This is a genomic window from Oricola nitratireducens (assembly GCF_014904745.1).
Taxonomy (GTDB): Bacteria; Pseudomonadota; Alphaproteobacteria; order Rhizobiales; family Rhizobiaceae; genus Oricola; species Oricola nitratireducens.
Window position 1 is genome coordinate 55,884 of sequence record NZ_JACZCS010000035.1, and the last position, 55,446, is coordinate 111,329.

Genomic DNA, 55,446 nt, shown 5'->3' on the forward strand with positions numbered 1-55,446 from the left:
TCCGGCGGCGAACAGCAGATGCTGGTGATCGGCCGCGCGCTGATGACCAATCCGCAGTTGCTCATTCTGGACGAGGCGACGGAGGGGCTGGCGCCCGTCGTGCGGCACGAAATATGGGCGGCGATCGGTGTGCTGAAGACGTCGGGCCTGTCGATCCTGGTGGTCGACAAGTCGATCGGCGAACTGGCAACGGTCTCGGACCGCTGCGTCGTTCTGGAAAAGGGCGCAACGGTGTGGACGGGGACGCCCGCGCAATTGTCGCCGGATGTGACGGCGCGCTATCTCGGGGTTTGAGGAGAACGGGAATGACCTTGTTTCGCGTCGAGGACTGGGACAACGCTTATGCCAATGGGGCGAACATCGCCGGCGGCGACCGCTGGCCGGAGGCGTGGGTGAAGTCCGCCGCCGAGTTCCGCGCCGCCATGTCGGAGCATGCGCAGCTCGATATCGCCTATGGCGGCAATGCGCGCGAGAAATTTGACCTGTTCCGGCCCGAAGGCGAGGCGAGGGGGCTGTTCGTCTTCGTGCATGGCGGTTTCTGGCTACGGCTCGACAAGTCCTATTGGTCCAACCTCGCCGCAGGCGGCCTGGCGCAGGGCTGGGCGGTGGCGATGCCGTCATATCCGCTTTGCCCGGAGGTAAGGGTGCGCGACATTGCGCGTTCGGTCGCCACGGCGGTTACGAAGGCAGCGGGCATGGTCGACGGACCGATCAGGCTTGCCGGTCACTCGGCCGGCGGCCAGGTCGTGACGCGGCTTGTCTGTAGCGGAACCGGTCTGTCCGGCGATGTCCTGAAAAGGATCGATCGGGTGATGTCGATCTCCGGCGTGCATGATCTGCGCCCGATGCTGCGTACCGCCATGAACGGATCGCTGCACCTCGACATGGAGGAGGCGAGGGCGGAAAGCCCGGTCCTGCTCGAACCCGTCGCTGATGTGCCGGTGATTTGCTGGGTCGGCGCGACGGAACGGTCCGAATTCGTGCGCCAGAACACGTTGCTCGCCAATATCTGGCGCGGGCTGGGCCTGGCGACGGAGGCGGTCGAGGAGCCGGACCGGCATCACTTCGATGTCATAGAGGGTCTGGCCTCGGCATTGTCACCGATAACGCGGGCCTTGTTTTCCTGACTGTCAGCGCTTCATCGGCGTGATGCCGAAGCTCCCGATCATTTCGGCCGGGTAGGTTTTCGGGATTAGCGGCAGGTATTTTGCGCCCTCCCGGATCAGGAACTCCTGGAATATCCGCATCACTGGCGAGGGGGTGCGGTCCGAACGCGACACGGAGAACCACTGGCGGCGGATCGGCATGCCCTCCACGTCGAGGATGACGAGACGGCCCATCTGCAATTCCTGCTCGATCGTGTGGGCGGAAATGAAGGCGATGCCGAGGCCGGCCATCACGGCCTGCTTGATCGTCTCGTTCGATCCCATCTCGGTGCCGAGATTGTCGAGCTTGCCCGGCACGTCGGCGAAGAAGACCTCCAGCGATGTGCGGGTGCCAGAGCCGGCTTCGCGCACGAGAAACTTTTCGGCTGCGATTTCCTCTTTCGAGATGTCGCGTTTTTTCGTCAGCGGGTGGTCCGGCGGGGCGACGATGACCAGCGGATGGTCGCCGAACAGGAATGCTTCGACCTCGATGTCGCGGGGCGGACGGCCCATCAGGACGATATCGACCATCTGGTGGCGCAGGGCATCGATCGTCTCGGCGCGGTTGCCGATGAACAATTCGATGTCGATGTCGGGATTGTACTTCTGGAAGGCGGCGATCATGCGCGGCGTAAAATATTTCGCCGTCGAGACCGCGCCGAGTTTCAACGTTCCCTGCTTTCCGCCGCTGATGGCGGTGACCTCTTCCTCAAGTGCTCGCAAACGTTCCTGAACCGCATGTGCAGCATCCAGCACGGCCGTACCTGCGGCGGTCGGACGCATGCCGTCCGGCGTGCGGTCGAACAAAGCCAGTCCAATCTCGTCCTCGATCTGCTTCAACTGCATCGTGATGGCCGGTCCGGTCAGCCCCAAACTGTTGGCCGCCATGGATATTTTGCCGGTCTGTTCGATGGCGAGGAGGGAGCGCAGCTGGCGAAGGGTAATGTTGAGCATGTTCAATATTAGTTTTTCTTACTCTAGAAATAAAGAAAATAAATTTTACTAACTCATCCATATCCGCGATGTAACGGCAAGGCGGTTTCGATTTGGGCCGCGTTCCCGATGGGAGGATCGGACTATGACGGCTGCAACGCTCGACGCTTATCTCAACACGTTTACCAGTTCGAACGATCCGGTGAAGATCCAGATCGCCGAGACCATCCGCGCCTTCACGGCAGCGGCCGTTCTCGTTCGCAAATCCATCAACGAGGGCGCGCTCGGCGCCGCTTTCGCGGAAGCGCGCGGCAGTTCAAATGCCGGCGGCGACACGCAGAAAGACCTTGATGTACATGCTGACAATCTTTTCCTCGAAGGCGCACGAAGGGCGGGCATCGCCTATTACGCGTCGGAGGAACTCGCCAATCCGGTAACGATCAATCCGGAATCGCCGATTGCCGTCGCCATCGACCCGCTCGACGGTTCGTCGAACATCGACACCAATGTCTCGATCGGCACGATCTTCTCGATCCTTCCCCGCAAGGAAGATGCCGCAACGACTTTCGCCCAGCGCGGGTCCGACCAGCTGGCCTCGGGCTTCTTCATCTACGGCCCGCAAATGGCGCTCGTCCTGACGAAGCGCAACGGCACCCGGATCTTCGTCTTTTCGAGCCGTCTCGGCACATTCGTCGAAGCCTATCCGGCGGTCAGCATTCCGCAGTCGGCAAGCGAATTCGCGATCAATGCATCGAACTACCGGCACTGGGACGAAGCCATGCGCCTCTATATCGACGATTGCCTGGCGGGCACCGAGGGGCCGCGCGACAAGGATTTCAACATGCGCTGGATCGCCTCGCTGGTCGCGGACACCTACCGCATCCTGATCCGCGGCGGCGTGTTTCTCTATCCGCGCGACGGCCGCAAGGGCTATGCCCACGGACGGTTGCGGCTCGTCTACGAGGCCAATCCGATCGCGCTTCTGATCGAGGAAGCGGGCGGGGCGGCGACCGACGGCGTCAGTCGCATCCTTGAGCTCGTGCCGAGCGATATCCATCAGCGCACCCCGCTGATCTTCGGCTCCAAGAAGGAAGTCGAGAAGATCACGCGTTACCACACCGATCCCTCGGCCATCGGCACACGTCATCCGCTGTTTGCGAACCGCGGTCTGTTCAGGGCCTGAACGAGAAAGAACAAAAACAATGTCGCACAAGCACCCCATCATCGCGATCACCGGCTCTTCGGGCGCCGGCACGACGACCGTCAAGGACACGTTCGGGAAAATCTTCAATCGCGAGGGCGTCACCGCAGCCTTTATCGAGGGCGACGCATTTCACCGCTACGACCGCGCCGGCATGAAGGCGAAAGTCGCCGAAGAGGAAAAGAAGGGCAACGAGCATTTCTCGCATTTCAATCCCGAAGCCAACGAACTCGAGATCCTGGAAGCCGTGTTCGAGGAATATGGCCGCAAGGGCAAGGGCAAGACCCGCCACTACGTTCATGACGACAAGGAAGCGGAAGTCTTCGGCTCGGCGCCCGGCACCTTCACGGACTGGGAAGACCTGCCGGAAAGCGATCTCCTGTTCTATGAAGGCCTGCACGGGTGCATCAAGACCGGCAAAGTCGATTTGCCGAAACATGTCGATCTGAAGATCGGCGTCGTGCCGGTGATCAATCTAGAGTGGATCCAGAAGATCCATCGCGACAAGTCCCTGCGCGGCTATTCCACCGAGGCGGTCACGGAAACGATCCTGCGCCGCATGCCGGACTATGCGCGCTATATTTGCCCGCAATTCTCCGAAACCAACATCAATTTCCAGCGCATTCCGACGGTCGATACGTCGAACCCGTTTGTCGCGCGCTGGATCCCGACACCATCGGAATCAATGCTGGTGATCCGTTTCGCCAATCCGCGCGGCATCGACTTCCCCTATCTGTTGTCGATGCTCGACGGCGCTTTCATGTCGCGCGCCAATTCCATCGTCTGCGCGGGCGAAAAGCTCGATCTTGCAATGCAGCTCATTTTCACGCCGCTGATCCACAAGCTGATGGATCTGAAACGCCGCGCGTCCTGACATGCGACCTGAGGAGGAACAGATGAATATCCAGGCATCGGGTAAGTTGCAGTCGGACGTCGGCGAACGCGACATGGCGAACGCCATCCGCGCGCTCGCGATGGATGCCGTGCAAAAGGCGAATTCGGGTCATCCTGGCATGCCGATGGGCATGGCCGACGTGGCGACGGTCCTGTTCAATCGCTTCATCAACATCGATCCGTCGAATCCGGACTGGCCGGACCGCGACCGCTTCGTCCTGTCGGCGGGTCACGGTTCGATGCTGCAATACGCGATCCACTATCTCCTCGGCTATGACGACATGCCGATCGAGGAACTGCAGCGTTTCCGCCAGCTCGGCAGCCATACGGCCGGCCATCCCGAATATGGCCATACCAAGGGCGTCGAGACGACGACCGGGCCGCTGGGGCAGGGACTCGCCACCGCCGTCGGCATGGCGCTCGCCGAGCGCATGATGGCCTCGCGCTTCGGCACCAAGCTGGTCGATCACTACACCTATGTCATCGCGGGCGACGGCTGCCTTCAGGAAGGCATCAGCCACGAAGCGATCGATCTCGCCGGGCATTTGAAGCTGAATAAGCTGATCGTCTTCTGGGACAACAACCACATCTCCATCGATGGGCCAACCTCCCTGTCCACATCGATGAACCAGCCGGCGCGGTTCAAGGCCGCCGGCTGGGACGTTCACAGCGTCGACGGTCACGACATGAATCACGTCGCTGAAGCCATTGAAAAAGCGCGCAAATCAAGAAAGCCGTCATTGATCGCCTGCCGTACGACAATCGGCAAGGGCGCGCCCAACCTGGAAGGCTCCGAAAAGACTCACGGCGCACCGCTCGGTGCGGACGAGATTGCCGCGACGCGCGCCAATATCGGCTGGCCCTACGATCCGTTCGTCGTTCCGGACGCGATCATCGACGCATGGCGCACCGTCGCCACGCGCGGCAAGGACCAGCGCGCCGCATGGGAAGGCCGGCTGGAGACCAGCGCCCGGCGCAAGTCGTTCACGGCCGCTGTCTCCGGCGAGTTGCCAGCCCGCGTGACGCGCGAACTCGCCGCGTTTCGCAAGGAACATGTCGAAAAGGCGACCAAGGTCGCGACCCGCAAGGCTTCGGAAATGGCGCTGGGCGTGATCAACGCCGCCACCAATTTGACCGTGGGCGGGTCTGCCGACCTGACGCATTCGAACCTGACGATCACCAAGGATCTCGGCTCTATCGGGGCGGGAAACTTCAAGGGCCGCTACATCCACTACGGCATCCGCGAACACGGCATGGCCGCGGCGATGAACGGTATCGCGCTACATGGCGGCTTCATTCCCTATGGCGGAACGTTCCTGGTGTTTACCGACTATGCGCGGGGCGCGATACGCCTGTCGGCGCTGATGGGGCAGCGCGTGATCTACGTGATGACGCATGACTCCATCGGTCTTGGCGAAGACGGTCCGACGCACCAGCCGGTCGAACATCTCGCCATGCTGCGCGCTACGCCGAATATCAACGTTTTCCGCCCGGCCGACATCATCGAGACGGCGGAAGCCTGGGAACTGGCCTTAACGACAACGGACCGGCCGAGCGTGCTGGTGCTGTCCCGCCAGGGGCTGCCGATGCTGCGCGCGGCGCATTCGAAGGAAAACCGCTCGGCGCGCGGCGCCTATGTGCTGCAGGACGCGACGCGCGGGCGTGACATCACCCTGATGGCGACCGGCTCGGAAGTGGAGATCGCGAAAGCTGCGGCCGACCGGCTTCTTGCCGACAATGGCATCAAGGCAGCGGTCGTCTCGATGCCGTCCTGGGATCTCTTCGAAACACAGGACGCCGCCTATCAGAACGCCGTGCTCGGCGATGCGCCGCGCATCGCTGTCGAGGCTGCGGCACGGCTTGGCTGGGACCGCTGGATCGGCGGCAACGGTTCGTTCATCGGCATGAAGAGCTTCGGCGCCAGCGCGCCGGCCGCCGATCTCTACCGCCATTTCGGAATCACGACGGATGCGATCGTCGCGGAAGCCGTCCGGCTCACCTCCGAGGGAGGTGCGTGATGCTTTCGGCGCGGCATACGGAAGATACGATCCGCGGCAAGACCGCGATCATCCGCATCAGCCTGGACGGCGGCGTCAGTCACACCGCGGTGCCGCTGATCAACCGGCTGGCGGACGCCGGCGCGCGCGTCGTCGTCGTCGCCGGACTCGGCAATCCGGCCGGCGACATCAATCCGGCGCTCAGCCTGCGCCCGTTCACGGCAATGCTGCAGGAGATGACGGGCAAGCCGATCACCTTCGTCAATGAAAGCCTCGGCACCGGAGCGGAAGGCAAGCTGGCGCAGGTGCCGTTCGGCGAAATCGCGCTGATGGAAAACCTGCGGTTCCATTCCGACGAACGCCGCCGCGAGCAGGTGTTTGCCATGCGTCTATCGGTGCTCGGCGACTATTTTATCGACGCTGGCGATCCGCCGCTCAACGCGGAAGGCTGGCAAGCCGCGCTGAAGAAAATCCTGCCGGAACCCGATCTTTCGGCACCCCCGCAAAAATCCAGAGAGGAGGCTTGAACATGGCCCGTATCACCCTTCGCCAATTGCTCGACCACGCGGCCGAAAACGCCTACGGCGTCCCGGCATTCAACATCAACAACATGGAGCAGGGGCTCGCGATCATGGAAGCGGCCAAGGCATGCGACGCACCGGTCATCATCCAGGCGTCGCGCGGCGCGCGCTCCTATGCCAACGACATCATGCTGACCCGGATGATCGACGCGCTGGTCGACATCTATCCCGATATCCCGGTGTGCATGCACCAGGACCACGGCAACAACGAAGCCACCTGCATGACCGCGATCCGGCACGGCTTCACCTCGGTGATGATGGACGGCTCGCTCGAGGCCGATGCCAAGACGCCTGCTTCCTACGACTACAATGTCGAGATCACGGAGCGCGTTTCGCGCATGGCCCACTGGGTCGGCGCGTCCGTCGAGGGCGAACTCGGCGTACTCGGTTCACTTGAGACGGGCGAGGGCGAGGCCGAGGATGGTCACGGCGCCGTCGGCAAGCTCAGCCATGACCAGCTCCTGACCGATCCCGACCAGGCCGTCGATTTCGTCACCCGCACTAAAGTCGATGCGCTGGCGATCGCCTGCGGCACGTCGCACGGCGCCTACAAGTTCACCCGCAAGCCGACCGGCGACATTCTCGCCATGCGCGTGATCGAGGAAATCCACGCCAAGCTGCCGAACACCCATCTCGTCATGCACGGCTCGTCCTCGGTGCCGCAGGAACTGCAGGACATCATCAACGAGTTCGGCGGCGCGATGCCGCAGACCTTCGGCGTGCCGGTGGAAGAGATCGTGCGCGGCATCAAGCACGGCGTGCGCAAGGTCAACATCGACACTGACTGCCGCATGGCTATGACGGGCCAGTTCCGCAAGATTGCCCAGGAAAACCCGGCGGAATTCGATCCGCGCAAGTTCCTGAAACCGGCGATGGACGCGATGCGCGACCTCTGCCGCGACCGCTTCGAGGCCTTCGGCACCGCCGGGAACGCCGCGAAGATCAAGGTCATCCCGATGGACGAGATGGCCAAGCGCTATGCCGCCGGCATGCTCGATCCGCAAACCGCGACCGCAAAGGCCGCGTGACCCCCAAGCCACAAACGGAAGGAAAACGACCATGGACCAGTCCGGACGTTACGCAAATCTCTCGCTGAAGGAAAAGGACCTGATCGCCGCCGGCAATCACGTGCTTTGCGCCTACATCATGAAACCGAAGGCGGGTTACGGTTATCTGGAGACAGCCGCCCACTTCGCAGCCGAGTCCTCGACCGGCACGAATGTCGACGTTTCGACGACAGACGACTTCACCCGCGGCGTCGACGCGCTCGTCTACGAGATCGATGAAGCCAAGGAGCTGATGAAGATCGCCTATCCGATCGAATTGTTCGACCGCAACATCACCGACGGCCGTGCGATGATCTGCTCGTTCCTGACGCTCGCCATCGGCAACAACCAGGGCATGGGCGACGTCGAATACGCCAAGATGCACGATTTCTGGGTGCCGCCGTCCTTGCTGCGCCTTTTCGACGGACCGGCGACGACGATCAGCGACCTGTGGCGCGTGCTCGGACGTCCGCATGTCGATGGCGGCTTCATCGTCGGCACAATCATCAAGCCGAAGCTCGGTTTGCGCCCGCAGCCCTTCGCCGACGCCTGCTACGACTTTTGGCTCGGCGGCGACTTCATCAAGAACGATGAACCGCAGGGCAACCAGCTTTTCTCGCCGCTCAAGGAAACGATACCGCTCGTCGCCGACGCGATGAAGCGCGCCCAGGACAAGACCGGCGAGGCCAAGCTGTTCTCGGCCAACATTACCGCGGACGACCATTACGAGATGCTCGCGCGCGCCGAGTTCATCCTCGAGACCTTCGCGGAGAACGCCGATCACGTCGCGTTCCTGGTCGACGGTTACGTCACCGGACCGGCAGCGATCACGACCGCGCGGCGCAACTTTCCGAAGCAGTATCTGCACTATCATCGCGCAGGCCACGGCGCCGTGACCTCGCCGCAGTCGATGCGCGGTTACACCGCCTTCGTGCTGTCGAAAATGGCTCGCATGCAGGGTGCCTCGGGCATCCACACCGGCACAATGAGCTTTGGCAAGATGGAAGGGGAGGCCTCCGACAAGCTGATGGCCTACATGATCACCAATGACAGTGCGGATGGTCCGTATTTCCACCAGGAATGGGCCGGGATGAACCCGACCACCCCGATCATCTCCGGTGGCATGAATGCGCTGCGCATGCCGGGCTTCTTCGAGAATCTCGGACATTCGAACCTGATCATGACCGCCGGCGGTGGAGCCTTCGGCCATGTCGACGGCGCTGCAGCGGGCGCGACTTCGCTGCGCCAGGCCGAGCAGTGCTGGAAGGAAGGCGCCGACCCGGTGCAGTTCGCGAAAGACCACTACGAATTCGCCCGCGCCTTCCAGAGCTTCCCTGGCGATGCCGACAAGCTCTATCCGGGCTGGCGCGAGGCGCTGCGGATCAATTCCGCAGCCTGATCCGGGGTCGCAATAGCGCTTCCCGCCGTCTACAATGGCGGCGGGAACCCATCTCAAATTCAGGGAATCATCATGAGCGGCACCATCATCGCTCCGTCTGTGCTTTCGGCGGATTTTTCAAGGCTTGGCGACGAGATCGAGGCGGTCGTGCGCGCGGGCGCCGACTGGATTCACCTCGATGTCATGGACGGCCACTATGTCCCGAACATCACCTTCGGGCCGCCGATTATCAAGGCCGTACGCAACCGGACCGACAAGGTTTTCGATTGTCATCTGATGATCGAGCCCTGCGACCCGTTTCTCGCCGCGTTCGCCGACGCCGGCTGCGACATCATCACAGTTCACGCCGAGGCGACGAAGCATCTCGACCGGTCGCTGCAGGCGATCCGCGATCTCGGCAAGAAGGCCGGGGTGTCGCTCAATCCGTCGACGCCGGAAAACGTCATCGAATATGTTCTCGATCGGCTCGATCTGGTGCTGCTGATGACCGTCAATCCCGGTTTCGGCGGCCAGGTTTTCATCCCGTCCGTCGTCGAGAAGACGGCCAGGATCAAGGCGATGATCGGCGACCGGCCGATCGATATCGAGATCGACGGCGGCGTAACGCCGGAAACCGCACCGCTCGTCGCGGCGGCGGGCGCGAATGTGCTTGTCGCGGGTTCGGCCGTTTTCAAGGGCGGCGAGGAAGCCGCATACCGCAAGAATATCGAGGCGATCCGCCAGGCCGCCGACGGCGCGGCCCGTGCCGCCGCCTGAGCCACCAAAGGAGGACTGACATGGCTGCTGTGCCGCCTGTTTGCGATTTCGGCTGGAAAGCCGTCGATTCACGACTGATGAGCACGGAAGGACGCGCCTATTCGATTTTCGATTGCGCCGGGCCGAACGGCCTCGTCGTCGCCTTCATCTGCAACCATTGCCCCTATGTGAAAGCGGTGATCGACCGGATCGTGCGCGATGCGCGCGACCTGGAGGCGCTCGGCATCGGCTTCGTCGCCATAAATTCAAACGATGCGCAGACCTATCCGGAAGATTCTTTCGACAAGATGAAGGAATTCGCTGCCGCGCATGCTTTCACGTTCCCGTATCTGCATGACGATGACCAGTCGGTCGCGCGAGCCTTTGACGCGGCATGCACGCCCGATTTCTTCGGGTTCAACAAGAATCTCGAACTGCAGTATCGCGGCCGTCTCGACGCGTCGCGCAAGGAGACGGGCGGGCCGGGCCTGCGCCGCGATCTCTTCGAGGCGATGCGTCAGGTTGCCGAAACGGGTAAGGGGCCGGATGACCAGATACCGTCCATGGGATGCTCGATCAAATGGAAGGAGATGGCATGAGCATGCGCTTCGCTGAAGGCGGAGACCGCTGCGGTTGGCCACAGGCGGTGCTGTTCGATCTCGACGGAACGCTGATCGATTCTGTGCCGGACCTCGCCTCGGCCGTCAACGATCTGCTTGCCACGGAAGCCCGGGACGCGCTGACGGTCGACGAGGTCCGGACGATGATCGGCAATGGCATTCGCAAGCTTGTCGAGCGTGCATTCGCTGCGCGGGATGTCGAACTTGAGGGCGGCGCGCTCGACGAGATGACCGATCGCATGATGGCGATTTACGGACGCTGCCTGACCGTCGGCACGACGCTGATGCCCGGCGCGTTCGAACTGGTGACCGCTTACGCCAAGGCCGGTGTGAAGATCGGCGTCGTCACCAACAAGCCGGAAAATTTCTCGCGCAGCATCATCGAACATTTCGGGCTGGGCCGGTCTGTGCATGTCATTGTCGGCGGGGACACCGGCCCGGCCCGCAAGCCCGCGCCCGATATGCTGCTCCACGCGCTGGAACAGATCGGCGTCGGCGCGCATCGCGCGTTGCTGGTGGGCGACAGCCCGGCCGATATCGATGCGGCCAAGGCAGTGCCGATGGCGTCGATCGCGGTTCGCGGCGGCTACACGACGGTGCCGGTGGACGAACTGGGCGCCGACATCGTCATCGACAGCCTGGTTCTGGTGCCGCAGGCTATCGAGCGGTTGAAGGAGCCGGCATGACATGGCGGTGCGTGCTCTGATCTTCGATGTCGACGGGACGCTCGCCGAGACGGAAGAATTGCACCGTATTGCCTTCAACCGCACATTTTCGGAGGCCGGTTTACCGTGGGTGTGGGACCGGGATCTCTACAAGCAATTGCTGAGCGTCACCGGTGGGCGCGAGCGCATCGAACATTATGCGCGCCAGGTCGGGGCTGGCGATGTCGATGCGGCGGCGCTGCATCGCCGCAAGACCGAATTCTATAATGAACTGATGGTTCCGGGCACGGTCGAGCTCCGGCCGGGCGTCGAAGACCTGTTGAACCGGGCGCGGGCCGCCGGCCTCGATCTCGCGATCGGAACGACGACCAGCCGCCCCAATGTCGTCGGGCTGATGGCGGCGACGCTCGGCGAGGATGCGCTTTCCTGGTTCCGGTCGGTGCGCACGGGGGAGGACACGAAGCGCAAAAAGCCCGACCCGGAAGTCTACAAACTCGTCCTGGCCGATCTGGGACACCGGCCGGAAGATTGCCTGATCTTCGAGGACTCGGAAAACGGGCTGCGCGCCGCCCGGGCGGTGAATGTGCCGACGATTATCACGCCGAGCATCTATACCGGCGACAACAATTTCGCCGGGGCAGACTACATCTTCAAGAACCTCGACGAACCGTTCTCGATCCTCAAATTCACGCCGGAATTCATCTTCGGCGATGTGCCCACCGGCGTGCGCGACCTGTTATTTCACGGCTAGCCGTTTCACTGCTTGAACGAGTTGCGGGCGATCGCCTCGATCTGCGCGTAGACATGCGGGCCACCGGCGATGACGCAAGTGCCGTGTTCGATGACGGTCGCGGGATCGAGCGGCATGATCGTGCCGCCGGCTTCCTCGATCATCAGCAGGCCGGCGATGCAGTCCCAGGAATTCATGTGCTCCTCGATGTAGCCGATCAGGCGCCCTGCTGCGACATAGGCGAGCATCAGCGCGCCCGACGCGTTGCGGAAAAAGACGCCGCCTTCGGCGATCAGCGCTGTGATCGCGGCGATGATGCCGGCCGCTTCGATACGGCTTGAATACCCGGTGCCGACGGATCCCTGCGACAGGTTCGGCGATTGCGAGACGGCGATCGGCTTGCCGTTAACGAAGGCGCCCTTGCCGCGCTCGGCCCAGAAGGTCTCGCCGGAAGACGGCTCGCAAATGACGCCGATTTCGGTGACCCCGTTATCGGAACAGGCAAGTACGACGCACCATGCCGGAATGCCGTGCACGAAATTCGCGGTGCCGTCGATCGGATCGATGACCCAGACATGGCCGCTCGTCCCTTCGACCGGCGCGTGCTCCTCGCCGAAGATACCGTCGTCGGGGAAAGCATGCGCAATCTCGCCGCGAATGAAGGTCTCGACGTCCCTGTCGGCATTGGAAACGAGGTCCTGATGCCCCTTGCTTTCGATGGTCAGGGTGTCGAGCGAACGGAAATGCTGCAATCCGAGCGCTGCGGCACGCTTCGTCAGGTCGATCGCGAAAGAGAGACGGTCAGGATGTTCGGTCATGATGAAGTGGCGATCCGGTTCGGGTGTTTCCAGGGAGAGTCGTTGTTGCCCAAGGCCATAGCCGGATTTCCGGTGAAAGTAAGCAATAGTCGCCACCGTCACGAAAACTTTAAACTTGCCGGATCGGCCGCCTCGATCCGTTCGCGCAATCGCGCCTGCCATTCCGGTAAATCCTCAGGCACGATGTCGCGGGGAATATCCACCGGATCGCCGACAGCGATGCGGACACGGGCGAAAGGCAGCGGCACTTCATGCCTGTCCCAACGGTTTTTCAACACGGTTTTCGGATCGCCGTTCACGGAGATCGGGAGCAAACGGTAGCCGAGGTCGGCTGCGATGCGGATGGCGCCGGCTTTCGGCTGTCGGGCGGGGCCGGTCGGGCCGTCCACTGCAATCGCCAGCAGCGGGTAGGCGCCGGCGGTCCCAAGTTCGATCGAGGCGAGACCTTGTTTCCCGGCACCATGGTCGATCCTGACCGGCCGGTATCCGAACCATCGGCATATGAACGCTATGACTTCGCCGCGGAAAGAGCGCGTGGTAAGCACCGTCGCTCTGCGTCCTTTCGCGAGCGCGAACAGCGGGAAATACTTGCCGTGCCAGAATATGGCAACGAGCCGTTCACCGTCTTTCAGACGGCGGTCGAGCTTTTCCAGATCCCGGGTGTCCTTTCTCCATGTCAGCGCCCAGAGGAAAAGGATCGCGGCGATTGCCGTTCCGGTCATCGCGGCGGCGGCTACGGCGAAAGGGTTGCGGTTCGTGCCCATGGGCGTGCCAGCTTACCGCTTCGCGCCAGCGGGATTTTTTTGCAGATTGCCGTTTTCCGGCCCTTCGACGAGGACGGCGTCACTGACCGCGTGGGCCACATTACCGAAAAGCTCGATCTCGCGTGCGATCCTGCGCTTTGCCGTCTCCCACAAATCATCGGCGGGTTTGACCGGAGGCCCGCCGCGTGCGGCAAGCCCCTCGTAAAGCGCGATAGTGCGCAACAACGCGGTTTCTGCCGAAAAGGCCTCGGCCGTTTCATGCGCGGCCTTCTGCATCCGCTGCATTTCGGTTTCGTTCAAACGGATCAGCGATGACAGCGCCGTTGCAAAATCTACCGCCGACGCCTCGGCGGCCAGCAAGCGTCCGTTGATGCGGTCGCGGACGACCTCGCGCGCGCCCGGCGCGTCGAGCGCGACGACGGGCGTTCCCGAGGCCATCGCTTCGGCAAGCACGAGCCCTTGTGTTTCCGACAGCGAGGAAAAGGCGAAGATGTCCATCGCGGCATAGGCGTCGGCAAGGTCGCCGCCGGTGAGGACGCCGGTAAAACGGACACGCCGGTCGAACCCCTTGTCATGAAAATGCCGCTGCATCGGCGCGCGCATCGGGCCGTCGCCGGTGACGACAAAATAGGCATCGTCGTTTTGGGTCAGGAACTCCGTCAGCGCATCGGCGAGAAAGGCAAGGTTCTTCTCCGGTGCCAGACGCCCCACATGACCGGCGACGGGCGCGTCCGCCGGGATCGCCAGCAGATCGCGGGCCCGCGCCGCATTGCCGCTGGCGAAATACGAGCAGTCGATCCCGCTGGGAATGACGCTGACCGGCACTTTCACTCCGTTGCTGGCCAATATCCGCGCGATGCTTTCGCTCGGTGCGATGACATGATCGCAGAGATCGCAATAGCCGAGCGCCAGTTTCAGAACGAGCCGTTTCAGGACATCGGAATCCTGCGCGACGTAATGGTCGTAAAGCTCGTAGCGCGTGTGATAGGTGAAAACCGCCGGAATTTTACGTCCAGCTGCCACGCGCAAGGCGGTGTCGCCGAGAAGAAACGGGTGATGCGAGTGGACGATATCCGGCTCGAATGCATCAAGATCCGCTCTGAGCGGCAAGGTGACGGGCAGGGGCATCGAGAAATCGCTTCCTGCGAAGCGCTGTACGGCGGGAATGCGGATAACGCCTTCCTCATGTTCGGGGTAACCCCGAAAGGTGGGCGCGACAACCAGTACGCAATGCCCCTTGCCGCGGAGCCCATCGGCAAGTCCGCTCACAGCGCGAGCGACGCCGCCGACATGCGGCGTGAAGGTGTTGGTGAACATGACGATGTTCATTTGGCTCATATAAGCCGCATGGTTGACCGTCGGTCAAACGACTTCGGTCAGGCGGTCACGCCCGCGCCTCGCGGCGGCGGATTGGTGGGGTTGACCACCGTCAATGGCGCAATGCCGGAATTGCGCTATTTGATGTTCGCGACATGAACGGGAGAGATGGAGGTTATTACATGAATGCTCAATCGCATGAACGCAATCGGCTGACGCCGTGGTATATTGGATTGTTGATTATTCTGGCCGCCGTCATCTTTGTCGGATACCGGATGTGGGTGACCGAGTGTGGCGTTTCGATCGGTCTCGAACTGATCGTTCTGGCGGTGATGCCAATCGTTTATATCGTGCTGATGTATCTGACGCTGACCAGCCAGAAGTGAGGCTGGACAGATCATGAGTGAAGATCGGTACCGACAGGCGTTCTCTGATCCGTCGAATGTCTTTAAAACGCCGGAAGCCGTGTTGGACGATGCCGAGTTGACGCGCGAGCAGAAGATCGAGGTCCTCAGGCGCTGGGAATACAACGCGGCAGAGGAGGATGTGGCGCTGGAAGAGGGGATGCCCGGTGACGAGACCGGTCTGCTACGTCGTATCATGGTCGCGCTCGGCACGTTGACCGGTCCGATCGACGTTGATCATACGCCACCTTCCAAACAGCACGGATTGCCGCGATCTTCAGTCAAATCCCGCAAATAAGGCCAGGCGGCAAGAAAAAGGCGCTGCGTTGATCCACGTCATTTTTTCGTCTGCATAGTACGCCTAGCCTGTTTTCGATAGTGGCCGGCAACCATCGGGGAGGACGGGATGAGCCAGGACGTGATCGGGAAGTCCGCGCAGGATTTGGCACAGGCCAACATGCAGGACTACGCGACGGAGAGCGCATCTTTTTCCTGGGACAAGGCGAGAGAACTTTTGGACGGGCTGCCGGGCGGCAAGCTGAATATCGCCTATGAAGCAGTCGACCGCCACGTAAACAATGGCGGGGGCGACAAGACGGCGTTTCGGCTCATCGCCAAGGACGAGAGCACCACCGACATCAGTTATCGCGATCTGATGCATCTGACGAACCGTTTCGCCAATGCATTGCAGTCGCTTGGCGTGGAAAAGGGCGACCGGGTCTATTCGCTGCTCGGGCGCGTGCCCCAGCTTTACATCGCCGTCCTCGGTACGCTGAAGGCGGGCTGCGTGTTCTCGCCGCTTTTTTCCGCCTTCGGGCCGGAGCCTGTGAAGGCGCGGCTGGAGATCGGCGGCGGGAACGTTCTGGTCACGACGCGGCTGCTTTACAAGCGCAAGGTCGCACCGATCCGCGACCAGTTGCCGGAACTCAAGCGCATTCTGCTGATCGACGGAGAGGACGCCGATCAGGATCTGCTCGATCTTGCCAAGCTGATGGATGCGGCATCGGAGGATTTCGAGGTAGTGGCGACCGATCCGGAGGATCTGGCGCTGCTGCATTTCACGTCAGGGACGACCGGCAAGCCGAAGGGTGCGATGCATGTCCACCAGGCGGTCGTCGCGCATCATTACACCGGCCGCACCGCGCTCGACCTGCATCCCGACGACGTCTTCTGGTGCACCGCCGATCCGGGCTGGGTAACCGGCACCTCCTATGGCATCATCGCGCCGTTAACCAATTGTGTCACGATGATCATCGACGAGGCCGAATTCGACGCCGAACGCTGGTATCGCATCCTCGCAAATCACAAGGTCAATGTCTGGTACACGGCGCCGACGGCGATCCGCATGCTGATGAAGGCCGGTGGCGATCTCGCCAAGAAAGAGGACCTCTCCAACCTGCGCTTCATGGCGAGTGTCGGCGAGCCGCTCAATCCGGAGGCCGTGTTGTGGAGCGTCGATGTGCTCGGCAAACCGTTCCATGACAATTGGTGGCAGACCGAGACCGGCGGTATCATGATCGCAAACTACGCCTGCATGGACGTCAAGCCGGGCTCGATGGGCAAGCCGATGCCGGGCATCGAGGCGGGGATCGTCGAGCGCACCGAAAATGGCGCGCAGGAGGTCACCAAGCCGATGGCGCTTGGCGAACTGGCGCTCAGGCCCGGCTGGCCGTCGATGATGCGCGGCTATCTGCATGAAGAGGAACGCTACAAGAAGGCGTTTTCGAATGGCTGGTACCTGTCGGGCGATCTCGCGATGCGCGACAGCGACGGGTATTTCTGGTTCGTCGGCCGTTCCGACGACGTCATCAAGAGCGCCGGCCACCTGATCGGTCCGTTCGAGGTGGAAAGCGCCCTGATCGAGCATGAGGCCGTGGCGGAAGCCGCGGTGATCGGGGTGCCGGACGAAACGGCGGGCGAAATCGTCAAGGCCTTCGTGGCGCTGAAACCGGGCTTCACCGCGGACGAGGATTTGCGCCTCTCCATCGTCGGTCATGCGCGCAAGCGCCTCGGACCGGCTGTGGCGCCGAAGGAAATCGTGTTCCGCGACAACCTGCCCAAGACGCGCAGCGGCAAGATCATGCGCCGCCTGTTGAAGGCGCGCGAACTCGGCCTGCCCGAAGGCGATATCTCGACCCTGGAAAGTGACGAAAAATGACAGCCGGTGATATCAGAACGCATCTCAACCGCGAACATGTTCTCGATCTTCTGTCGCGCATGATCCGTGTGCGGCATTTCGAGGACAAATGCGCCGAACTCTACACGCAGCAGAAAATTCGCGGCTTCCTGCATCTCTATGACGGCGAGGAAGCTGTCGCCGCCGGGGTGATCCCGCTGCTCGACGCCGACGACCGGCTGGTCGCGACCTATCGCGAGCACGGTCATGCGCTGGTGCGCGGTGTGCCGATGAACGCCATCATGGCGGAGATGTACGGCAAGGCGAACGGCTGCGCCGGCGGGCGCGGCGGCTCGATGCATCTGTTCTCCAAAGAAAACAATTTCTACGGCGGCAACGCCATTGTCGGCGGCGGGCTGCCGCTCGCCGTCGGTCTCGGCCTCGGTGACAAGATGAGTCAGGAAAGCCGCGTAACCGCCTGTTTCTTCGGTGAAGGCGCGGTCGCCGAGGGTGAATTTCACGAGAGCCTGAACCTGGCCTCGCTTTGGAAGCTGCCGGTGCTGTTCGTGTGCGAGAACAACGGCTACGCCATGGGCACGGCGCTCAAATACACCGAAGCCGATATGGACATTCACGAGAAGGCGCTCGGCTACAACATCACCAGCGAGGCCGTCGATGGTATGGATATCGTCGCGGTGGAATCGGCGGCGCGGCGCGCGCTGAGTGCGATCCGCGAGACCGGAAAGCCATATTTCCTCGAATGCCGGACCTACCGTTTTCGCGCCCATTCGATGTTCGACGCCCAGCTTTACCGTACCAAGGAAGAGATTGCGGAATGGCGCGCCAAGGGGCCGATCGTGCGGTTCCAGGGCTGGCTGGAGGAAAACGGCCTGATCGAGCATGGCGATGTCGAGAAGATCATCGCCGATGCGGATAAGGAAATCGCCGAGGCGGTGGCGTTCGCGGAAGCGGGCGAATGGGAGCCTGTGGAATCCCTGGCGCGTCACGTCATGGCCGAGGAGCGCCCGAAGCCGCCGGCGCTGCCTGCTCCTTCGGCGGAGACCGTCGAAGTCACCTATCGCGAAGCGGTCAAGATGGCGATCACCGACGCGATGGAACGCGATGAGCGCGTCTTCCTGATGGGCGAGGATGTCGCCCATTACGGCGGCTGCTACGCGGTTTCCAAGGGCCTGCTCGACAAGTTCGGTCCGGACCGCATCCGTGACACGCCGCTGTCGGAGTCCGGATTTACCGGTGCCGGCATCGGCGCGGCGATGACGGGCTTGCGGCCGATCGTCGAAGTTATGACTGTGAATTTCTCGCTGCTCGCGCTCGACCAGATCATGAATTCTGCGGCGACGTTCCGGCACATGTCGAACGGGCAATTCGGCGTGCCGGTGGTGATCCGCATGGCGACGGGCGCGGGCAAGCAGCTCGCGGCCCAGCATTCGCACAGTCTGGAGGGCTGGTACGGGCACATTCCCGGCCTGCGCGTGCTGACGCCGGCGACGCTGGAGGACGCGCGCGGCATGCTGCAGACGGCGCTGGACGATCCAGATCCGGTGCTGATCTTCGAAAACGTTATGCTCTACAACATGACCGGCCAACTGGCCGCTAATGCAGGACCGGTCGATATCGACAAGGCGGCGGTGCGGCGCGAAGGCAAGGACGTGACGCTGATCACCTATGGCGGATCGCTGTTCAAGACGCTCGATGCGGCCGAGGAGCTTGCCAAGGAAGGTATCGCGGCGGAGGTGATCGATCTCAGGTCGTTGCGTCCGCTCGACATGGATACGGTGATTGCCTCCGTTGCGAAGACGCATCGCGCGGTGTTCGTCGACGAGGGATGGAAAACCGGTTCCATATCGGCGGAAATCGGCATGCAACTCGCCGAGGAAGCGTTCTTCGAACTGGATGCGCCGCTGGCGCGGGTCTGCAGTGCGGAAGTGCCGATCCCCTATGCCGCGCATTTGGAGCAGGCGGCGATCCCGCAAGTTCCGCGCATCGTGGCGGCGGCCAAGACCGTCTGCAACAGGAGCTGAGGTCATGGCCGAATTCGTCATGCCGTCGCTCGGCGCGGACATGGAAGCGGGAACGCTCGTCGAATGGCTGAAGAAACCGGGCGAGACGGTCAAGCGCGGCGATATCATCGCGGTTGTCGAAACTCAGAAAGGGGCAATCGAAGTCGAGGGCTTCGACGACGGTGTGCTCGAGACCTACCTTGTCGATCTCGGCACCAGGGTGCCGGTCGGCACGCCGCTTGCCGTGATCCGCAAGGACGGCGAGGAGCCGGCTGCCGCCAAACCCGCGCCGAAACGGGTTGAAGCGCCGGCCGCAGCACCGGAACCGATAAAGCCTGCGGAAGCGGTCGCCGAGAAGCCCGAGCCCGAACCGGCGCCTGCGCCTGCGTCGCCTGCCGCGATCGCGCCGTCCGGACGGTTGAAGATCACGCCGGCCGCGCGAAAGCTGGCCGCGCAGAAGGGGATTGATCCCGCGACGCTGACCGGCACGGGGCCGGAAGGAGCGATCCAGCTAGCCGACGTGGACACCGTTCAGGCGAGGGGCGTCCCGAAGGCCGAGCCGGAAAAACCGGCGACGGGCGGTTTCGACATAAGCGCGATGCGCGAGGCGATTGCCGCGGCCATGGCGCGGTCGAAGCGCGAGATCCCGCATTACTACCTGTCGCACCGTTTGGACCTCACGGCGGCGGAGGCCTTCATAGCCGAACGTAACGCCGGCAAGCCGCCGGAGGAACGCATCCTGATCGCGGCGCTGTATGTGAAAGCAGTCGCCAAGGCGCTGAAGAAATACAAGGAATTCAACGGCCATTACGAAAACGGCGAATTCCAGCCGGGCGATTCCGTCCATATCGGCATGGCGATCAATATCCGCGGCGGCGGGCTGGTCGCGCCGGCGATCCATGATGCCCAGGACCTCGATCTCGATACGGTCATGGAGAAGACACGCGACCTCGTCGCGCGCGTGCGGGCGGGACGATTTCGCGCCAGGGAACTGTCCGACCCGACGATTACCGTTTCCAGCCTCGGCGACCGTGGCGTCGAGGCGCTGTACGGGGTGATCTATCCGCCGCAGGTGGCTATCGTCGGCATCGGCACACCGGTGACGCGGCCTTGGGTCGTGGATGACAAGGTCGTACCGCGTAGCACGGTCACCTTGACGCTTTCCGCCGATCACCGCGTCAGCGACGGCCATCGCGGCGCATTGTTTCTTTCCGCCATCGACAAGAATCTGCAGGAGCCTGAAAAACTATGAGCGACGACGAAATCGAGGCCGCGCTGCGCCTGGAACTGCGCAAGATCGCACCCGACATCGAGATCGAGGATATCGACAGGGAAGGTGATTTGCGCGAAGAGTTCGACATCGACTCGATGGATTTCCTCAATCTCGTCAGCGCGCTGTCGAAGAGCCTGGGCGTGGCCATGCCGGAAGAGGATTATTCCGAAATGGGCTCCTACGACGCGATGCTTGTCTATCTGCGCGCGCATACCGGCTGACTTGACCCGCTTGTCGCGGGTAAGCCTGAACCGAAATGCCCGTCGAAGTCCGAAACGTGACAGCGGGCCATATTTCGGTGATATATGCTGCGCATCGAAGAGGAGGAATTCGATAGCGCCGACATGATTACGCCGACCTATGACTATCTGCTCGTGTTTGCATCGATCCTGGTGTCGCTGATGGCGTCATTCACGGGATTGACGTTGACCAAGGGCATTTCCGCTCTGCCCGAGGGCCGCCGAAAGGTGCAGATCGTCATGGCCTCGCTGGCGCTTGGCGGCGGCATCTGGTCGATGCATTTCGTCGCCATTCTGGCGATGCGCTTTCCTCTGCCGATCGATTATGATGCGCTCTACACGCTCGGTTCGGCGCTGATCGCCATCCTGATGGCGGGCATTGCGCTGCTGACCATGCATTTCGCGCCGAGGACATGGCTGTGCCAGATCATCGCTGGAACGATTCTCGGCAACGGCATCGTCGTGATGCACTATGTTGGCATGTCGGCGATCCGCGGCTGCCTGCCGCTCTACGATCCGACGGGTGTGGCGCTGGCGATCCTGGGCGCCACGATAATGGGAATCGTCGCGATAGGTGTCGCCTACGCCAAGCGCGACACGGCGCATATTCTCGCCAGCACGATCATTTTCGGTTCGTCCGTGGTGGTTGTGCATTTCGTCGCCATCGCGTGGACGTCGTTCCAGCCGACCGGTTCGATCGCCGGTTTCACGCCGCGAATCGAAAATGGCACGCTGGCGCTGATCGTGATGTTCTCCGCTTTCGTGATTTGCGGCACTTTCCTCTTATCCTCGACGAATTACGTTTTCACGCTGTTCCCGGTCGCGCCGGGCAGCGGGGCGCCGGAGCCTGCCTTCGCCGGTTCCGGCGTGGACACACGGAGCTTTTTGGAGGAAGCACCGGCAATTGCGCTGCCGCAAAGCGAGATGCTCCGCATCCCTTATGAGCGCGACAAGCGCACGCATTTCATTCCTGCCGAGCAGGTGATCGCGCTGCGCGCGGAGGGGCACTACACAGTGCTCTACACCCTGCAGGAAAAGCTGTTCTGCCCGTGGTCGATCTCGGAAGCGGAAAAGCGGTTGCCGGTTTCGCTGTTTCTGCGCACGCATCGCAGCTATCTCGTCAACATGCACCAGGTAACCGCTTTCGAACGGCATAAGGACAGTGGCTCCTGTCACTTCGATGGCGCACAGTCGCTGAAATTCGTGCCGGTAAGCCGAGGCAACGTTGCCGGCGTGCGCGAAGCGCTTGGCCTCTAGGCGGCGAAAGCGCTTTTCGCATTTCGTGCGGATAAATCGCATTTCGTGAAATCCGCCGCGCCTGCCGTGTGTTCGCGGTCGCTTGCCGACAGGCGTTTTCTATCTCTGAAGCATGGAAGCGGCCGCCCCGAGCGGCGCTCTCCGCTTTTGGGAGGAACGCATGATACCGAGTAGATTTGACTATCACCGGCCGGATTCCGTCGATGGCGCCGTGGCGCTACTGACGAAATACGGCGACGAGGCGCGCGCGATCGCCGGCGGCCACAGCCTTATTCCGATGATGAAACTGCGGATGGCCGAGGTTCAGCACCTTGTGGACCTGCAGGGCATCGATTCCATGAAGGGTGTGTCGGTTGCCGGCGGAACGGTCACCATCGGCGCGATGATGACACAGCACGAGCTGATCGCAAACGAAGCGCTTGCCAAGGCCGCGCCGATCATCCGCGAGGCTTCGCTGCAGATCGCCGATCCGCAGGTGCGCTATGTCGGTACCATCGGCGGCAATCTCGCCAATGGCGATCCGGGCAACGACATGCCGGGACTGATGCAGTGCCTCGATGCGACCTATGTGCTCGCCGGCCCGGACGGCACGCGCGAGGTCGCCGCCCGCGATTTCTACGAGGCGGCCTATTTCACGGCGCGCAGCGACGACGAGATTCTCGTCTCGGTGCGTTTCACCGCGCCGAAGGGCGGCTACGCCTACGAGAAGCAGAAACGCAAGATCGGCGATTACGCCACCGCGGCTGCGGCGGTGCTGATCGAGAAGGACGGCGCGACTTGCGCGGCGACCTCGATCGCGATGACCAACCTGTCCGACACGCCGGTGTGGTGCGAGGCGGCGGGGGCGGCGCTGGTCGGTTCGAAACTCGACAAGTCGGCGATCGACGCGGCTGTCGCGGCGATGCTGCCGACGATCGATCCGCAGGAGGACAATCGCGGTCCGGTCGAATTCAAGAAACATGTCGCGGGCGTGATGCTGCGCCGGGCCATCGAGCGCGCCGCGTCGCGCGCCTGACCGGGAGGAGAACTTTATGGGCAAGATGCATATCAAGCTGACGGTCAACGGCAAGCAGGAGGAACTGCTGGCCGAACCGCGCGAACTGCTGATCCACGTGCTACGCGAACGCCTCGGTATTACCGGGCCGCATATCGGATGCGAGACCTCGCATTGCGGCGCCTGCACGGTCGACATGGACGGCAAGTCGGTCAAGTCCTGCACGGTCTTCGCGGCGCAGGCCAATGGCGCCAACATCACGACGATCGAAGGGCTGGGCAATCCCGACGGGCTGCATGTGTTGCAGCAGATGTTCAAGGAACATCACGGCCTGCAATGCGGCTTCTGCACGCCGGGCATGATCACGCGGGCCTGGCGCCTGCTGCAGGAAAATCCGAACCCGACCGAAGAGGACGTGCGTTTCGGCATGGCCGGCAATCTGTGCCGCTGCACGGGCTACCAGAACATCGTCAAGGCAATTCTCGCCGCCGCGGCTGAACTGAACGCCGCCAAGGAGGCAGCACAATGAACGAGATGACTCCCCCGAAAGCCGAACGCGCAGAAGCCCTCAAGGGTCTCGGCACGGCACGCAAGCGCGTCGAGGACGCACGTTTCACCCAGGGCAAGGGCAACTATGTAGACGATCTGAAACTGCCGGGCATGCTGTTCGGCGATTTCGTCCGCAGCCCCTATGCCCATGCCCGCGTCAAATCCATCAACGCGGACAAGGCCAAGGCCATTCCCGGCGTCATCGCCGTGCTGACGGCCGATGACCTTCGTCCCCTCAATCTGCACTGGATGCCGACGCTTGCCGGCGACGTCCAGATGGTCCTCGCCGACGGCAAGGTGCTCTTCCAGGGGCAGGAAGTGGCCTTCGTCGTCGCCGAGGACCGCTATATCGCGGCGGATGCCGTCGAGCTGGTCGAGGTCGAATACGAGGAGCTTCCCGTCGTCGTCGATCCGTTCAAGGCGCAGGCAGACGACGCGCCGGTGCTGCGCGAGGACCTCGCCGGCAAGACGGAGGGCGCGCATGGGCCGCGCCGGCACCACAACCACATCTTCACCTGGGAACAGGGCGACAAGGACGCGACCGACGCCGTACTCGGATCGGCCGATGTCGTGGCGGAAGAGATGGTCTATTACCACCGCACCCATCCGTGCCCGCTGGAGACCTGCGGCTGCGTTGCCTCGATGGACAAGGTGAACGGCAAGCTGACCGTCCACGGCACCTTCCAGGCACCGCATGCGGTGCGCACGGTGGCTTCGCTGATCTCGGGGATCGCGGAGCACAATATCCGCATCATCTCGCCGGATATCGGCGGCGGCTTCGGTAACAAGGTCGGTGTCTATCCGGGCTATATTTGCGCCATCGTCGCCTCGATCGTTACCGGCGTGCCGGTCAAGTGGGTCGAGGACCGGATGGATAATCTGATGGCGACGGCGTTCGCCCGCGATTACTGGATGAAGGGCAAGATCGCAGCGACCAAGGACGGCAAGATCACCGGCTTGTGGTGCCATGTGACGGCGGACCACGGTGCTTTCGACGCCTGCGCCGATCCGACCAAGTTCCCGGCCGGCTTCTTCAACATCTGCACCGGCTCCTACGACATTCCGACGGCTTATCTGGCGGTCGACGGGATCTATACCAACAAGGCGCCGGGCGGCGTCGCCTATCGCTGCTCGTTCCGGGTGACGGAGGCGGCCTATTTCATCGAGCGGATGATCGAGGTTCTCGCCATCGAGCTCGGAATGGATGCGGCCGAATTGCGCGCCAAGAACTTCATCAAGAAGGAGCAGTTCCCGTATCAGTCGGCGCTCGGCTGGGAGTATGATTCCGGCGACTACCACACTGCCTGGGACAAGGCGCTCAGCGCGGTCGGTTATACCGAGTTGCGCAAGGAACAGGCCGAGCGGGTCGAAGCGTTCAAGCGCGGCGAGACGCGCAAGCTGCTCGGCATTGGCCTCTGCCACTTCACCGAAATCGTCGGCGCAGGGCCGGTCAAGAATTGCGATATTCTCGGCCTCGGCATGTTCGATAGCTGCGAAATCCGGATCCATCCAACCGGATCGGCGATAGCGCGGCTCGGCACGATCAGCCAGGGGCAGGGGCATGCGACGACATTCGCGCAGATCCTTGCATCGGAGATCGGGATTTCCGCCGACGACATCACCATCGAGGAGGGCGACACCGACACCGCGCCCTATGGACTCGGCACTTACGGCTCGCGTTCGACGCCGGTCGCCGGCGCAGCCACCGCAATGGCCGGCCGGAAAATCCGCGCAAAGGCGCAGATGATCGCGGCCTATCTGCTCGAGGTGCATGACAACGACGTCGAGTGGGACATCGACCGTTTTATGGTCAAGGGCGCGCCCGAGCGCTTCAAGACCATGAAGGAAATCGCGTTCGCGTCCTACAACCAGGCGATCCCCGGTCTCGAGCCGGGTCTGGAGGCGGTCAGCTATTACGACCCGCCGAACATGACCTATCCGTTCGGCGCCTATATCTGCGTCATGGAGATCGACGTCGACACGGGCGAGCACGAAATCCGCCAGTTCTATGCGCTGGACGACTGCGGCACCCGCATCAACCCGATGATCATCGAAGGGCAGGTGCATGGCGGCGCAACCGAGGGTTATGCCATCGCGATGGGCCAGGAGCTCGCTTATGACGACATGGGCAACGTCAAGACCGGTACGCTGATGGATTTCTTCATCCCGACGTCATGGGAAACGCCGCATTACACGACCGACCACACGGTGACGCCCAGCCCGCATCATCCGATCGGCGCGAAGGGCGTGGGCGAAAGCCCGAATGTCGGCTCGGTCCCGGCCTTCTCCAACGCTGTCCATGACGCATTCCGGCCGTTCGGCCTCAAACAGGCCCATATGCCGCACGATCATTGGCGCATCTGGAAGATCGCGCGTGACCTCGGCCTGCACGGCTGAGCGTGATCCGGCCAACGCGCATCCGGGGGCAAGTCCCCGGATGCCTCCGGAGAAGATGATGACCTGGCAATCCTTGCAGGCAGACCTGTCCAGCGCGGGCTATGTCGCGTCCGACGACCTGGCGATGGCGCTTTTCCTGGCGGTGACGCTGGGTAAGCCGCTATTGCTCGAAGGGCCGGCGGGGGTTGGCAAGACGCAGATCGCCAAGACACTCGCCGAATTGCAGGGCGCGAAGCTCATCCGGCTGCAATGCTACGAAGGGCTGGACGCGTCGCACGCCATTTACGAGTGGAACTATCAACGCCAGCTCTTGTCGATCCGGGCGGCGGCGGAAGACCACAAGCCGTCCGACGAGATCGAGGACCATATCTTCTCGGAAAAGTTCCTGCTGCAGAGGCCGCTTCTGGAAGCGATCCGGCAGGAAAAGCCGGCCGTGCTGCTGATCGACGAGATCGACCGGGCCGACGAGGAATTCGAGGCCTATCTCCTGGAAGTCCTGTCCGATTTCCAGATCACTATCCCGGAGATCGGGACGATCGAGGCGAAGACGCGCCCGCACGTCATCCTGACGGCGAACGGCGCGCGCGATCTCTCCGACGCGCTGAGGCGGCGCTGTCTTTACAATTTCGTCGACTATCCCGACCGCCGCACCGAAATGGCGATCCTGGCCAGGCGCTGCCCGGACATCGAGGCCCGGCTCGCCGAGCAAATCGTCGGTTTCGTGCAGGCGCTGCGCAGGGAAGAACTGGAGAAAAAGCCGGGTATCGCCGAGATGCTGGACTGGGCGGCGGCGCTCGCCGGCCTCGGCGTCAACGATCTGGCCGACGACCCCGTGCAGACGCAGGCGACGCTGGTCTGCCTCTTGAAGACCGAACGCGACCGCGCTGCCGTGCCGAAGGAAGTGCAGCAGCGTCTCGCCGGAAAGGCGGCATGAATGCAGGTCACCCGGTTTCCGGAACGCGCGCAGGGACCCGCCGAACGGATGGCGGGCTTCATGGCGCATCTGCGCATGAACGGGATTCCCGCCGGCCTGAACGAGACCGAGACCGCGCTTGCTGCGCTCGGCGCGGTCGACGCCGGCGACATCGGCGAAGTGCGGTCGGCCCTGAAAGCGATCTGCGCCGGCGACGCCGACCAGGAGATGCGCTTCGACGAGTTGTTCGACGCCTATTGGCGCAACCGGGGCCGCAAGCGCGGGGGAGCTTCCGTGACCCATTCGGCGCACAACATGCAGGCAAAGGGCGCCGGCAATTACCGGCTGGCTTCAGGCGCGAGCGACGAGGCGGGCGAAGCCGACACCCCCGATGACGGTACCGAGGGAGAGGCCGGCCGCGCAGGCACCGGGCAGTTGATCGCCTCCAGGGTCAGCACGATCGAAAAGACCGATCTGCGGAAGCTGATGACGCCAGAGGATCTTGAACGGGCGGAACAGGTCGCCGAGCGGATCGCGAAAAGCATCCGCGACCGGCGATCGCGGCGGCGGAAGGCAGCGGCGCGCGGTGCAGTGCTCGACATGCGCAAGATCCTGCGCCGCAGCGTCAATCGCGGTGGCGAACCGATCGACCTTTTCTACAAGACGCGGCCTGACCGGCCGGCGCGGATTGTCGCCCTGCTCGACGTGTCCGGCTCGATGACAGTCTATGCGCGGGTGTTTCTCGCCTTTCTCAAGGGACTGGTGTCGGCGGACCAGGCGACCGACGCCTATCTGTTCCACACGCAACTCGTGCGCATCTCCGACGCGTTGCGCGACTCCGACACGATGCGCGCCGTCAATCGCCTGTCGATCATGGCGCAAGGCTTCGGCGGCGGCACTAGGATCGGCGCCAATTTGAAAATCTTCAACGCGCAATATGCGGCGCAATCGGTCAACGGGCGCAGCGTCGTGATTATCCTGTCCGACGGTTACGATACCGATCCGCCGGAGATGGTCGCCGACGCGCTCGCGCGGCTGAAACGGCGCGGCGCGCGCATCGTCTGGCTCAATCCGCTGAAAGGCTGGGAAGGCTACGAGCCGGTGGCGCGCGGCATGGCGGCCGCGCTGCCCTATCTCGACCATTTCGCCGCTGCCAACACGCTCGATGATCTCGCCGCGCTCGAGCCGTGGCTGAACGGGATCTGATGGAGGCCCCCATGGGACAGAAATCTGACATTCTCAAACAGGCTGCCGAGCTTCGAAACGCCGGCGAAGCCTTCGTCCTAGCAACTGTGGTTCGCACGGTCGCTGCGACGGCGGCGAAGGCGGGCGCCAAGGCGATCATTCGCGCCGACGGCACGATCATGGAGGGCTGGATTGGCGGTGGCTGCGCGCGCGGCGCCGTGCTGAAAGCAGCCAAGGACGCGATCGCCGACGGACAGGCGCGTTTTGTCTCGGTGCAGCCGGAAGACATGCTTGCCGAACACGGCGTATCGGCCGGCACCGAAAAGGAAGGCGTGCGGTTTGCGCGCAACATGTGCCCGAGCAAGGGCACGATGGATGTCTTCATCGAGCCGGTGCTGCCATCGCCGGGGATCGTGATCCTCGGGTCGAGCCCGGTGGCGGTGGCGCTCGCCGACATCGCGCCACGCTTCGGCTACCACGTTACGGTCTGTGCGCCGGGGGATGAGCAGGGGGTGTTTGCCAACGCCGATGCGCGTATCGACGGCTTCATGATCGAGACGGCTGAAACCACTGAAAAATATCTCGTCGTCTCGACGCAGGGTCGCGGTGACGAGGCGGCGCTGAGCGCCGCGCTGTCGGTTCCGTCGGCGCATGTGTCCTTTGTCGGCAGCAAGGCGAAAGCGGCGGCAATCGGAGCCAAGCTGCGTGACAAGGGCGTCGACGCGGACCGGCTCGCCGCTCTCAAGGCGCCGGCCGGCCTCGATATCGGCGCGATCACGCCGGACGAGATCGCATTGTCGATCCTGACCGAAATTGTGCTGGTCCGGCGCAGCCGTCAGCGGCAGGCTGCGGCAGAGGCGGGGACAGGTTCATGACCGACATGGTCCGGCGTCTGCGGGCGTTACTCGTAATCCTTTTCGCGCCTTCGCCCGGCGTCATGCAGACTCCCGAAAACGAAACAGAAAAACTGGCAGTCGAGGCGATGCTGAACGGCCGATCCTGCTGCGGATGAAAGAGGACAATCCATGGAAATGAAAGACGAAATCCGGATCGAAGCTCCGCGGGCGCGCGTCTACGATGCGCTCAACGATCCGGATATCCTGAAGCAAAGCATTCCCGGCTGCGAAGAGCTGATCAAGCATTCCGACACCGAACTGGAAGCGAAGGTGACGCTGAAAATCGGCCCGGTGAAGGCGAAATTCGGCGGCAATGTGACGCTCGACAAGTCTAATGCGCCGGACCGGTTCTCGCTGACCGGGGAGGGCAGCGGCGGGGTTGCCGGGTTCGCCAAGGGCGGAGCCGATGTCGAATTGGAGGAGGACGGCGACGCAACGATCCTGCGCTACACGGCGAAAGCCGATGTCGGCGGCAAGATCGCCCAGCTCGGTAGCCGGCTGATCAGCTCGACGGCGAACCGTCTGGCTGGGCAGTTCTTCAACAAGTTCAAGGAAACGGTCGAAGCGGCTAACTGAGCGCTTCCTTCAGCGGCCTTTCCAGACCGGTTCGCGTTTCTCGGCAAAGGCGCGAAAGCCTTCCAGATTGTCATCGGAATCGTAGAGTTCGTCGACGGTCGGGAACTTGCGCTTGGTGATCCAGTTCATCGCCTCCTGGAAATTCATCGCCTCGGCCTCGCGCGCGACCTCCTTGATCGCGGCGAAGACGAGCGGCGGCCCGCTTTCGAGCAGCCGGGCGATCTTCCAGACGCGGTCGGTCAGGGCATCGTTGTCCGGCAGGATCTCGTTGACGAGGCCCCAGCGGTGGGCTTCCTCGGCGTCCATCCAGCGGCCGGTGAACAGCAGGTCCATGGCGACATGGTAGGGAATGCGCTTCGGCAGTTTGACGGTGGCTGCGTCGGCAAGCGTCCCGGCGCGGATCTCTGGCAGCGCGAAGGAGGACTGCGCCGAGGCAAAGATGAGGTCGCAAGACAATGCGAGTTCGAAACCGCCGCCGACCGCCATGCCGTTGACGCAGGCGATCACCGGCTTGTTCATGCCGCGCAGTTCCTGAATGCCGCCGAAACCGCCGACGCCGTAATCGCCGTCGACGGCGTCACCATTGGCGGCCGCCTTGAGATCCCATCCGGCGGAAAAGAACTTGTCGCCCGCCGTCCGGACGATGGCGACGCGCAGATCGGGATCGTCGCGAAAGGCCTTGAACGTCTCGCCCATCAGGCGCGACGTGGCGAGATCGATGGCGTTCGCCTTCGGGCGGTCGAGTGTCACCTCGAGGATGGCGCCTTCGCGGCGGGTGCGCACGACGTCGTTCATTGCGGGTCCTCCTGTAGCACGATCAGGGCGTCGGCGATTGCCGCCCCCTTGCCGATCTCGCAGACGATCAGCGGATTGATATCCATTTCGACGAGTTTGCCGGCGTTTTCGACCGCAAAGCGGGCGATGGCCTCAATGGCGTCGATGGCGGCTTCGATATCGGCCTTCGGCCGGCCGCGATAACCGTCGAGCAGCGGAAATAGTTTCAGCGCGCGGATCGCTGTTTCGATCTCGTCACGCGTGGCGGGCAACAGCAGGGTGCGACTGTCTTCGAGCAATTCGACGAGGATGCCTCCGCTACCGACCGTCACAATCGGACCGAATAGTGGGTCGCGCGTGACGCCGACGATCAGCTCGGCGACGCCGCCCTCGACCATGCGCTCGACAAAGAGACCGGTTCCGATCGGGGCGAGGGCGTCCGCCGCTTCGCGGACGGATTCGGCGTCGCGAAGACCGAGGCGGACCGCGCCGCGCTCCGACTTGTGGGCAATGCCAAGCGCCTTCAGGGCGACGGGATATCCAAGAGCATCGGCGGCCGCTACGGCTTCGGCGGCGGTGGCGGCGCGGCATCCTTGGGGAACCGGCAGGCCGGAAACTGCCAGCCGCGCCTTGGCCTCGGCTTCGTCGAGTGTGTGCGTCTTGCCGCCTTCTCCCGCTTTAGCGGCGACCGCGGCGGGGAAGGGCCGTTTCCATGCCGCGCCAATGGCAGCGGCGGCCTCGGCCGCATCGAACGCCTCGTCGATGCCCTGCATCGGCGCGATGCCGCGCGCCATGATGTCGGCTGCCCAGTTCTCGGAGAGGTTTTCCGGCAGCGAAGCGAGGATAGCGCCCTTCGCGCCGTTCGCCTTCAATGCCGTCTCGAAGGCGGAGACGGTCGCGCGCCAGTCGGCATCGGAACATCGGTCGGCGCGCGGGAAATCGAGGACAAGGAAATTAAGGTCGAAGCCGCCGGAAACCATGGCCGAGAACGTGGCCGTCATGGCCGGCGCGTCGTTCCAGATGAAGGTGTGATAGTCAAGCGGGTTGGCGACGGCGACCAGCGGTCCGAGCGTTTGCCTGATGGCAGTCCTGTGGTCCGGAAAAAGCGGCCGGAAGGTGACGCGCCGGCCTGCGGCGCTGTCGGCCATGATCGATGCCTCGCCGCCGGAACAACTCATCGAGGCGATGTCTCTGCCGTCGAGCGGGCCGGTGACATGCAGCAGCTTCAGTACTTCCATGAAGGCGGGGATCGAGGCAACGCGGCCGATGCCGAGGCGGGCGAGGAAGGCGTCGGAGGCGGCGTCCGCGCCGGCCAGAGACGCGGTGTGGGAGACGGTCGCGGCGCGCGCCTGTTCGGATTTTCCGAGTTTCATCGCGACGATCGGCTTCTTCAATTCGCGTGCGTGTTTCGCCAAGCGCTCGAAACCGGCGACGCTGTCGAAGCCCTCGATATGCAGGCCGAGGACGGACACCCGCTCGTCCTCGATCAGGCCGATGGCGATCTCGGAGAGACCTGTCTGCGCCTGGTTGCCGGCAGTCACGACATAGGAAAGCGGAAGACCGCGCGCCTGCATCGTCATGTTGATGGCGATGTTGGAGGACTGCGTGACAATGGCCGCGCCGCGCGCGCTTTCGGGGAGACGCATGCCACCATGCTGGTCCGGCCACAACAGGGCGCCGTCGCAATAGTTGATCAGGCCATAGCAGTTCGGACCGAGGATCGGCATGTTTCCGGCGGCGGCGACCAGTTCCTCCTGCAGGCGTTCGCCGTCGGCGTCGTCGGCGCCGGCCTCGCGAAAGCCGGAGGCGAAGCAGACCGCGCCGCCCGCGCCGCGTTCTGAAAGCTCGCGCACGAGGTGAACGGAGGCGTTGCGATTGACGCCGATGAAGACGGCGTCGGGCGCGGAGGGAAGATCGGCTGCGCAGCGGTATGCAGGCAGGCCCTCGATGGTCTCCTTTTCCGGATGAACCGGCCATATTTCGCCGGCAAAGCCCATGCGCTGCGTCTGGCGGATGACCGCCGCGGCCCAGCCGCCGCCGAAGACGGCGACGGATTTCGGCCTGAGCAGGCGTTCCAGCGAGCGCATCAGGCGCCGAGCGGCCGCAGCAGCGCGCGCGAGATGATGTGGCGCTGGATTTCGGACGTTCCCTCCCAGATGCGCTCGATGCGCGCGTCGCGCCAGATGCGCTCAAGCGGCAGTTCGTCCATCAGGCCCATGCCGCCATGGATCTGGATCGCCTCGTCGGCGACCATGGCGAGCATCTCGGTCGCCTTGAGTTTCGCCATCGCCATGTCGGCGTCGGTGACGGTTCCCTGGTCGACCTTCCAGCCGGCTTCGAGGATCATCAGTTCGGCGGCCTTCATCTCGACGGCCATGTCGGCGAGCTTGAAGGAGACGCCCTGGAATTTGCCGATCGGCTGGCCGAACTGCTGGCGGCCGGCGGCATAATCGACGGCGTGGGCAAAGGCGCGTTCGGCGCGGCCGAGGCATGTCGCGCCGACCTGCAGGCGGGTCGCGCCGAGCCAGTCGTTGGCGACCTCGAAGCCCTTGTGCACTTCGCCGAGCACGGCGCTTGCGGGCAGGCGGCAATTGTCGAATTCGAGGATCGCGTTGGTGTAGCCGCGATGCGAGACGTTGCGGTAGCCGTCGCGCACGGCAAAGCCCGGGTGGCCCTTGTCGACGAAGAAGGCGGTGATGAGCTTCTTCTTGCCGCGCGGCGTATCTTCCTCGCCGGTCGCCATGAAGGTGATGGTGAAATCAGCGATGTCGGCGTGGCTGATGAAGTGCTTGGTACCGTTGAGCACCCAATCGTCGCCGTCTTTTTTCGCGGTCGCCTTCATGCCGCGGAGGTCGGAGCCTGCGCCGGGCTCGGTCATTGCGAGGCAGTCCCATTTCTCGCCACGCACGCAGGGCAGGAGATATTTCTCGCGCTGTTCGGGCGTGCCGGCGCACAGGATGTTGGAGGGGCGCGCGACACAGGTCCAGTGTAACGCGTAATTGGCGCGCCCGAGTTCCTTCTCGTAGAGTAGCCATGTCGGCGTATCGAGACCGGCGCCGCCGAACTCTTCCGGAATATTGGCGGCATAGAGGCCGGCTTCGATGGCCTTTTTCTGCAATTCGCGAACGAGGTCCATGTCGAGATGTCCCGTCCGCTCGATTTCCGCCTCGTGCGGATAGAGTTCGTTCTCGACGAAGGCGCGCGTGGTCTGCGCGATGAGTGTCTGTTCCTCGGATAGGCCGAAATCCATGACTGTTACCTCATGCTTTCCGGTTGTGGCAGCTTGGCCTGCGCCTCGCCGAGCGCATCGATTTTCGCCAGGACATGCGGCGCCGGATCGCAGGAGCGCCGCGTTTCCAGGCTGACATGGATCAGGAGCTGGTTGCAGGTCGCGAGCAGTTCGCCGTCGGCGCGCAGCATCTCGTGATACATGCGCAGCTTCTTGCCTTTCGCCTCCAGCACCTGCGTGCGAACGCGGATCTCGTCGCCGGCCACGGATTCCGCGAGATAGCGGATGTGGTTGTCGACGGTGAAGTAGGACATGCCGCCGTCGATATATTCCGCGTCCGCGCCGACCATTGCCATCACGACATCGCCGGCGTCGGAGAAGACCTGGCCGTAGCGGCTTTCGTTCATGTGGCCGTTATAGTCGGTCCAGTCGATCGGAATGACGCGATGCAGCGTCTGCAGCGGTTGCGTGATGTCGGAGGGCAGGGGCGGCTTGATCCGCTCGTCATGATCCGCGAGGAGCGCGCCGGCGCCCCAGTTCCGCGCCTTCAGGGCGCGCATCATCGAGACGAGGTTGTCGTCGCGAATGCGTTCGAGCTCGCGGATCGAGTGCATGCCCGACTGGGCGTCCGACTGGCCGGCGATGGTGTCGATCAGCTCGTCGGTCAGTTCGGGCACGTCCATCAGCTTGGTCCACGGCCATTCGAGGCAAGGACCGAACTGGGCGATGAAGTGTTTCATGCCGGCTTCGCCGCCGGCGATCCGATAGGTCTCGAACAGGCCCATCTGCGCCCAGCGCAGGCCGAAACCGAAGCGGATCGCGTCGTCGATCTCTTCCGTGGTCGCGATGCCGTCCTTCACCAGCCACAGAGCCTCGCGCCAGACCGCCTCGAGAAACCGGTCGGCGATATGGGCGTCGATCTCCTTGCGGACGATCAGCGGCTTCATGCCCATAGCGTCGAGAACGGCCTTCGCGCGCTCGACAGTATCCGGCGCTCCGACAAGCTCGACCAGCGGCAGGAGATAGACCGGGTTGAAGGGGTGCGCGACGAAGATCTGGTTGGGCTTCTTCACGCACTGCTGCAGTTCTGAAGGCTTGAAGCCGGAGGTCGAGGAGCCGATCAACGCATCCGGCGGGCAATGTTCCTGGATTTCGGCGAAGACCTTGTGCTTGAGGTCGAGCCGCTCGGGCACGCTTTCCTGAATCCAGCCGGCATCCTGCACGGCGTCCTTGATCGAGGACGCAAAGTGCAGGTTTCCTTCCTGCGGGACCGTGCAGTCCGACAGGGCGGGCAGCGAGCGGCGCGCATTGGCGAGCACTTCGCCGATCTTGCGCTCGGCGTCGGGATCGGGATCGGAGATGACGACATCCCAGCCGTTGAGCAGGAAGCGGGCTGCCCAACCGCCGCCGATCACGCCGCCGCCGATGATGGCCGCTTTTTTTCTGGTCGTCATTTCCCTGTCCTTTCCGCCGCGCGCTCAGGATCGACAAGCGGCACGCGCTCGCCGGCGCGGATCACCGCCGGGTCATAAGCCTTGCGAGCGAAGACCTCGTCGACCATGCCGCGAAAGAACGCGATGCTCTCGTGGTCGTAATGCGGGTCGAAGCTCGACTGGTCCCAGCGTTCGCAGAACTCGGCGCAATCTTCGAAATAAGGGTGGCCGCGGAATTTTTCGCGCACGTTGCGGTCGCCGCCGAGATGGTGGGCATAGTAAAGGCGCTGGAAATCGCCGTGTTTTTCGATCACCCAGGTGCATTGCTCGCGTACGTAGGGACGGAGGATCGCGGCCGCGTATTCATCGTGGTTGTAGGGCGCATAGATGTCGCCGATGTCGTGCAGCAGGGCGGAGACCACCCAGTCAATGTCGGCGCCGTCGCGCCATGCCCGTGTCGCGCTCTGCAACGAATGGCCGAGCCGGGTGACCTGATAGCCGGACAGGCTTTCATCGAGTGCGACGAGCGCCTGCAGCAGGCGTTCGCCCGTCTTCGCGGCATAGTCGATCTCGTGGGCAGTGAGGAATTCGTAGTCCTCCCTGTCGCCGTCCTTCATGGCGGTGAATTTGACTTTTTCCATTCTCGCCTCCCTCCGAACTCGCGGGAATTATTTCGGCGCCCGCTTCACGAGCCCGAGCTTTTCGCGCACCTCGGCGGGGCCGAGCACGCGCGCGCCCATGTTTTCCACGATCGTCACGGCGCGATCGACCAGTTGCGCGTTGGTCGCAAGCACACCCTTGTCGAGCCATAGATTGTCCTCGAGCCCGACGCGGACATTACCGCCGGCCAGAACCGCCGCGGCGACATAGGCCATCTGGTGGCGGCCAAGCGAGAAGGCCGACCATGTCCAGTTTGAAGGCACGTTGTTGACCATCGCCATGAAGGTGTTGAGGTCGTTCGGCGCCCCCCAGGGCACGCCCATGCAGAGCTGCACCAGCGCGTCGTCCTTCAGAATGCCTTCCGACACGAGTTGCTTGGCGAACCACAAATGACCTGTATCGAACGCCTCGATTTCCGGCTTGACGCCAAGCTCGGTCATCATCGCGCCCATGGCGCGCAGCATGCCGGGCGTGTTGGTCATCACGTAATCGGCCTCGGCAAAATTCATCGTGCCGCAGTCGAGCGTGCAGATTTCCGGCAGGCATTCGGCGACATGGGCGACACGCTCGGCAGCGCCTGCCATGTCCGTACCTCGCTGTTTCAGGGGCAGGGGGCTTTCTGTCGGGCCGAACACCATGTCGCCGCCCATGCCGGCAGTCAGGTTGAGAACAACGTCGACATCGGCGTCGCGGATGCGTTCGGTCACTTCGCGGTAGAGCGCGATGTCGCGGCGCGGCGCGCCGGTTTCGGGATCGCGCACATGGCAGTGGACGATGGCCGCACCGGCCTTGGCCGCTTCGATGGCGCTGTCGGCAATTTCGCGCGGCGACCGCGGGACCCGGGGACTGCGGTCCTGGGTGCCGCCCGAGCCGGTTATGGCGCAGGTGATGAAGACTTCGCGGTTCATGGTGAGCGGCATTGCGGGCCTCCCTGTTCGTTCCCGCCCGCATGGTGCCCGGCTTGCCGAAAACTGCTTTTCATTTTACGAAAATAAAATGACAGAATACGAACTGCTTTCGGTTCCCGCGGCCGGTGACGCGCCAGTCAAGGTCGACATTCTGGTGTTGCCGGGGTCGTCGATGATGACGCTTGCCTGCGCCGGTGACCCGCTGCGCGCCGCCAACCGGGTCTGCGGGCGGACGGTTTTTGCGTGGCGCTTTCTGTCGCTCGACGACGACGATCCGCTGACTTCGGCCGGGACGCCGTGGCCGGTGTCGGGCCGTATCGATCCCGGCGAAAAACGGAATGTGCTGGCCGTCGTCGCGGGGTTCCGGGCGTTCGAAATGCGCGACCGGCGCATGCTTTCGCGGATCGTGCGGGCATCCCAGAATGCCGAGCTGACGATAGGGATCGAATCCGGCGCATGGCTGATCGCCCGGGCGGGGCTGCTCGACGGCCGGCGCGCGACGACCCACTGGGAGGATTTCGAGGAATTCGCCACCGCGTTTCCCGCAATCGACCTGCGCCCCGACCGTGCCGTCGCTGACGGGCGTTTCATCACGACGGCCGGGGCGTCGCCGACATTCGACATGATGATCGACCTGATCCGCCGATGCGCCGGGATGGCGGCGGCGCTCGATGTCGCGAGCGCCTTCGTCTACGAGGCCTCGCGTGGCGCAAGCGACGCGCAGGCGCCGGTATCGTTCGGGCCGGCGGGCAACCACGATCCGCGCGTCATGCAGGCGATCCGCGCGATGGAACTCTGCATCGAAAAGCCGGTGACGATCGCCGCGATCGCGCGGCGCGTTTCCATTTCGCCGCGCGGGCTGGAACAATTGTTCCGCAAGGAAATCGGCCAGACGCCGGGCGCCTATTTCCTGTCGCTCAGGATCAATGCGGCGCGGCGGCTGGTGCTCGATACGCGGCTTCCGATGACCGAGATCGCGTCGCGCACCGGTTTTTCCTCGGTCGCGGCGTTTTCGCGCGCTTTCAGGCGGTCCTACGGCATCTCGCCGATGCGGAAACGCGCCGAGCGGGAGCCGGCCTGAGGACGTTGTGCCCGGCGGCGGCGGATCAGAATGCATTCCGTTTCTGGAATGTGTGTTTGACATTGCCTTCCATGTAGGAAAATCTCGGGTAGCCACGCGAATACCCGCGCGTGCGTTGCAGGGAGGCAGACATGAAGCTTCGGGTCATCGATTTCGGCGTGGTTTCCGCACTGCGCAGCCAGGCCGTCTATCACGGCCTCGCCGAAACCATCACCGAGAGCAGCGACCCGGTTCTGTCGCTCGTATCCCCGGAAGAACCCTATGTGTGCGTCGGCATGCACCAGGAGATCGCCCGGGAAGTGGACGAGGCGTTCTGCACGTCGCGGAACCTGCCGATCTACCGGCGCCACGTTGGCGGCGGCGCTGTCTATCTCGACCGCAACCAGCTGTTCACGCACTTCATCTATCCGCGCAAGAAGGCGCCGGAATTCGCGATGAATCTCTATCCGATGTTCATCGAGCCGGTGGTGCGCACCTACAAGCAGCTCGGCGTCAACGCCAATTACCGGCCGGTCAACGATATCCAGGTGAACGGCCGCAAGATCGGCGGCACCGGGGCGGCGAGCATCGGCGAGGCGACCGTCATGGTCGGCAGTTTCATGTTCGATTTCGACACCGAGACGATGGCGCGCTGCCTCAAGGTGCCGAGCGAGAAGTTCCGCGACAAGCTGCGCCAGACGCTGGACGACTACATGACGACGATGGTCAAGGAACTCGCCGAACTGCCGGACCGGGCGCGGCTGAAGAAACTGTTCCTGTCCAATTGCGGCGACGTTCTCGGCGTCGATCCGGTCGAGACGGAGCCGACGGCGGAGGAATGGGCGGCGATCGAACAGGCGGAGAAGGACCTGACCGATCCCGCATGGACCAATCTCCAGGGCCGCAAGCTCGTCGAACTCGGCGTGAAAATCTCGGAAGGCCGGCATCTCACCGAAAGCATGCACAAGGCGCCGGGCGGCCTGATCCGGGTGCATTTGCTCGGTCTCGACGGAAAAGTCAGCGAGTTGATGATCTCGGGCGACTTCACCTGTCTTCCGCCCGAAGGCGCAGACACGTTGGCGGCCGATTTGCACGGCGTCGACCTGTCAGAGGAAGCCCTTGCGGCGGCCGCGGACGCGGCGATGAAAACACATCAGATCGAAATGCCGGGCATCACCGGCGCAGACATCGCGACCGCCATCATGGCCGCTGCACATGCGCCGGCCTGATCGCGCGGCGGGGAGAAGTATTTCACGATGAAAACCGTTTGCGTCATCCAGCATACGGAGGCCGAATATCTCGGCCTGATGGAAGATCATTTCGAGGGGCGCAACATCCGCTTTCTCTATAGCCGGCCATTTGCGGCGGGCGGCACGATACCGTCGGAAACGATCGGCTTCGACGGGTTGATGCTGCTCGGCGGCGGGCCATATGGCATGGTCAGCGGCCATCTCCTGCCGAGCATGGGCCCCGAGTTGCGCCTGGTGAAGGCATTCCTCGATGCCGGCCTGCCGGTGATCGGGATCGAACTCGGTGCCCTCATCCTCGCGGCCGCGAGCGGCGGCGGCGCCGATGACGCACCGCTGCGATTCGACGTAACGACCGCGAAAGCCGCCGCTCCGGGTCTGCTCGGCGGTCATATGCCTGCCACATTTCCGCTCGCGCTCTATCTGCGCGACCGTCCGGTCCTGCCCGCCGATGCGGAAATTTTGGCGGCGGACGAGGCGGGTGAACCGCTGGTCTTTTCGGTGCGCGGAAATTGCCTCGGCTTCGTCGGGCATCCCGGCATGAAGCGCGGAATGGCCGAGGATCTGATCATGGAGTTCGCGGAAACGCCTGACAACACTGTCGAATCTCTGGAGGCGCTGGGCGCCGTGCAGGGCGAGGTCGCGGATGTGCTGAGCGAGCTCATGGTCGGCATCAGCCTGCATACCGGGCTGATGTAAATCGGGATTACACAGTCGCTTGCCGTAAAGTCGGAAAAGCGGATTTCCTGTTTGCATATTCCATTTTTGACATGTATTGTTTTCCAATTGCGATACGGGTGCCAACCGGACCGGGAGAATCCGACCCGTCGCACAATATGGGAGAGAGCATTGGCGGATAAACTCATTATCGTCATGGTGAATACCGATCCGAGCAATGGTGAAGAGCTCGGAGCGCCGTTTTTTCAGGCGACCGTGGCGGCTGCCATGGATTATGAAGTCGACGTGATCTGCACGGCGACTGCCGGCAAGCTGATGAAAAAGGGCGTGGCCGAAAAACTGGTCGTAAAGCCCGGCTCGCCTAAGACCGTTTACGATTTCATCAAGGACGCGCATGACGCGGGGGCGAAGTTCTATTGCTGCTCGCCCAATCTCGACCTGTTCGACATGACCGAAGAAGACCTCATTCCCGAATGCGAGGGGATCGTCGGCGGCGCGAAGGTCATCGAGGAAATCATGGAAAACGATGACGCCAAGGTGCTGACCTACTAGGCAAACGCACCGGGGGCATCGGTATCTGGAGGAGAAATTGACCGCCCACGCCCAGATCAGTGATCCGGTTTCCGAGGCACCTGTGGTGTCGCGTGAGGATCTCGAGGAAATCTTCGACGATATTCGCAGCCACGCGGTCTATGACCACGAAATTCATGGCTGCCTGAATTGCGGGATCTGCACCGCAACCTGCCCGTCGGCGCATTACTACGACTATTCGCCGCGCGAGATCGTCCAGCTTCTGTGGACCGAGAATCTCGAGGGTATCTACGACGCGATGCAGGAAAAGATCTGGGCCTGCGCCCAGTGCTACACCTGCGCGGCGCGCTGCCCGTTCGAAAATTCACCGGGCGGGCTGGTCATGATCATGCGCGAGGTTGCGATCAAGCACGGGATGGAGTCGGCCAAGGAAGTGCTGCGGCCGTTCTCGCGCGTTCTGCTCAAGGTGATCTCGACGGGCAATCAGCTCGCGCCGAACATGATCACCAAGGAAGCCTTCCCCGACTGGGGGCCGAATGTCAGCCGCATCGACGCGCCGCTGAACATCCTGCGCAAGGCGATCCCGATGCCGACGATGCACACGCTCGACACCGCTTGGGAGGTCAATCTGAAGACCTCCGTCGAACTTTACACCATCTGGGAAGCCACGGGCGTTCTCGATCAGCTGGAGACGGTCGACGAGAACCTGTTCGATGTCGTTTCCGACGTGATGGATGAGAAGCGTGAGGAATGGGAAGAGTGGCTCGAGGACAACGAGGACGAGGATGACGACGACTGAGGCGGGATGTTCCCGCTGCATCATCGACACCGAAGGAGGAAGTCATGGCTCAAGGAAATGACAGCAATAGCGGCGCATTCAGCGGTTTCGGCGCCGAATGGCAGGCCAGCAACCTGACGCCCGACGAAGCGCGGCGCGCCACCGACTGGGTCGAGACCAAGATCGACAAGCGCGCGCTCCTGACCAACAAGGAGCGCAAGGAAGACGTCCGCGACATCATGTGGCAGCTGGAAAAGGAGGGCGAAATCGTCGTCCACCGCGTCGGCGACGTGCATGAGCCGGTGATGGCCAAGACGCTCTATGGCTGGGACAAGAAAATCCCGACCAACAATCTGTGGCATCACAAGTCCTGCGGCCAGTGCGGCAACATTCCGGGATATCCGAGCTCCGTCCTGTGGCTGATGAACAAGATGGACATCTCGTATCTCGACGAGACCGACCAGACGTCGTGCACGGCCTGGAACTATCATGGTTCGGGCATCGGCAACGTGGTGTCGCTTGCCGCCGTGTTCCTGCGCAATTTCCACCAGGCCTATGTGTCGGCGAAATCGCAGGGCCTGCCGGAAGGAACCTACTATCCGCTGGTCCATTGCGGCACGTCCTTCGGCAACTACAAGGAAATCCGCGGCTTCCTGCTGCATTCGGCGGAATTGCGCGAAGAGGTGAAGAAGATCCTCGGCAAGCTCGGCCGCCTGATCGACGGCAAGCTGCTGATCCCCGAGGAGATCGTGCACTATTCGGAGTGGCTGCATGTCATGCGCCACCGGCTGAAGGAGCATCAGGTCGTCGATGTCAGCGGCATCCGCGCGACCGTGCATCCGGCCTGCCACGTCTACAAGATGGTGCCCGAAGACGTCATCTATGACGACACAGTTCTCGACGGAAACCGCGTTGCGGTGACGACCGGCCTGCTCGACACAATGGGCGCGCAGGTGATCGACTATTCGACCTGGTACGACTGCTGCGGTTTCGGCTTCCGCCACATCATCGGCGAGCGCGAGTTTACCCGTTCGTTCGCGATCGACCGCAAGATCCGCGTCGCGGTGGAAGAAGCACGCTCCGACGTGATGATCGGCCATGATACGGGTTGCATAACGACGCTCGACAAGAACCAGTGGATCGGCAAGGCGGTCGACAAGGTCTATGCGCTGCCGGTGATGGCGGACTGCCAGTTTGCCGCGCTGGCGCTCGGCGCCCATCCCTACAAGCTCGCCCAGTTGCACTGGCATGCCTCGCCATTCGAGACGCTGCTCGAGAAGATGGGCATCGACTGGGAGAAGGCGAAAGCCGAATTCGAAAGCTACCTGGACGACGTCAAGGTCGGGAAGATCGAGACCCTCTACGATCCGAAACGCGCCATCACGTCCGGTCCCGGATATGTCAAACCGAAGGCTCTGGCAGGGGAGGCGAAATGACCAAGCCGGTTCTTATCGTAGGCGGTGGTCCCGCCGGATTGTCTGCTGCCCACGCGCTTGCTTCGGCCGGCCAGAAGGTCGTCATGGTCGAGAAGGAGGACCGTCTCGGCGGCGCTCCGATCCTCTCCGGCTACGCCAAGCTGGTGCCGAGCCACGAATGGGCAAAGGACGCCATCGGCGGCATGGTCTCGCGTGTGGAAGGCAACGATCTGGTCGAGGTGCATCTCGGCACGATCGTGGACAAGTTCGACGGCAATCCGGGCGACTTCAAAGCGACGCTGAAGAACGGCAAGGCTATCGAGGCCGGCGCCACGATCCTAACCACCGGCTTCACGCATTTCGACAGCGTCAACAAGCCGGAATGGGGCTTCGGTACCTATCCGGACGTCGTCACGACAACCCAGGTCGAGCAGATGCTGTCTTCGGGTGCGGGCGTCAAATGCCCGTCCGATGGCCGCGAGCCGGATCGCGTGGCGATCCTGCTTTGCGTCGGTTCGCGAGATCGCCAGATCGGGCGCGAATGGTGCTCGAAAATCTGCTGCACCGTGTCGGCCAATATCGCCATGGAGATCCGCGAGTCGCTGCCGAACTGCAACGTCTACATCTACTACATGGATATCCGCACCTTCGGCCTCTACGAGGGCGACTACTACTGGGCGAGCCAGGAAGAGTACAAGGTCAAGTACATCAAGGCGCGCATCGCCGAGGTGACATCCGACGGCAAGCGGCTTCTGGTAAAGGGCGAAGACACTCTGGTCAAACGGCCGATCTCGATCCCGTTCGACATGGTCGTTCACGCTATCGGCATGGATCCGAATGTCGACAACATGACGATTTCGGCGGTCTTCGGTGTGGACCTCAACAAATACGGTTACGTCAACAAGACGTCGACCTACGCACATCTGGCCGAAACCAACCGGCCGGGCGTCTTCGTCGCCGGTTCGGCGACCGGGCCCGAGACGATCGACGATTCCATTGCCCAAGGGCAGGCGGCGGCGATGGCCGCGCTCAACATGGTCCGCAATCCGGTCTTGGAGGCGGCGGAATAATGTTTCGCCTTGCGCGAAAACCCGCGCCGGAGCCAGTCCCGCAAGGTCCCGTACTGGACCTGTCGGGGCCGCGGCTGCGCAGGGCGCTGGAGCATCTGATCGAATCCGCGGAACCGACCGGCGGCGTCGAGCGCTATGTAAGTGCGCTCGTGCTCAAGGCTTCGCTGTTCGAGGAACTTCTCGGCAAGGGCCGCGTCAGCGAGATGACCGAGGCGGAGTTTCTTGACCTCGCGGCCTTCATCACGCCGGTGCGCCGGCGCGTGGGGCCATGGATCGGCAAATATGGTTACGATGTGCTGCACCGTGCGATCGTCCGGCTGCTCGACGGCTGGGCCGATCCGGAGACGGCGGATTTGAGGCTCACGCGGTTCATCGCGACCTTCCCGGAAGACCGCGAACACCGCTGGATGCGCGATCTCGGCGCCGAAATCCTGCATTTCACGGCCCCGGACCGCTATCCGCTGATGACGCGCTGGGTCTGGGACAACCGTGTCGGAACCGGCGTGTTGCGGGAAATCTGGTTCGCCGACGATGTCGACACCGTGCAGATCGACGTGCCGGACACCTATGAAAGCTTCGTCATGCTTGGCGAGGAAATCGAGGGTTTCCTGAAGGAAAACGGCGTTTTCCGCGACCTGACCTTCTACGGCGATCTGCTGATGGCGCATGTCTATGCCGCCTATATCAACGATCGCGGCGGCCAGTATCTGCGGTCCGATTTCGCCAATACCGGCGACCCGATGGCGCATACACGCCGCATGCTGGGGCTCGACTCCGTCGATACCGAAACCGGCAGAACCCGTTTGAAACTGATTGACGGCACGGCGCATGTGCTTGGCACCGCGCGGCAGGTCGAACATACGGAGGCATCCTGATGCCAATCCACGAGAAGTCGCTGATCCGCCCGGAAAACCTCGTCGAGCATGACGAACTCGTCATCGACGGCGTCGATGTTTCCGGCCACTGGAGCACGTTCATCGAAACGCGCGCCATCAGCGACTACAATGAAGATTTGCAGGACGAAATCGGGGCGCTTGGCGGTGGCGAGAACATCCATCGCTGCTGGCAGTGCGGTTCCTGCACCAATGCCTGCACCGTCAACGCGATCAACCCGGACTTCAATCCGCGCTACTGGATTTACCTGATCCGCCTGGGGATGGAATCCGAACTGGTTCGCGACAAGGACATCATCTGGCAGTGCGTTTCCTGCAACAAATGCACCTATGCCTGCCCGCGGGACGTCAATCCCGAAGGCGTGATGAAGGCGACGGCGCATTGGCTGGAAATGAAGGGCCACACCGAGAAAAAGCCGTCGATGATCTTCGACGAGGCGTTTTCGGAACAGGTCTTCGACACCGGCAAGATCGAGGACGGTCTGGTGCTGCGTCAGTTCTTCCAGCGCACGGGCCAGCCGCTGACCCAGCCCTGGCTGGTGACGCTGGTGACCGGCCTGATCAAGCGTTTCCCCGTATTCTACCTGATGCGGCTCGGTCTCGCGACCGTGTTCCGGCCGCGCACGAAGGGGTGGAGCAGGGCGAAAGCCGCCATTAACGAATATGTCGAGGAAGTCGAGGCAGCGAACCGCAAGGCGCTCAAACTCGATGCGAAGGGAGCCGAGTAAATCATGTCCGGCAAGTACCAGAAGGTCGCCTATTATCCCGGTTGCGCTCTCGAGGGCAGCGGCCACGCCTATAACCGCTCGACCAAGGCAGTCGGCAAGAAGCTCGGCCTCGATCTCGTTGAGCTGAAAAACTGGAACTGCTGCGGGGCGATGGAGGTCAAGAACATCGATCCCAAGATCCAGACCTATCTGTCGGCGCGCAATCTTTCGATTGCCGAGGATATGGGCTTCGATACGGTGATGGCGCCGTGCAACGGCTGCTACCACAATCTGAAGAAGGCCGAATACGATCTTGAGAACGACGAGGCTTCGCGCGAGGTCAACTCCCGCCTGAGCGGAAAGGCCGGCCACAACACCTACGAATCCGGCAAGGTCGAAACCATCCATGCGCTTGACTGGATCAAGCACTCGGTAGGCGAGGAAGGCATCAAGGATCGGGTGAAGAACTCGCTCAAGGGGCTCAAGGTCGCGAACTACTACGGCTGCATGTATACGCGCCCGCGCCACATCTTCCCCGAGAAAGACAAGGGGCCGGGCTCAGAGTCGACCTCCAAGCCGCATTTCATGGACGAGTTGCTGGCCGCGGCCGGTGCGGAGAACGTCGATTATCCGCTGAAGACAGCGTGTTGCGGCGGCGCGCACGCTCTCTCGGACAGCGATACCTCGACCAAGCTCGTGCTCAACCTGCTGACCACGGCCGAGGCCTGCGGCGCCGACGTGATCGCGACGGAATGCCCGACCTGCCACACCGGTCTGGAGATGCACCAGATCCGTGCCGAGAAGGTTCTCGGGCGCAAGACGAGCGTCAAGATCCTCTATTTCACGCAGTTGCTCGGCATGGCGATGGGGCTGTCGCCGAAAGCCGTCGGCGTGCACGAAAACTTCTCGGATTCCATGTCGCTGATCAAGGAAAAGAAACTGGCATGACAGACAGCGCACGCATGTCGATCGACGATGTCACGGTCCGAGCCGAGGAACTGATCGGCAGCTCGGACGAGGTGCTAGCGCGCGATGCGGCCGGTATCGCGGCCGAGTTGCTTGCCATGGGGGAGGACATTCTCGCCGCATGGCACGAGGCAAAGGGTGCTGTTCCGACCGGGGAGAAGACGGAAGGCTTCCGTCTGCTGGCGCTGCACCGGCAGGGCGCGCGGGGCAATCCGAGTTTCAACGCATGCCGCGAAACCTGCCGCGAAATCGTGTATCATCACAACCTCGTCCTGCACGATCCGGAGGCATCCGATGTCGCACATACGATCAGGCTCGGTGCGATGGTCGTCAACCATCTGGCGTTATTCGTCGGTGGTAAGCTACAAGAAGCAGGGCTGGGTGATTTCTGCTGTTCGTCGCGCCCGCTGCGGCAGTCCGAGACATCCAACCCCGCAACAGAAACCGTTTGAACAAGGAGGCCGCTCATGCCGGTGGTCAGAGGCTGTAATCTTCCCGACGATCTGCTCTACGACGTCGAAAACAACTTGTGGTACCGCGACAATGGCGACGAGACGTTTACCGTCGGCATGACGATGATCGCGACCGGCATGGCCGGCCAGCTTGTCGCCTTTACCGCCAAGAAGGCGGGCAAGACGATCAAGGAAGGCAAGTCCTGCGCGACGATTGAATCCGGCAAGTGGGTCGGTCCGGCAAAGCTCGGCTTTGAATCGGAGATTACCGAAACCAACGAAGAGCTGTCCGCCACGCCCACTTTGGCCAATTCCGACACTTACGGTGCCGGCTGGATGGTCAAGGTGAAGCCGGTGGACTTCGCGGCCGCCAAGGGAATGCTGACGCCCGGCACCGAAGTGGCCGGGCCGTATGAAGCCAAGATGGCCGCGGACGAGTTCGCTGGTTGCGCGGCGTAAGCGAGGCATCGTGACGAAGCTCATTGTCCGCAAGCCCGGAAATAACGGGCGAAAATCAGCCATTGCCGTTGCGGCAGCTCGAGACAAGGCCGGCCTTCAGGCCGGGGCGGCGTTCGCCGGGGCCGCGATGGCGCTGACATTGTTCGTGATTACCGCAGTGCTTTTAACGCGGGCATGACCACGCCGGATATGGCCGGCAAGGAGAAGAAAATGAGCACAGATACCAATGCGAAATCGATGTCGCTGATCGTGACAAAGGGCACGCTCGACTGGGCCTATCCGCCTTTCATCCTGGCGACCACGGCTGCGGCGATGGGCCTCGACGTGACGATGTTCTTTACCTTCTACGGGCTTGGGCTGCTCAAGAAGGACCTCAACCTCAAGATCAGCACGCTCGGCAATCCGGCGATGGAAATGCCGATGATGGGCATGCACATGGCGATGCCGAACCTGATCTCGGCGCTGCCGGGCGTCGACGGCATGGCGACCGGCATGATGAAGAACCTGATCAAGAAGAAGGGCGTCGCCTCGATCGAGGATCTGCGCGAACTGGCTGTCGAAGCCGACGTGCAGATGATCGCCTGCCAGATGACCATGGACCTGTTCGAATACAAGCGCGAGGACATGATCGACGGGCCAACGCTTGGAGGCGCGGCCAGCTATATCGAAGTCGCCACGAAGAGCGACATTAACCTTTATATCTGACAATAATCGGCGGGATGGAATCACCATCCCGCCGGTATGCTTACGGACGCCACCGTTCTGGCGGGAGGATCATAGATCAATCGGAGACCCGGCCGAGCCGGGGGGATGGGGACTAATGAAACGGCATAGCAACAAGAACATTTCCGGCCTGCTCCTCGGCAGCCTTGTCGCACTTTCGGCGACCTGCGCCCCTGCATTCGCGACGGACGGCTATTTCCAGGTCGGCTTCGGCGCCCGCCAGGGCGGCATGGGCGGCGCCGGTGTGGCGGATTCGACCGACGCGATGGCCCAGACGCTCAACCCGGCCGGTATCGTCGGGGTCAAAGATCAGTGGCAAATTGGCGGTGCGCTATTTATGCCGTTTCGTGGATACGAGGCTACAGGGGCTGGCTTTGTTGCGCGGCCAGGTGTCGACAGCGATGCAAATATTTTTGTGATGCCGAATTTCGCCTTGGTGCGCCAGATTGATTCGCAATCTGCATGGGGTATTTCCGTGTACGGTAATGGCGGCATGAATACCACTTATCCGAACGTGGCGAATCCATCCTGTGGCCCCGGTAGCGGCATTTTTTGCGGCGGCGCGACAGGTGTCGATCTGATGCAAGCCTTCATCTCGGTCGACTATGCCCGACAGATGGGGCCTCTGAAGGTCGGTATTGCTCCAACCTTGGCGGTGCAGCGGTTCATGGCCAAAGGCTTAACCGGCTTTGGTGTTCCCGAGAACGGTTACGATTATTCGGTCGGTGGTGGCGTGCGTGCCGGTATCGAATGGGAGGCTATGCCGGGACTGCGTTTCGGCCTGTCCGGCCAGACCAAGATGTACATGACGAAGTTCGACAAATATGCCGGCCTGTTCGCGGAGCAGGGCGGATTTGACATCCCGGCGCAGATAACGGCCGGTGTCGCCTTCGACGCGACGCCAGATTTAACGCTAGCCTTCGATTATCAGCGCATTTTTTACGGCGGTGTTCCCTCAATCTCGAACTCCTCGACCCTGCCGCCGCCGTTTGGCGCCGACAACGGTCCGGGCTTCGGCTGGCACGACGTGAACGTGTTCAAGATTGGTGCCGAATGGCAGGCAAACGCCGCGTGGACGCTACGAGCCGGTTATGCCTATAGCGACAATCCGATCAAACCGACGGATGTGATGCTGAACATTCTCGCTCCAGGCGTAACCCAACACCACATCTCGGCTGGTGCAAGCTACAAGATGTCAGATCGCAACACGGTTGATTTCTTCGCCATGTATGTTCCCGAAACGAAGGTTACGGGTCCGGACGTGATGGGTGCTCCAGGAAGCGAAATCACGCTGAAAATGCACCAGTTCCAGCTTGGATTCGGTCTGACCCGCACGTTCTGAATCCACGAAACGAAACCCGAGAAAACGGGCGCTTGCCCGCAAAGGAGGAAAAATGGCCGATCAGGTTCTCGACGCAAAAGGGCTGAACTGCCCGCTGCCCATTCTGCGCGCGAAGAAAGCGTTGAAGGAACTGCCGACGGGCGGCACGCTGGAAATTCATGCGACCGATCCGGGCGCGGTGAAGGATTTCGAGGCGTTCTGCCGCAGCACCGGCAACGAACTCCTGGAGTCGCGCGCAGAGGGAAGCACCTATATCTTCCTGATCAAGCACACGAACTGATTTGTCTGACAGATGAAGAATGCCGGCGCCGTGTGCGCCGGCTTTTCTATACGCAGAATTCGGCGTAAAGCGCCTTGATGATCCGGCGAATGCGGTCATCGGCAAGCGTATAGACGATGGAACGACCTGTACGCTCGAAATCGACCAGGCCGTCTTCCCGCAACCGGGCCAGCTGTTTCGAGACAGCGGCCTGCGGGACACCAAGCATCTGCTCCAATTGGCCGACGCTCGCACCGGTTTCGGCGAGGCGGCACAGGATCACAAGCCTGGAAGGATGGGCCAGCGACTTCAGGAACTGGGTCGTGCGTTCGGCGTTTTCCAGCATCTGGCCGGAAACGGCCAGATCTTCGAATTCTTCCGGTTCGGCGACAGTTACGGACAGCGTCTTCTGCTCCCTGCTAGAGTGTTTTTCTTGCCGTCACCATCTAAGCATGGCGCCAATGGAGCGCAAGTCAGGTAACGGTCCCGGCATTTTGCCTTTTTTGGAATTGTACCGTGTTCCGCCGCGGCAGTATAGGCCGCGTTCCGTCGCACCTGAACAGCAGCAAGGTGGCCAGTGTCCGGATTTTCGGCGCAATTGCCGTGGGCGAACGCATTTTTCCGGGATCTTAGCTGTTTCGCGTTTTCGATCCGAGCTGCTATGGACCGTTTTCATGAATGAACATTCGCGCCTTTACAGGGAAAACGTACCGCGCCTGGCCATCGCGCCGATGATGGACTGGACGGATCGGCATTGCCGGTTCTTTCATCGGCAGTTGACGCGTCGCGCGCTACTTTACACCGAGATGGTGGTTGCCGACGCGGTGATCCATGGCGATCGCGAGCGCTTGCTGGGCTATGACGCCGTCGAGCATCCGGTCGCGCTGCAGCTTGGCGGCAGCGAACCGGAAAAGCTTGCCGAGGCGGTGCGGATCGCGGCGGATTTCGGCTATGACGAAATCAACCTGAATGTCGGCTGTCCGTCCGACAGGGTCCAGTCGGGCACGTTCGGCGCCTGCCTGATGCGCACACCGGATCTCGTTGCACGCTGCGTCGAGGCAATGAAAGCGGCGGTTCCGGCCGGCCTCCCGGTTACGGTGAAGTGCCGGATCGGCGTCGACGATCAGGATCCGGAAATCGCCCTGTTCGATCTCGCAGCCCGGGTGATCGAGGCCGGAACGGATGCGGTTTGGGTTCATGCGCGCAAGGCGTGGCTGGAAGGGCTTAGCCCGAAGGAGAACCGGGATGTTCCGCCGCTCGACTACGATATCGTCTATCGCCTGAAGGCCGAATATCCGGATTTCTTCATCGGGATAAACGGCGGCATTAAGGATCTGAGTGAGGTGGCGTCGCACCTGGAACGCGTCGACGGCGCGATGCTCGGCCGCGCAGCGTATCAGAATCCCGGCCTTCTGGCGGACGCGGACGGCATTGTCTACGGCGACACGGCCGCTCGCCCGAATCTCTGCGACGTCGCCGAGACCATGGCGGATTATGTCGATCGCCACGTGGCGTCGGGCGGCAAGGCGAACCACGTCACGCGGCACATGGTCGGGCTTTTCCATGGCGTCGCCGGTGCGCGCCACTGGCGCCAGATCCTGTCGACGCAGTCGGTGCGCCCCGGCGCGAACGGCGATGTTGTACGCGAGGCGCTGCGCTCGGTATTGGACGCGGGCCGCGAGGCGGCTTGATTTCAACTTTACCGCTTGCCATCGGCGGTAAATCTGGCCATTTCCTCTGCGCTGTTTGAATCCGGGGACGGGGAACCGAATTGGACCATTTCGCATTCATGGATGTCGCTTGGCTTGTCGTTGCGCTAGCCGGGGCGGGCGTGGTCGCAGGATTTCTTGCCGGCCTGTTCGGTATCGGCGGCGGCGCGGTCCTTGTGCCGGTCTTCTATCAGGTCTTCGGGCTTGTTGGCGTCGACGAAGGGCTGCGCATGCATCTTTCGGTCGGAACGTCGCTTGCTATCATCGTACCGACCTCGATCCGCTCCCTGATGTCGCACAAGAAGAAGGGCGCGGTCGATATGGAGCTGTTGAAGAGCTACGTGATCGCCGTGCCGACGGGCGTGCTGATCGCGACGCTCATCTTCGCGTCAATTTCGGGGGCGGAATTGCGCGTGATCTTTGCAGTGATCGCGATCCTCGTCGGCTTTCGGCTGATCATCAACCGGTCGGACTGGCGTCTCGGAGACGACCTGCCCACGGGCGCCGCGCGGTTCGGCGTGGGCGCATTGATCGGCTTTCTCTCCACGCTGATGGGGATTGGCGGCGGTGTCCTGAACAACACGTTCATGACGCTGTTCAACCGGCCGATCCACCAGGCCGTCGCGACGTCGGCGGGCGTCGGCGTGCTGATCTCGATCCCGGGATTCATCGGATCGATGTGGGCCGGCTGGGGCGAAGAGGGATTGCCCTTCTTGTCGACCGGCTACGTCAACTGGCTTGCCGTCGCGCTCGTCATCCCGATTACGCTGCTGATTGCGCCGCTCGGCGTGAAATTCGCCCACAAGCTGGAAAAGCGCCAACTCGAAGTCGGTTTCGGCCTGTTTATGTTCGTCGTCGCCGCCCGTTTCTTCTACAGCGTTCTCTAGCGTTTCAGTTGCGCAGGACCATGCGGTCGCGTCGCACCTCGAAAGAGTGCAGCGTGTCGAGGAAATTCATACCCAGCAGATTGGAGGACAGCTGGCTGTCGCTGGCGACAAGGGCGGTGATGTTGCGCCGGGTTATCCCGCCGATCGCAATGTCGAGCCCGGTGACCCGCGCCGCCATGGCGGTGCCGTTCGCGGTTGCGACGGGAATGTGAAAATCGAGACTGTCCGGGTCGATCCCGGCTTTGCGGGCGTTTTCCTCGGTCAGCACGACCGTCGATGCGCCGGTGTCAACGAGAAAGGTCTGACGCGAACCGTTGACGGTGCCGCTGGTCTCGAAGTGGCGGCCGCGCCGGTTGATCGTGACGGAGAGGCTGCCGTCGGCGCTTTGCGACGATACGGGTTCGCCCGGAATCAGTCCGGACGTCACACGGGCGGCGGTATCGTGCAGTTCGAAGCGATACTCATAGCCGATAACCAGCATGATGATGATGGCCAGCCATATGCCGGCCTGGCGCGCCATTTCGCCGAAGCGCTGTCCGGAGGCGAACAGGCCTGCCGCGAGCACCGTGCCAAACAGGCCGAGATAGACGGTGCCTGCGAACTGGCTCTCGGTCATCGGTCCGATCGTTCCGTCGTTGCCGTTGAAGATCAGCACGAGGAGGCTGGCGCCGAGAATGCCGAAGACGAGAAAGGCGAACGGGTTCATGGTGCGATCACGCTTCTTCGGCCGAGGCGCCGCGTTCGCGCGCCATGCGCCGGCGTTTCGTCTCGCGGCGCGGCTTGCGTTCGATGGTTTCCAGGCGCTCTGGCAGCAGCGCCATGATCTCGCGGCGGTGTTCGGGAGAATAGGTTAGCCATTGTGCGATTTCGTCACGTGTGCGCGCGCATCCGAAACAGTAGCCTGTGTTCAGGTCGATCGAACAGACGAGGATGCAGGGCGATTCAATCGCGTTCATGGCGCCTCCTTCTGCATCAATTGGGGATGGAAATCCCGAGCGCAAGTCCGGTAAAGAGCGTGATCTCGACGATCTGCTGGCAGGCGCCGAGCGTATCTCCGGTATGGCCGCCGATCATGCGGGTGCAAAATCGCGAAAAGCCCTGCAGCGCAGTCAGCGCCAGCAGTATGGCAATCGCCGCATTGACGAAACCGGCCGAGGCGACGGCGAGGATCGCGAAAATGGCAAGTCCGGATATCGCCGCGGTGCCGACGGCGTTCTCCGACGGCTTTCCGGCCGCATCCGCGACGCCGCCCGGACGCGCATTGGGCAGGCCTGCCCAGAACCAGACCATTGCCGCCCTCGAACAGGCGGCGACAGCGATGAGGCCGAGACCGGCGGCAAAGGCGCCATGCGCCTGCACCATCACCGCAAGCGCCGCGCTGCGCAGCAGAATGCTTCCCGCAATGGCAATGGCGCCGTAGGTGCCGATGCGCGAATCCTTCATGATTTCCAGACGTTCGTCCTTCGTGTGGCCGCCGCCGAATCCGTCGGCGACGTCGCCGAGCCCGTCCTCATGCAGCGCGCCGGTCGCCGCGATCAGCGCGAGGATGCAGAAGACTGCGGCCATGAACGGCGGAACGCCGATCGTCGACAGGACGAGAAGGAGCAAAGCCGGCGCGGCGGCGATCACGACGCCGGCAAGGGCGAAACCCGCGGTGTCGTCGCGCATCGCGGGCGAAGGGCCTCCGGCTTCGAAATAGCGCTGCGAAACGGGCAGACGGCTCAGAAAGCCGACGGCGCGCATCGTCTGCGCCACCAGAGTCGTCATCGGTTCGGATGGATCGGCCATGGTCCCAGCTTTTTGTTCGCGATTGCGCGACTGCGTGTCGCTTCGGGTGCGCCGTCGTGTATAGGGCAGGGGCAATAAACACGCCACAGCTTTCCCGATAGGAGCACATAGTGACCAGCGGCCTGCCATTCGACGATTTCCGCAACCTTCTGAAGAATCTGCCGGGTCCCGACGAGGCGGCTGTTGCCGCCGTGCGCGAGCGTGACGCCCAATTGACGAAGCCCGCAGGTTCGCTCGGGCGACTTGAGGAGATCGCCGAGTGGCTGGCTGCCTGGACGGGCCGCGCGCCCGCCGTGACGCGGCCGCTTGTGGCGGTGTTCGCCGGCAACCACGGAGTGGTCAACCAGGGCGTCGCCCCCTATCCGCAGAGTGTCACGGCGCAGATGGTGGCAAACTTCGCCGCCGGTGGCGCGGCGGTCAACCAGATCTGCATCGCCAACGATCTTGGCCTGAAGGTCTTCGATCTGGCGCTCGACTATCCGACGTCGGACATCACCCAGGACGCGGCGATGGACGAAAAGACCTGCGCGGCCACCATGGCCTTCGGCATGGAGGCGATCGCAGGCGGCACGGATCTGCTGTGCATCGGCGAAATGGGAATCGGCAACACGACGGTGGCGGCGGCCATTTTCCACGGCCTCTATGGCGGCGATGCGGCCGAATGGGTCGGACCGGGCACCGGTTCGGCAGGCGAAGTGCTGACGTGCAAGATCGATGCCGTGGCGCGCGCCGTCGAACTGCACCGCCCGCATCTCGGCGATCCGCTGGAACTGCTGCGCCGTCTCGGTGGACGGGAAGTCGCGGCGATGGCGGGAGCGATCCTTGCCGCGCGCGCGGAGCGTATTCCGGTGATCATCGACGGCTATGTCGCGACCGCCGCGGCCGCTGTTCTGCACGCCGCCAATCCGGCGGTGCTCGACCATTGTCTTGCAGGGCATGTCTCGGCCGAGCCGGCGCATGCCAAGGCGCTGGCCAGGATCGGCAAGGAACCGTTGCTGTCGCTCGGCATGCGGCTCGGGGAAGGGTCCGGCGCGGCGCTTGCCGCCGGCATCGTCAAGGCCGCCGCGCTTTGCCATTCCGGCATGGCGACGTTTGTCGAGGCGGGCGTCAGCGACAAGGATGAGTAGTTCTGAGCCGCTCCGGGGCGCTCAGCCCTCGTTGACGGCCGCCGCCTGCGGCTGAGCGGCCGGCTTTACGGTGCGCGACCGGGATTTTCTGCCGGGCGCGACGGGTGCCGCGGGCAGGACATCCATGACGCGCGCCGGTGGGAAAATGGCGATCGCTTCGGTGCCTTCGCGCAGTTTCGATTTCAGCTTGAACACGCCATCATGCATCGCCATCAGGGCCTGGACGATGGGAAGGCCGAGGCCGGTGCCCTGTTCCGCGCTCTTGATGGCAATCGATCCCTGACCGAAGGCCGAGAGGACGACCGGTATTTCGTCCTCGGGAATCCCGGGTCCGTTGTCCTTGACCGAAAGATACTGGCCTCCGGAGGCGGTCCATCCGGTCTTCACCTTGATTTCGCCCTCGGACGGCGTGAACTTGACGGCATTCGACAACAGGTTAAGCGCGACCTGGCGGACCGAACGCTCGTCGGCGAAGAGCCGCGGCATGTTCGGTTCGTATGCGTGGTCGATGCGGATTTTCTTCTGTGTCGCCTTGAGCTGCACCAGGCCGATGCAATCCTCGACGATATCGACGAGGCTGAGCGGCTCCTCGACCAGTTCCTGCTTTCCGGCTTCGATACGGCTCAGGTCGAGGATTTCATTGATCAGTTTCAGGAGATGCTGGCCCGACTGGTTGATATCGGCTG

The 55,446-nt window shown here is 62.7% G+C and carries 60 protein-coding genes (2 of these 60 running past the window's edge); 45 read left to right on the top strand and 15 right to left on the bottom strand.

The features are described 5' to 3' along the window. Both IG169_RS16920 and IG169_RS16925 read left to right on the top strand, forming a co-directional pair. On the top strand, positions 1-294 hold the 3' end of the coding sequence (locus IG169_RS16920) for an ABC transporter ATP-binding protein (protein ID WP_193177414.1). 396 nt of this gene lie to the left of the window's left edge; only the last 294 of its 690 coding nucleotides appear in the window; its start codon lies off the left edge, out of view; its stop codon occupies positions 292-294. A gap of 11 nt (positions 295-305) precedes the next feature. Beyond that, entirely contained in the window at positions 306-1,127 is an 822-nt protein-coding gene (locus tag IG169_RS16925) for an alpha/beta hydrolase (RefSeq protein ID WP_193177415.1), read from the top strand. 3 nt (positions 1,128-1,130) lie between these two features. Here IG169_RS16925 and IG169_RS16930 read toward each other — a convergent pair whose 3' ends face one another. Next, entirely contained in the window at positions 1,131-2,099 is a 969-nt protein-coding gene (locus tag IG169_RS16930; protein WP_193177416.1) for a LysR family transcriptional regulator, read from the bottom strand. A gap of 124 nt (positions 2,100-2,223) precedes the next feature. Here IG169_RS16930 and IG169_RS16935 point away from each other — a divergent pair, with 124 nt between their 5' ends. From IG169_RS16935 to IG169_RS16980, 10 genes are all read left to right on the top strand, one after another. Then, on the top strand, positions 2,224-3,261 hold the full coding sequence (locus IG169_RS16935) for a class 1 fructose-bisphosphatase (RefSeq protein ID WP_193177417.1): 1,038 nt from the start codon (positions 2,224-2,226) through the stop codon (positions 3,259-3,261). 19 nt (positions 3,262-3,280) lie between these two features. Further along, positions 3,281-4,153 (top strand): phosphoribulokinase, encoded by an 873-nt coding sequence (locus IG169_RS16940; protein ID WP_193177418.1) that lies wholly within the window; start codon positions 3,281-3,283, stop codon positions 4,151-4,153. Positions 4,154-4,175: 22 nt separating this feature from the next. After that, positions 4,176-6,191 (top strand): transketolase, encoded by a 2,016-nt coding sequence (tkt, locus tag IG169_RS16945; protein ID WP_193177419.1) that lies wholly within the window; start codon positions 4,176-4,178, stop codon positions 6,189-6,191. Then, complete coding sequence (pgk, locus tag IG169_RS16950; protein ID WP_193177420.1) at positions 6,191-6,697, top strand: phosphoglycerate kinase; 507 nt, start codon at positions 6,191-6,193, stop codon at positions 6,695-6,697. The genes tkt and pgk overlap by 1 nt, the downstream gene beginning before the upstream one ends. Before the next feature lie 2 nt (positions 6,698-6,699). Next, complete coding sequence (gene fba, locus IG169_RS16955; protein ID WP_193177421.1) at positions 6,700-7,779, top strand: class II fructose-bisphosphate aldolase; 1,080 nt, start codon at positions 6,700-6,702, stop codon at positions 7,777-7,779. A gap of 31 nt (positions 7,780-7,810) precedes the next feature. After that, positions 7,811-9,196, top strand: coding sequence for a ribulose-bisphosphate carboxylase (locus tag IG169_RS16960; RefSeq protein WP_193177422.1), 1,386 nt, complete (start codon positions 7,811-7,813; stop codon positions 9,194-9,196). A 69-nt stretch (positions 9,197-9,265) separates the two neighbouring features. Beyond that, on the top strand, positions 9,266-9,952 hold the full coding sequence (gene rpe, locus IG169_RS16965; protein ID WP_193177514.1) for a ribulose-phosphate 3-epimerase: 687 nt from the start codon (positions 9,266-9,268) through the stop codon (positions 9,950-9,952). A gap of 20 nt (positions 9,953-9,972) precedes the next feature. Continuing rightward, positions 9,973-10,530 (top strand): thioredoxin family protein, encoded by a 558-nt coding sequence (locus IG169_RS16970; RefSeq protein ID WP_193177423.1) that lies wholly within the window; start codon positions 9,973-9,975, stop codon positions 10,528-10,530. Next, a complete protein-coding gene (gene gph, locus IG169_RS16975; protein WP_246717428.1) occupies positions 10,527-11,237 on the top strand; it encodes a phosphoglycolate phosphatase in 711 nt (236 codons plus the stop codon). The genes IG169_RS16970 and gph overlap by 4 nt, the downstream gene beginning before the upstream one ends. A gap of 1 nt (position 11,238) precedes the next feature. Continuing rightward, a complete protein-coding gene (locus tag IG169_RS16980) occupies positions 11,239-11,967 on the top strand; it encodes an HAD-IA family hydrolase (RefSeq protein WP_193177424.1) in 729 nt (242 codons plus the stop codon). Between the two features lie 5 nt (positions 11,968-11,972). On the opposite strand, the gene IG169_RS16985 is transcribed toward IG169_RS16980, so the two are convergent. From IG169_RS16985 to IG169_RS16995, 3 genes are all read right to left on the bottom strand, one after another. Further along, complete coding sequence (locus IG169_RS16985) at positions 11,973-12,764, bottom strand: inositol monophosphatase family protein (RefSeq protein ID WP_193177425.1); 792 nt, start codon at positions 12,762-12,764, stop codon at positions 11,973-11,975. A 98-nt stretch (positions 12,765-12,862) separates the two neighbouring features. After that, positions 12,863-13,528, bottom strand: a complete 666-nt coding sequence (locus IG169_RS16990) for a lysophospholipid acyltransferase family protein (protein ID WP_193177426.1) — start codon at positions 13,526-13,528, stop codon at positions 12,863-12,865. Between the two features lie 12 nt (positions 13,529-13,540). After that, the gene (locus tag IG169_RS16995; RefSeq protein ID WP_210326079.1) at positions 13,541-14,866 is read right to left on the bottom strand and encodes a glycosyltransferase; all 1,326 of its coding nucleotides are present in this window, start codon (positions 14,864-14,866) and stop codon (positions 13,541-13,543) included. 161 nt (positions 14,867-15,027) lie between these two features. Here IG169_RS16995 and IG169_RS17000 point away from each other — a divergent pair, with 161 nt between their 5' ends. From IG169_RS17000 to IG169_RS17065, 14 genes are all read left to right on the top strand, one after another. Beyond that, a complete protein-coding gene (locus IG169_RS17000; RefSeq protein WP_193177427.1) occupies positions 15,028-15,231 on the top strand; it encodes a hypothetical protein in 204 nt (67 codons plus the stop codon). A gap of 13 nt (positions 15,232-15,244) precedes the next feature. Next, positions 15,245-15,547 (top strand): hypothetical protein, encoded by a 303-nt coding sequence (locus IG169_RS17005; RefSeq protein WP_193177428.1) that lies wholly within the window; start codon positions 15,245-15,247, stop codon positions 15,545-15,547. Between the two features lie 108 nt (positions 15,548-15,655). Then, positions 15,656-17,407, top strand: a complete 1,752-nt coding sequence (gene acsA / locus IG169_RS17010) for an acetate--CoA ligase (RefSeq protein WP_193177429.1) — start codon at positions 15,656-15,658, stop codon at positions 17,405-17,407. Then, complete coding sequence (pdhA, locus tag IG169_RS24100; protein ID WP_193177430.1) at positions 17,404-19,407, top strand: pyruvate dehydrogenase (acetyl-transferring) E1 component subunit alpha; 2,004 nt, start codon at positions 17,404-17,406, stop codon at positions 19,405-19,407. Before acsA ends, pdhA begins: the two co-directional genes overlap by 4 nt. A 4-nt stretch (positions 19,408-19,411) precedes the next feature. After that, a complete protein-coding gene (locus IG169_RS17020; protein ID WP_193177431.1) occupies positions 19,412-20,638 on the top strand; it encodes a dihydrolipoamide acetyltransferase family protein in 1,227 nt (408 codons plus the stop codon). Then, positions 20,635-20,880, top strand: a complete 246-nt coding sequence (locus tag IG169_RS17025) for an acyl carrier protein (protein WP_193177432.1) — start codon at positions 20,635-20,637, stop codon at positions 20,878-20,880. The genes IG169_RS17020 and IG169_RS17025 overlap by 4 nt, the downstream gene beginning before the upstream one ends. A gap of 84 nt (positions 20,881-20,964) precedes the next feature. Further along, positions 20,965-22,155, top strand: a complete 1,191-nt coding sequence (locus IG169_RS17030) for an MHYT domain-containing protein (RefSeq protein ID WP_210326080.1) — start codon at positions 20,965-20,967, stop codon at positions 22,153-22,155. 160 nt (positions 22,156-22,315) lie between these two features. After that, the gene (locus IG169_RS17035; RefSeq protein WP_193177433.1) at positions 22,316-23,170 is read left to right on the top strand and encodes an FAD binding domain-containing protein; all 855 of its coding nucleotides are present in this window, start codon (positions 22,316-22,318) and stop codon (positions 23,168-23,170) included. A 16-nt stretch (positions 23,171-23,186) separates the two neighbouring features. Further along, positions 23,187-23,678, top strand: a complete 492-nt coding sequence (locus IG169_RS17040; protein ID WP_193177434.1) for a (2Fe-2S)-binding protein — start codon at positions 23,187-23,189, stop codon at positions 23,676-23,678. Next, positions 23,675-26,095, top strand: coding sequence for an aerobic carbon-monoxide dehydrogenase large subunit (locus IG169_RS17045; RefSeq protein ID WP_193177435.1), 2,421 nt, complete (start codon positions 23,675-23,677; stop codon positions 26,093-26,095). The genes IG169_RS17040 and IG169_RS17045 overlap by 4 nt, the downstream gene beginning before the upstream one ends. Before the next feature lie 55 nt (positions 26,096-26,150). Then, complete coding sequence (locus tag IG169_RS17050; RefSeq protein ID WP_428982259.1) at positions 26,151-27,029, top strand: AAA family ATPase; 879 nt, start codon at positions 26,151-26,153, stop codon at positions 27,027-27,029. Then, positions 27,030-28,214, top strand: a complete 1,185-nt coding sequence (locus tag IG169_RS17055) for a vWA domain-containing protein (RefSeq protein WP_193177437.1) — start codon at positions 27,030-27,032, stop codon at positions 28,212-28,214. An 11-nt stretch (positions 28,215-28,225) separates the two neighbouring features. Continuing rightward, on the top strand, positions 28,226-29,068 hold the full coding sequence (locus IG169_RS17060; protein WP_193177438.1) for an XdhC family protein: 843 nt from the start codon (positions 28,226-28,228) through the stop codon (positions 29,066-29,068). 150 nt (positions 29,069-29,218) lie between these two features. Continuing rightward, the gene (locus IG169_RS17065) at positions 29,219-29,665 is read left to right on the top strand and encodes an SRPBCC family protein (RefSeq protein WP_193177439.1); all 447 of its coding nucleotides are present in this window, start codon (positions 29,219-29,221) and stop codon (positions 29,663-29,665) included. A gap of 9 nt (positions 29,666-29,674) precedes the next feature. Here IG169_RS17065 and IG169_RS17070 read toward each other — a convergent pair whose 3' ends face one another. From IG169_RS17070 to bcoG, 6 genes are read right to left on the bottom strand one after another with little or no spacing between them, the layout of a single operon-like run. After that, positions 29,675-30,460: a carnitinyl-CoA dehydratase gene (locus IG169_RS17070; protein ID WP_193177440.1), complete on the bottom strand. Its 786-nt coding sequence runs from the start codon at positions 30,458-30,460 to the stop codon at positions 29,675-29,677. Next, positions 30,457-32,526 (bottom strand): acetate--CoA ligase family protein, encoded by a 2,070-nt coding sequence (locus tag IG169_RS17075; RefSeq protein ID WP_193177441.1) that lies wholly within the window; start codon positions 32,524-32,526, stop codon positions 30,457-30,459. Before IG169_RS17075 ends, IG169_RS17070 begins: the two co-directional genes overlap by 4 nt. After that, complete coding sequence (locus tag IG169_RS17080) at positions 32,526-33,689, bottom strand: acyl-CoA dehydrogenase family protein (protein ID WP_193177442.1); 1,164 nt, start codon at positions 33,687-33,689, stop codon at positions 32,526-32,528. Before IG169_RS17080 ends, IG169_RS17075 begins: the two co-directional genes overlap by 1 nt. Positions 33,690-33,694: 5 nt before the next feature. Beyond that, on the bottom strand, positions 33,695-35,122 hold the full coding sequence (locus tag IG169_RS17085) for a carnitine 3-dehydrogenase (protein ID WP_193177443.1): 1,428 nt from the start codon (positions 35,120-35,122) through the stop codon (positions 33,695-33,697). Further along, positions 35,119-35,742, bottom strand: a complete 624-nt coding sequence (locus IG169_RS17090; protein WP_193177444.1) for an HD domain-containing protein — start codon at positions 35,740-35,742, stop codon at positions 35,119-35,121. The genes IG169_RS17085 and IG169_RS17090 overlap by 4 nt, the downstream gene beginning before the upstream one ends. Positions 35,743-35,769: 27 nt before the next feature. Next, on the bottom strand, positions 35,770-36,681 hold the full coding sequence (gene bcoG, locus IG169_RS17095; RefSeq protein ID WP_193177445.1) for a 3-dehydrocarnitine:acetyl-CoA trimethylamine transferase BcoG: 912 nt from the start codon (positions 36,679-36,681) through the stop codon (positions 35,770-35,772). Between the two features lie 76 nt (positions 36,682-36,757). On the opposite strand from bcoG, the gene IG169_RS17100 reads away from it, so the two are divergent. The 16 genes from IG169_RS17100 (at position 36,758) to IG169_RS17175 (ending at position 49,270) form a co-directional block, all read left to right on the top strand. Next, positions 36,758-37,750 (top strand): GlxA family transcriptional regulator, encoded by a 993-nt coding sequence (locus IG169_RS17100; protein ID WP_193177446.1) that lies wholly within the window; start codon positions 36,758-36,760, stop codon positions 37,748-37,750. A gap of 131 nt (positions 37,751-37,881) precedes the next feature. Continuing rightward, positions 37,882-38,958 carry a lipoate--protein ligase family protein gene (locus IG169_RS17105; RefSeq protein ID WP_193177447.1) on the top strand — a complete coding sequence of 359 codons (1,077 nt, stop codon included), beginning with the start codon at positions 37,882-37,884 and terminating at the stop codon, positions 38,956-38,958. Positions 38,959-38,985: 27 nt separating this feature from the next. After that, the gene (locus IG169_RS17110; RefSeq protein ID WP_193177448.1) at positions 38,986-39,675 is read left to right on the top strand and encodes a type 1 glutamine amidotransferase family protein; all 690 of its coding nucleotides are present in this window, start codon (positions 38,986-38,988) and stop codon (positions 39,673-39,675) included. Between the two features lie 150 nt (positions 39,676-39,825). Then, positions 39,826-40,206 (top strand): DsrE family protein, encoded by a 381-nt coding sequence (locus tag IG169_RS17115; RefSeq protein ID WP_193177449.1) that lies wholly within the window; start codon positions 39,826-39,828, stop codon positions 40,204-40,206. 37 nt (positions 40,207-40,243) lie between these two features. Beyond that, positions 40,244-40,984 carry a 4Fe-4S dicluster domain-containing protein gene (locus IG169_RS17120; protein WP_246717429.1) on the top strand — a complete coding sequence of 247 codons (741 nt, stop codon included), beginning with the start codon at positions 40,244-40,246 and terminating at the stop codon, positions 40,982-40,984. Between the two features lie 44 nt (positions 40,985-41,028). Then, positions 41,029-42,399 carry a heterodisulfide reductase-related iron-sulfur binding cluster gene (locus tag IG169_RS17125; protein WP_193177450.1) on the top strand — a complete coding sequence of 457 codons (1,371 nt, stop codon included), beginning with the start codon at positions 41,029-41,031 and terminating at the stop codon, positions 42,397-42,399. Further along, entirely contained in the window at positions 42,396-43,448 is a 1,053-nt protein-coding gene (locus IG169_RS17130) for an FAD-dependent oxidoreductase (protein WP_193177451.1), read from the top strand. The genes IG169_RS17125 and IG169_RS17130 overlap by 4 nt, the downstream gene beginning before the upstream one ends. Continuing rightward, positions 43,448-44,323, top strand: a complete 876-nt coding sequence (locus tag IG169_RS17135) for a hypothetical protein (RefSeq protein ID WP_193177452.1) — start codon at positions 43,448-43,450, stop codon at positions 44,321-44,323. The genes IG169_RS17130 and IG169_RS17135 overlap by 1 nt, the downstream gene beginning before the upstream one ends. Further along, entirely contained in the window at positions 44,323-45,069 is a 747-nt protein-coding gene (locus IG169_RS17140; RefSeq protein WP_193177453.1) for a 4Fe-4S dicluster domain-containing protein, read from the top strand. The genes IG169_RS17135 and IG169_RS17140 overlap by 1 nt, the downstream gene beginning before the upstream one ends. 3 nt (positions 45,070-45,072) lie before the next feature. Beyond that, positions 45,073-45,996, top strand: a complete 924-nt coding sequence (locus IG169_RS17145; protein ID WP_193177454.1) for a CoB--CoM heterodisulfide reductase iron-sulfur subunit B family protein — start codon at positions 45,073-45,075, stop codon at positions 45,994-45,996. Then, on the top strand, positions 45,993-46,466 hold the full coding sequence (locus IG169_RS17150) for a hypothetical protein (RefSeq protein ID WP_193177455.1): 474 nt from the start codon (positions 45,993-45,995) through the stop codon (positions 46,464-46,466). Before IG169_RS17145 ends, IG169_RS17150 begins: the two co-directional genes overlap by 4 nt. Positions 46,467-46,481: 15 nt before the next feature. Next, positions 46,482-46,925 carry a biotin/lipoyl attachment domain-containing protein gene (locus IG169_RS17155; protein ID WP_193177456.1) on the top strand — a complete coding sequence of 148 codons (444 nt, stop codon included), beginning with the start codon at positions 46,482-46,484 and terminating at the stop codon, positions 46,923-46,925. A 10-nt stretch (positions 46,926-46,935) separates the two neighbouring features. Then, positions 46,936-47,103: a hypothetical protein gene (locus IG169_RS17160; RefSeq protein ID WP_193177457.1), complete on the top strand. Its 168-nt coding sequence runs from the start codon at positions 46,936-46,938 to the stop codon at positions 47,101-47,103. Positions 47,104-47,135: 32 nt separating this feature from the next. Further along, complete coding sequence (gene dsrE2, locus IG169_RS17165; RefSeq protein ID WP_193177458.1) at positions 47,136-47,630, top strand: sulfur carrier protein DsrE2; 495 nt, start codon at positions 47,136-47,138, stop codon at positions 47,628-47,630. 115 nt (positions 47,631-47,745) lie between these two features. Further along, complete coding sequence (locus tag IG169_RS17170; RefSeq protein ID WP_193177459.1) at positions 47,746-48,990, top strand: OmpP1/FadL family transporter; 1,245 nt, start codon at positions 47,746-47,748, stop codon at positions 48,988-48,990. Positions 48,991-49,042: 52 nt separating this feature from the next. After that, a complete protein-coding gene (locus IG169_RS17175) occupies positions 49,043-49,270 on the top strand; it encodes a sulfurtransferase TusA family protein (protein ID WP_193177460.1) in 228 nt (75 codons plus the stop codon). Positions 49,271-49,316: 46 nt separating this feature from the next. Here the strand turns inward: IG169_RS17175 and IG169_RS17180 are convergent, their stop codons facing one another. Continuing rightward, complete coding sequence (locus IG169_RS17180; RefSeq protein ID WP_193177461.1) at positions 49,317-49,595, bottom strand: ArsR/SmtB family transcription factor; 279 nt, start codon at positions 49,593-49,595, stop codon at positions 49,317-49,319. A gap of 328 nt (positions 49,596-49,923) precedes the next feature. Here IG169_RS17180 and dusA point away from each other — a divergent pair, with 328 nt between their 5' ends. Beyond that, positions 49,924-50,940, top strand: coding sequence for a tRNA dihydrouridine(20/20a) synthase DusA (dusA, locus tag IG169_RS17185; RefSeq protein WP_193177462.1), 1,017 nt, complete (start codon positions 49,924-49,926; stop codon positions 50,938-50,940). Positions 50,941-51,038: 98 nt separating this feature from the next. Further along, entirely contained in the window at positions 51,039-51,845 is an 807-nt protein-coding gene (locus IG169_RS17190; RefSeq protein WP_193177519.1) for a sulfite exporter TauE/SafE family protein, read from the top strand. Between the two features lie 4 nt (positions 51,846-51,849). On the opposite strand, the gene IG169_RS17195 is transcribed toward IG169_RS17190, so the two are convergent. The 3 genes from IG169_RS17195 to IG169_RS17205 are packed head-to-tail and all read right to left on the bottom strand — an operon-like array spanning position 51,850 to position 53,633. Continuing rightward, the gene (locus tag IG169_RS17195) at positions 51,850-52,551 is read right to left on the bottom strand and encodes a retropepsin-like aspartic protease family protein (protein WP_193177463.1); all 702 of its coding nucleotides are present in this window, start codon (positions 52,549-52,551) and stop codon (positions 51,850-51,852) included. Between the two features lie 7 nt (positions 52,552-52,558). Continuing rightward, positions 52,559-52,801, bottom strand: coding sequence for a DUF1289 domain-containing protein (locus tag IG169_RS17200; RefSeq protein WP_193177464.1), 243 nt, complete (start codon positions 52,799-52,801; stop codon positions 52,559-52,561). 16 nt (positions 52,802-52,817) lie between these two features. Continuing rightward, on the bottom strand, positions 52,818-53,633 hold the full coding sequence (locus IG169_RS17205) for an adenosylcobinamide-GDP ribazoletransferase (RefSeq protein WP_193177465.1): 816 nt from the start codon (positions 53,631-53,633) through the stop codon (positions 52,818-52,820). 107 nt (positions 53,634-53,740) lie between these two features. Between IG169_RS17205 and cobT the strand changes: the two genes are divergently transcribed. After that, positions 53,741-54,760, top strand: coding sequence for a nicotinate-nucleotide--dimethylbenzimidazole phosphoribosyltransferase (cobT, locus tag IG169_RS17210; RefSeq protein WP_193177520.1), 1,020 nt, complete (start codon positions 53,741-53,743; stop codon positions 54,758-54,760). A gap of 21 nt (positions 54,761-54,781) precedes the next feature. On the opposite strand, the gene IG169_RS17215 is transcribed toward cobT, so the two are convergent. Continuing rightward, positions 54,782-55,446: the 3' end of a sensor histidine kinase gene (locus tag IG169_RS17215; protein ID WP_193177466.1), read on the bottom strand. The gene runs 910 nt beyond the window's last position; the window shows 665 of its 1,575 coding nt (coding positions 911-1,575); its start codon lies off the right edge, out of view — the gene reads right to left on this strand; its stop codon occupies positions 54,782-54,784.

What these genes read in the sequence shown, in the direction of transcription:
- IG169_RS16925 (WP_193177415.1), top strand. Translation starts at nt 306, where the DNA reads ATGACCTTGTTTCGCGTCGAGGACTGGGACAACGCTTATGCCAATGGG.
- IG169_RS16930 (WP_193177416.1), bottom strand. Translation starts at nt 2,099, where the DNA reads ATGCTCAACATTACCCTTCGCCAGCTGCGCTCCCTCCTCGCCATCGAA.
- IG169_RS16935 (WP_193177417.1), top strand. Translation starts at nt 2,224, where the DNA reads ATGACGGCTGCAACGCTCGACGCTTATCTCAACACGTTTACCAGTTCG.
- IG169_RS16940 (WP_193177418.1), top strand. Translation starts at nt 3,281, where the DNA reads ATGTCGCACAAGCACCCCATCATCGCGATCACCGGCTCTTCGGGCGCC.
- tkt (WP_193177419.1), top strand. Translation starts at nt 4,176, where the DNA reads ATGAATATCCAGGCATCGGGTAAGTTGCAGTCGGACGTCGGCGAACGC.
- pgk (WP_193177420.1), top strand. Translation starts at nt 6,191, where the DNA reads ATGCTTTCGGCGCGGCATACGGAAGATACGATCCGCGGCAAGACCGCG.
- fba (WP_193177421.1), top strand. Translation starts at nt 6,700, where the DNA reads ATGGCCCGTATCACCCTTCGCCAATTGCTCGACCACGCGGCCGAAAAC.
- IG169_RS16960 (WP_193177422.1), top strand. Translation starts at nt 7,811, where the DNA reads ATGGACCAGTCCGGACGTTACGCAAATCTCTCGCTGAAGGAAAAGGAC.
- IG169_RS16970 (WP_193177423.1), top strand. Translation starts at nt 9,973, where the DNA reads ATGGCTGCTGTGCCGCCTGTTTGCGATTTCGGCTGGAAAGCCGTCGAT.
- gph (WP_246717428.1), top strand. Translation starts at nt 10,527, where the DNA reads ATGAGCATGCGCTTCGCTGAAGGCGGAGACCGCTGCGGTTGGCCACAG.
- IG169_RS16980 (WP_193177424.1), top strand. Translation starts at nt 11,239, where the DNA reads ATGGCGGTGCGTGCTCTGATCTTCGATGTCGACGGGACGCTCGCCGAG.
- IG169_RS16985 (WP_193177425.1), bottom strand. Translation starts at nt 12,764, where the DNA reads ATGACCGAACATCCTGACCGTCTCTCTTTCGCGATCGACCTGACGAAG.
- IG169_RS16990 (WP_193177426.1), bottom strand. Translation starts at nt 13,528, where the DNA reads ATGGGCACGAACCGCAACCCTTTCGCCGTAGCCGCCGCCGCGATGACC.
- IG169_RS16995 (WP_210326079.1), bottom strand. Translation starts at nt 14,866, where the DNA reads ATGAGCCAAATGAACATCGTCATGTTCACCAACACCTTCACGCCGCAT.
- IG169_RS17000 (WP_193177427.1), top strand. Translation starts at nt 15,028, where the DNA reads ATGAATGCTCAATCGCATGAACGCAATCGGCTGACGCCGTGGTATATT.
- IG169_RS17005 (WP_193177428.1), top strand. Translation starts at nt 15,245, where the DNA reads ATGAGTGAAGATCGGTACCGACAGGCGTTCTCTGATCCGTCGAATGTC.
- acsA (WP_193177429.1), top strand. Translation starts at nt 15,656, where the DNA reads ATGAGCCAGGACGTGATCGGGAAGTCCGCGCAGGATTTGGCACAGGCC.
- pdhA (WP_193177430.1), top strand. Translation starts at nt 17,404, where the DNA reads ATGACAGCCGGTGATATCAGAACGCATCTCAACCGCGAACATGTTCTC.
- IG169_RS17020 (WP_193177431.1), top strand. Translation starts at nt 19,412, where the DNA reads ATGGCCGAATTCGTCATGCCGTCGCTCGGCGCGGACATGGAAGCGGGA.
- IG169_RS17025 (WP_193177432.1), top strand. Translation starts at nt 20,635, where the DNA reads ATGAGCGACGACGAAATCGAGGCCGCGCTGCGCCTGGAACTGCGCAAG.
- IG169_RS17030 (WP_210326080.1), top strand. Translation starts at nt 20,965, where the DNA reads ATGCTGCGCATCGAAGAGGAGGAATTCGATAGCGCCGACATGATTACG.
- IG169_RS17035 (WP_193177433.1), top strand. Translation starts at nt 22,316, where the DNA reads ATGATACCGAGTAGATTTGACTATCACCGGCCGGATTCCGTCGATGGC.
- IG169_RS17040 (WP_193177434.1), top strand. Translation starts at nt 23,187, where the DNA reads ATGGGCAAGATGCATATCAAGCTGACGGTCAACGGCAAGCAGGAGGAA.
- IG169_RS17045 (WP_193177435.1), top strand. Translation starts at nt 23,675, where the DNA reads ATGAACGAGATGACTCCCCCGAAAGCCGAACGCGCAGAAGCCCTCAAG.
- IG169_RS17050 (WP_428982259.1), top strand. Translation starts at nt 26,151, where the DNA reads ATGATGACCTGGCAATCCTTGCAGGCAGACCTGTCCAGCGCGGGCTAT.
- IG169_RS17055 (WP_193177437.1), top strand. Translation starts at nt 27,030, where the DNA reads ATGCAGGTCACCCGGTTTCCGGAACGCGCGCAGGGACCCGCCGAACGG.
- IG169_RS17060 (WP_193177438.1), top strand. Translation starts at nt 28,226, where the DNA reads ATGGGACAGAAATCTGACATTCTCAAACAGGCTGCCGAGCTTCGAAAC.
- IG169_RS17065 (WP_193177439.1), top strand. Translation starts at nt 29,219, where the DNA reads ATGGAAATGAAAGACGAAATCCGGATCGAAGCTCCGCGGGCGCGCGTC.
- IG169_RS17070 (WP_193177440.1), bottom strand. Translation starts at nt 30,460, where the DNA reads ATGAACGACGTCGTGCGCACCCGCCGCGAAGGCGCCATCCTCGAGGTG.
- IG169_RS17075 (WP_193177441.1), bottom strand. Translation starts at nt 32,526, where the DNA reads ATGCGCTCGCTGGAACGCCTGCTCAGGCCGAAATCCGTCGCCGTCTTC.
- IG169_RS17080 (WP_193177442.1), bottom strand. Translation starts at nt 33,689, where the DNA reads ATGGATTTCGGCCTATCCGAGGAACAGACACTCATCGCGCAGACCACG.
- IG169_RS17085 (WP_193177443.1), bottom strand. Translation starts at nt 35,122, where the DNA reads ATGACGACCAGAAAAAAAGCGGCCATCATCGGCGGCGGCGTGATCGGC.
- IG169_RS17090 (WP_193177444.1), bottom strand. Translation starts at nt 35,742, where the DNA reads ATGGAAAAAGTCAAATTCACCGCCATGAAGGACGGCGACAGGGAGGAC.
- bcoG (WP_193177445.1), bottom strand. Translation starts at nt 36,681, where the DNA reads ATGCCGCTCACCATGAACCGCGAAGTCTTCATCACCTGCGCCATAACC.
- IG169_RS17100 (WP_193177446.1), top strand. Translation starts at nt 36,758, where the DNA reads ATGACAGAATACGAACTGCTTTCGGTTCCCGCGGCCGGTGACGCGCCA.
- IG169_RS17105 (WP_193177447.1), top strand. Translation starts at nt 37,882, where the DNA reads ATGAAGCTTCGGGTCATCGATTTCGGCGTGGTTTCCGCACTGCGCAGC.
- IG169_RS17110 (WP_193177448.1), top strand. Translation starts at nt 38,986, where the DNA reads ATGAAAACCGTTTGCGTCATCCAGCATACGGAGGCCGAATATCTCGGC.
- IG169_RS17125 (WP_193177450.1), top strand. Translation starts at nt 41,029, where the DNA reads ATGGCTCAAGGAAATGACAGCAATAGCGGCGCATTCAGCGGTTTCGGC.
- IG169_RS17130 (WP_193177451.1), top strand. Translation starts at nt 42,396, where the DNA reads ATGACCAAGCCGGTTCTTATCGTAGGCGGTGGTCCCGCCGGATTGTCT.
- IG169_RS17135 (WP_193177452.1), top strand. Translation starts at nt 43,448, where the DNA reads ATGTTTCGCCTTGCGCGAAAACCCGCGCCGGAGCCAGTCCCGCAAGGT.
- IG169_RS17140 (WP_193177453.1), top strand. Translation starts at nt 44,323, where the DNA reads ATGCCAATCCACGAGAAGTCGCTGATCCGCCCGGAAAACCTCGTCGAG.
- IG169_RS17145 (WP_193177454.1), top strand. Translation starts at nt 45,073, where the DNA reads ATGTCCGGCAAGTACCAGAAGGTCGCCTATTATCCCGGTTGCGCTCTC.
- IG169_RS17150 (WP_193177455.1), top strand. Translation starts at nt 45,993, where the DNA reads ATGACAGACAGCGCACGCATGTCGATCGACGATGTCACGGTCCGAGCC.
- IG169_RS17155 (WP_193177456.1), top strand. Translation starts at nt 46,482, where the DNA reads ATGCCGGTGGTCAGAGGCTGTAATCTTCCCGACGATCTGCTCTACGAC.
- dsrE2 (WP_193177458.1), top strand. Translation starts at nt 47,136, where the DNA reads ATGAGCACAGATACCAATGCGAAATCGATGTCGCTGATCGTGACAAAG.
- IG169_RS17170 (WP_193177459.1), top strand. Translation starts at nt 47,746, where the DNA reads ATGAAACGGCATAGCAACAAGAACATTTCCGGCCTGCTCCTCGGCAGC.
- IG169_RS17175 (WP_193177460.1), top strand. Translation starts at nt 49,043, where the DNA reads ATGGCCGATCAGGTTCTCGACGCAAAAGGGCTGAACTGCCCGCTGCCC.
- IG169_RS17180 (WP_193177461.1), bottom strand. Translation starts at nt 49,595, where the DNA reads ATGCTGGAAAACGCCGAACGCACGACCCAGTTCCTGAAGTCGCTGGCC.
- dusA (WP_193177462.1), top strand. Translation starts at nt 49,924, where the DNA reads ATGAATGAACATTCGCGCCTTTACAGGGAAAACGTACCGCGCCTGGCC.
- IG169_RS17190 (WP_193177519.1), top strand. Translation starts at nt 51,039, where the DNA reads ATGGATGTCGCTTGGCTTGTCGTTGCGCTAGCCGGGGCGGGCGTGGTC.
- IG169_RS17195 (WP_193177463.1), bottom strand. Translation starts at nt 52,551, where the DNA reads ATGAACCCGTTCGCCTTTCTCGTCTTCGGCATTCTCGGCGCCAGCCTC.
- IG169_RS17200 (WP_193177464.1), bottom strand. Translation starts at nt 52,801, where the DNA reads ATGAACGCGATTGAATCGCCCTGCATCCTCGTCTGTTCGATCGACCTG.
- IG169_RS17205 (WP_193177465.1), bottom strand. Translation starts at nt 53,633, where the DNA reads ATGGCCGATCCATCCGAACCGATGACGACTCTGGTGGCGCAGACGATG.